This window comes from Streptomyces blastmyceticus (genome assembly GCF_039521185.1).
Lineage (GTDB): Bacteria > Actinomycetota > Actinomycetes > Streptomycetales > Streptomycetaceae > Streptomyces > Streptomyces blastmyceticus.
This window is the reverse complement of the sequence record NZ_BAAABW010000024.1, coordinates 112,382-170,052: the sequence shown is the minus strand read 5'-3', so window position 1 is coordinate 170,052 and position 57,671 is coordinate 112,382. Positions and strand designations below refer to the sequence as shown.

45 protein-coding genes and 1 pseudogene (2 of these 46 running past the window's edge) are annotated in these 57,671 nt (G+C 71.7%); 20 read left to right on the top strand and 26 right to left on the bottom strand.

Features of this window, described 5'->3' with window-relative positions; all coding sequences use genetic code 11:
- Both ABD269_RS21445 and ABD269_RS21440 read right to left on the bottom strand, forming a co-directional pair.
- Positions 1 to 696, bottom strand: partial view of an enoyl-CoA hydratase/isomerase family protein gene (locus tag ABD269_RS21445; protein WP_301892151.1) — the 5' portion only. Its footprint begins 72 nt before the window's first position; 696 of the gene's 768 nt are visible here — the first part of the coding sequence; its start codon is at positions 694 to 696; its stop codon lies beyond the left edge, outside the window.
- Between the two features lie 122 nt (positions 697 to 818).
- Positions 819 to 2,027, bottom strand: coding sequence for a L,D-transpeptidase (locus tag ABD269_RS21440; RefSeq protein ID WP_344120084.1), 1,209 nt, complete (start codon positions 2,025 to 2,027; stop codon positions 819 to 821).
- Between the two features lie 394 nt (positions 2,028 to 2,421).
- On the opposite strand from ABD269_RS21440, the gene glgX reads away from it, so the two are divergent.
- From glgX to ABD269_RS21420, 4 genes are all read left to right on the top strand, one after another.
- Positions 2,422 to 4,794, top strand: a complete 2,373-nt coding sequence (gene glgX / locus ABD269_RS21435) for a glycogen debranching protein GlgX (RefSeq protein WP_425572950.1) — start codon at positions 2,422 to 2,424, stop codon at positions 4,792 to 4,794.
- Between the two features lie 155 nt (positions 4,795 to 4,949).
- Positions 4,950 to 6,767 (top strand): ABC transporter ATP-binding protein, encoded by a 1,818-nt coding sequence (locus tag ABD269_RS21430; RefSeq protein ID WP_344120082.1) that lies wholly within the window; start codon positions 4,950 to 4,952, stop codon positions 6,765 to 6,767.
- The gene (locus ABD269_RS21425; protein ID WP_344120080.1) at positions 6,764 to 8,608 is read left to right on the top strand and encodes an ABC transporter ATP-binding protein; all 1,845 of its coding nucleotides are present in this window, start codon (positions 6,764 to 6,766) and stop codon (positions 8,606 to 8,608) included. The genes ABD269_RS21430 and ABD269_RS21425 overlap by 4 nt, the downstream gene beginning before the upstream one ends.
- A 402-nt stretch (positions 8,609 to 9,010) precedes the next feature.
- On the top strand, positions 9,011 to 11,293 hold the full coding sequence (locus tag ABD269_RS21420) for a M4 family metallopeptidase (RefSeq protein ID WP_344120078.1): 2,283 nt from the start codon (positions 9,011 to 9,013) through the stop codon (positions 11,291 to 11,293).
- 108 nt (positions 11,294 to 11,401) lie between these two features.
- Here ABD269_RS21420 and glgP read toward each other — a convergent pair whose 3' ends face one another.
- A complete protein-coding gene (gene glgP / locus ABD269_RS21415) occupies positions 11,402 to 14,029 on the bottom strand; it encodes an alpha-glucan family phosphorylase (RefSeq protein WP_344120076.1) in 2,628 nt (875 codons plus the stop codon).
- Positions 14,030 to 14,136: 107 nt separating this feature from the next.
- On the opposite strand from glgP, the gene ABD269_RS21410 reads away from it, so the two are divergent.
- The 5 genes from ABD269_RS21410 to glgB all read left to right on the top strand — a co-directional run bounded on the left by ABD269_RS21410 (position 14,137) and on the right by glgB (position 23,748).
- Positions 14,137 to 15,027, top strand: a complete 891-nt coding sequence (locus tag ABD269_RS21410; RefSeq protein ID WP_301892163.1) for a helix-turn-helix domain-containing protein — start codon at positions 14,137 to 14,139, stop codon at positions 15,025 to 15,027.
- A gap of 464 nt (positions 15,028 to 15,491) precedes the next feature.
- Positions 15,492 to 17,498 (top strand): alpha-1,4-glucan--maltose-1-phosphate maltosyltransferase, encoded by a 2,007-nt coding sequence (locus tag ABD269_RS21405; RefSeq protein ID WP_344120072.1) that lies wholly within the window; start codon positions 15,492 to 15,494, stop codon positions 17,496 to 17,498.
- Complete coding sequence (treS, locus tag ABD269_RS21400; RefSeq protein ID WP_344120070.1) at positions 17,495 to 19,228, top strand: maltose alpha-D-glucosyltransferase; 1,734 nt, start codon at positions 17,495 to 17,497, stop codon at positions 19,226 to 19,228. The genes ABD269_RS21405 and treS overlap by 4 nt, the downstream gene beginning before the upstream one ends.
- A gap of 316 nt (positions 19,229 to 19,544) precedes the next feature.
- Positions 19,545 to 21,146: a maltokinase N-terminal cap-like domain-containing protein gene (locus ABD269_RS21395; protein ID WP_344120068.1), complete on the top strand. Its 1,602-nt coding sequence runs from the start codon at positions 19,545 to 19,547 to the stop codon at positions 21,144 to 21,146.
- Between the two features lie 70 nt (positions 21,147 to 21,216).
- Positions 21,217 to 23,748, top strand: coding sequence for a 1,4-alpha-glucan branching enzyme (gene glgB / locus ABD269_RS21390; protein ID WP_344120066.1), 2,532 nt, complete (start codon positions 21,217 to 21,219; stop codon positions 23,746 to 23,748).
- 322 nt (positions 23,749 to 24,070) lie between these two features.
- On the opposite strand, the gene ABD269_RS21385 is transcribed toward glgB, so the two are convergent.
- Entirely contained in the window at positions 24,071 to 25,732 is a 1,662-nt protein-coding gene (locus ABD269_RS21385) for an MFS transporter (RefSeq protein WP_344120064.1), read from the bottom strand.
- Positions 25,733 to 25,864: 132 nt separating this feature from the next.
- On the opposite strand from ABD269_RS21385, the gene ABD269_RS21380 reads away from it, so the two are divergent.
- Positions 25,865 to 26,458: a TetR/AcrR family transcriptional regulator gene (locus tag ABD269_RS21380; RefSeq protein WP_344120062.1), complete on the top strand. Its 594-nt coding sequence runs from the start codon at positions 25,865 to 25,867 to the stop codon at positions 26,456 to 26,458.
- Between the two features lie 76 nt (positions 26,459 to 26,534).
- Complete coding sequence (locus ABD269_RS21375; RefSeq protein WP_344120060.1) at positions 26,535 to 26,951, top strand: MmpS family transport accessory protein; 417 nt, start codon at positions 26,535 to 26,537, stop codon at positions 26,949 to 26,951.
- A 12-nt stretch (positions 26,952 to 26,963) separates the two neighbouring features.
- On the opposite strand, the gene ABD269_RS21370 is transcribed toward ABD269_RS21375, so the two are convergent.
- The 6 genes from ABD269_RS21370 to ABD269_RS21345 all read right to left on the bottom strand — a co-directional run bounded on the left by ABD269_RS21370 (position 26,964) and on the right by ABD269_RS21345 (position 34,019).
- Positions 26,964 to 27,893, bottom strand: coding sequence for an alpha/beta hydrolase (locus ABD269_RS21370; RefSeq protein ID WP_344120058.1), 930 nt, complete (start codon positions 27,891 to 27,893; stop codon positions 26,964 to 26,966).
- A gap of 72 nt (positions 27,894 to 27,965) precedes the next feature.
- Positions 27,966 to 28,967 (bottom strand): alpha/beta hydrolase, encoded by a 1,002-nt coding sequence (locus ABD269_RS21365; protein ID WP_344120056.1) that lies wholly within the window; start codon positions 28,965 to 28,967, stop codon positions 27,966 to 27,968.
- A 284-nt stretch (positions 28,968 to 29,251) separates the two neighbouring features.
- A complete protein-coding gene (locus ABD269_RS21360) occupies positions 29,252 to 30,169 on the bottom strand; it encodes a carbohydrate ABC transporter permease (RefSeq protein WP_425572949.1) in 918 nt (305 codons plus the stop codon).
- Position 30,170: 1 nt separating this feature from the next.
- The gene (locus tag ABD269_RS21355; RefSeq protein ID WP_344120054.1) at positions 30,171 to 31,544 is read right to left on the bottom strand and encodes an extracellular solute-binding protein; all 1,374 of its coding nucleotides are present in this window, start codon (positions 31,542 to 31,544) and stop codon (positions 30,171 to 30,173) included.
- Positions 31,545 to 31,668: 124 nt separating this feature from the next.
- Positions 31,669 to 32,370: a response regulator gene (locus ABD269_RS21350; protein ID WP_344120051.1), complete on the bottom strand. Its 702-nt coding sequence runs from the start codon at positions 32,368 to 32,370 to the stop codon at positions 31,669 to 31,671.
- Positions 32,367 to 34,019, bottom strand: a complete 1,653-nt coding sequence (locus ABD269_RS21345; RefSeq protein WP_344120049.1) for a sensor histidine kinase — start codon at positions 34,017 to 34,019, stop codon at positions 32,367 to 32,369. Before ABD269_RS21345 ends, ABD269_RS21350 begins: the two co-directional genes overlap by 4 nt.
- A 157-nt stretch (positions 34,020 to 34,176) precedes the next feature.
- Between ABD269_RS21345 and ABD269_RS21340 the strand changes: the two genes are divergently transcribed.
- The gene (locus tag ABD269_RS21340; RefSeq protein WP_344120047.1) at positions 34,177 to 35,550 is read left to right on the top strand and encodes a cation:dicarboxylate symporter family transporter; all 1,374 of its coding nucleotides are present in this window, start codon (positions 34,177 to 34,179) and stop codon (positions 35,548 to 35,550) included.
- Between the two features lie 42 nt (positions 35,551 to 35,592).
- Here the strand turns inward: ABD269_RS21340 and ABD269_RS21335 are convergent, their stop codons facing one another.
- Complete coding sequence (locus ABD269_RS21335) at positions 35,593 to 35,748, bottom strand: hypothetical protein (protein ID WP_344120045.1); 156 nt, start codon at positions 35,746 to 35,748, stop codon at positions 35,593 to 35,595.
- On the opposite strand from ABD269_RS21335, the gene ABD269_RS21330 reads away from it, so the two are divergent.
- Positions 35,743 to 36,534 (top strand): SDR family NAD(P)-dependent oxidoreductase, encoded by a 792-nt coding sequence (locus tag ABD269_RS21330; RefSeq protein WP_344120043.1) that lies wholly within the window; start codon positions 35,743 to 35,745, stop codon positions 36,532 to 36,534. The genes ABD269_RS21335 and ABD269_RS21330 overlap by 6 nt on opposite strands.
- Positions 36,535 to 36,543: 9 nt before the next feature.
- On the opposite strand, the gene ABD269_RS21325 is transcribed toward ABD269_RS21330, so the two are convergent.
- Positions 36,544 to 37,011 (bottom strand): NUDIX domain-containing protein, encoded by a 468-nt coding sequence (locus tag ABD269_RS21325; RefSeq protein ID WP_344120041.1) that lies wholly within the window; start codon positions 37,009 to 37,011, stop codon positions 36,544 to 36,546.
- 56 nt (positions 37,012 to 37,067) lie between these two features.
- On the opposite strand from ABD269_RS21325, the gene ABD269_RS21320 reads away from it, so the two are divergent.
- A complete protein-coding gene (locus tag ABD269_RS21320) occupies positions 37,068 to 37,346 on the top strand; it encodes a hypothetical protein (protein ID WP_344120039.1) in 279 nt (92 codons plus the stop codon).
- Positions 37,347 to 37,368: 22 nt separating this feature from the next.
- On the opposite strand, the pseudogene ABD269_RS21315 reads toward ABD269_RS21320, so the two are convergent.
- From ABD269_RS21315 to ABD269_RS21305, 3 genes and pseudogenes are all read right to left on the bottom strand, one after another.
- Positions 37,369 to 37,840: pseudogene (locus ABD269_RS21315) on the bottom strand (GNAT family N-acetyltransferase).
- Positions 37,841 to 37,934: 94 nt separating this feature from the next.
- Positions 37,935 to 38,429: an SAM-dependent methyltransferase gene (locus ABD269_RS21310; RefSeq protein ID WP_344120037.1), complete on the bottom strand. Its 495-nt coding sequence runs from the start codon at positions 38,427 to 38,429 to the stop codon at positions 37,935 to 37,937.
- Positions 38,430 to 38,466: 37 nt separating this feature from the next.
- The gene (locus tag ABD269_RS21305; protein ID WP_344120035.1) at positions 38,467 to 39,879 is read right to left on the bottom strand and encodes an NsdA family TPR-like regulatory protein; all 1,413 of its coding nucleotides are present in this window, start codon (positions 39,877 to 39,879) and stop codon (positions 38,467 to 38,469) included.
- On the opposite strand from ABD269_RS21305, the gene ABD269_RS35405 reads away from it, so the two are divergent.
- Both ABD269_RS35405 and ABD269_RS21300 read left to right on the top strand, forming a co-directional pair.
- On the top strand, positions 39,878 to 40,480 hold the full coding sequence (locus ABD269_RS35405; RefSeq protein WP_425572948.1) for a DUF6255 family natural product biosynthesis protein: 603 nt from the start codon (positions 39,878 to 39,880) through the stop codon (positions 40,478 to 40,480). The two genes, ABD269_RS21305 and ABD269_RS35405, sit on opposite strands and share 2 nt — an antisense overlap.
- A 26-nt stretch (positions 40,481 to 40,506) precedes the next feature.
- Positions 40,507 to 41,031 (top strand): GNAT family N-acetyltransferase, encoded by a 525-nt coding sequence (locus ABD269_RS21300; protein WP_344120289.1) that lies wholly within the window; start codon positions 40,507 to 40,509, stop codon positions 41,029 to 41,031.
- A 197-nt stretch (positions 41,032 to 41,228) separates the two neighbouring features.
- Here the strand turns inward: ABD269_RS21300 and ABD269_RS21295 are convergent, their stop codons facing one another.
- Genes ABD269_RS21295 through ABD269_RS21285 form a run of 3 tightly spaced genes read right to left on the bottom strand, consistent with a single transcriptional unit; the run spans position 41,229 to position 43,935 of the window.
- The gene (locus ABD269_RS21295) at positions 41,229 to 41,687 is read right to left on the bottom strand and encodes an NUDIX hydrolase (RefSeq protein WP_344120033.1); all 459 of its coding nucleotides are present in this window, start codon (positions 41,685 to 41,687) and stop codon (positions 41,229 to 41,231) included.
- Entirely contained in the window at positions 41,684 to 42,937 is a 1,254-nt protein-coding gene (locus tag ABD269_RS21290; RefSeq protein ID WP_344120031.1) for a DegT/DnrJ/EryC1/StrS family aminotransferase, read from the bottom strand. Before ABD269_RS21290 ends, ABD269_RS21295 begins: the two co-directional genes overlap by 4 nt.
- Positions 42,934 to 43,935 (bottom strand): Gfo/Idh/MocA family protein, encoded by a 1,002-nt coding sequence (locus ABD269_RS21285; RefSeq protein ID WP_344120029.1) that lies wholly within the window; start codon positions 43,933 to 43,935, stop codon positions 42,934 to 42,936. The genes ABD269_RS21290 and ABD269_RS21285 overlap by 4 nt, the downstream gene beginning before the upstream one ends.
- Before the next feature lie 206 nt (positions 43,936 to 44,141).
- Here ABD269_RS21285 and ABD269_RS21280 point away from each other — a divergent pair, with 206 nt between their 5' ends.
- A complete protein-coding gene (locus ABD269_RS21280; protein WP_344120027.1) occupies positions 44,142 to 45,500 on the top strand; it encodes a helix-turn-helix domain-containing protein in 1,359 nt (452 codons plus the stop codon).
- A gap of 110 nt (positions 45,501 to 45,610) precedes the next feature.
- On the opposite strand, the gene ABD269_RS21275 is transcribed toward ABD269_RS21280, so the two are convergent.
- From ABD269_RS21275 to ABD269_RS21250, 6 genes are all read right to left on the bottom strand, one after another.
- Positions 45,611 to 48,142, bottom strand: a complete 2,532-nt coding sequence (locus ABD269_RS21275) for an ABC transporter permease (protein WP_344120025.1) — start codon at positions 48,140 to 48,142, stop codon at positions 45,611 to 45,613.
- Positions 48,143 to 48,198: 56 nt separating this feature from the next.
- The gene (locus tag ABD269_RS21270) at positions 48,199 to 48,960 is read right to left on the bottom strand and encodes an ABC transporter ATP-binding protein (protein ID WP_344120023.1); all 762 of its coding nucleotides are present in this window, start codon (positions 48,958 to 48,960) and stop codon (positions 48,199 to 48,201) included.
- A gap of 434 nt (positions 48,961 to 49,394) precedes the next feature.
- Entirely contained in the window at positions 49,395 to 50,393 is a 999-nt protein-coding gene (locus tag ABD269_RS21265) for an AraC family transcriptional regulator (protein WP_344120021.1), read from the bottom strand.
- A 265-nt stretch (positions 50,394 to 50,658) separates the two neighbouring features.
- Positions 50,659 to 51,495: a carbohydrate ABC transporter permease gene (locus ABD269_RS21260; RefSeq protein ID WP_344120019.1), complete on the bottom strand. Its 837-nt coding sequence runs from the start codon at positions 51,493 to 51,495 to the stop codon at positions 50,659 to 50,661.
- A gap of 82 nt (positions 51,496 to 51,577) precedes the next feature.
- Complete coding sequence (locus ABD269_RS21255; RefSeq protein ID WP_344120017.1) at positions 51,578 to 52,552, bottom strand: NAD-dependent epimerase/dehydratase family protein; 975 nt, start codon at positions 52,550 to 52,552, stop codon at positions 51,578 to 51,580.
- Positions 52,549 to 53,160: a ScbR family autoregulator-binding transcription factor gene (locus tag ABD269_RS21250; protein WP_344120015.1), complete on the bottom strand. Its 612-nt coding sequence runs from the start codon at positions 53,158 to 53,160 to the stop codon at positions 52,549 to 52,551. The genes ABD269_RS21255 and ABD269_RS21250 overlap by 4 nt, the downstream gene beginning before the upstream one ends.
- Before the next feature lie 117 nt (positions 53,161 to 53,277).
- Here ABD269_RS21250 and ABD269_RS21245 point away from each other — a divergent pair, with 117 nt between their 5' ends.
- The 3 genes from ABD269_RS21245 to galU all read left to right on the top strand — a co-directional run bounded on the left by ABD269_RS21245 (position 53,278) and on the right by galU (position 56,654).
- A complete protein-coding gene (locus ABD269_RS21245; protein ID WP_344120013.1) occupies positions 53,278 to 54,249 on the top strand; it encodes a ScbA/BarX family gamma-butyrolactone biosynthesis protein in 972 nt (323 codons plus the stop codon).
- A 182-nt stretch (positions 54,250 to 54,431) separates the two neighbouring features.
- On the top strand, positions 54,432 to 55,562 hold the full coding sequence (locus ABD269_RS21240; RefSeq protein ID WP_344120011.1) for a hypothetical protein: 1,131 nt from the start codon (positions 54,432 to 54,434) through the stop codon (positions 55,560 to 55,562).
- 117 nt (positions 55,563 to 55,679) lie between these two features.
- A complete protein-coding gene (gene galU, locus ABD269_RS21235; RefSeq protein WP_344120009.1) occupies positions 55,680 to 56,654 on the top strand; it encodes a UTP--glucose-1-phosphate uridylyltransferase GalU in 975 nt (324 codons plus the stop codon).
- Here the strand turns inward: galU and ABD269_RS21230 are convergent.
- On the bottom strand, positions 56,564 to 57,409 hold the full coding sequence (locus tag ABD269_RS21230) for an alpha/beta fold hydrolase (RefSeq protein WP_344120007.1): 846 nt from the start codon (positions 57,407 to 57,409) through the stop codon (positions 56,564 to 56,566). The genes galU and ABD269_RS21230 overlap by 91 nt on opposite strands.
- Positions 57,410 to 57,484: 75 nt before the next feature.
- Positions 57,485 to 57,671, bottom strand: partial view of an MFS transporter gene (locus ABD269_RS21225; protein WP_344120005.1) — the final stretch only. The gene runs 1,022 nt beyond the window's last position; only the last 187 of its 1,209 coding nucleotides appear in the window; its start codon lies off the right edge, out of view — the gene reads right to left on this strand; it ends in the stop codon at positions 57,485 to 57,487.

The window sequence follows — 57,671 nt, the reverse complement described above, 5'->3', positions numbered from 1 at the left end:
GAACAGCCCCGCGAACCAGTTGCGTTCGATGGCGAGCCCGGTGTCGATGTCGGTCTCCAGGCCGGTGTCCACCGCCTCCTTGGCGGCGCGCAGCGCGAGCGCCGGCCCGGCGGCCAGCTTCGCGGCCCACGCGTGCGCCTGCTCGTAGACCTCCGCGGCCGGCACGACCCGGTCGACGAGGCCGAGCTCCAGCGCCTCGGGGGCCTTCACCTGACGGCCGGTGAAGATGAGGTCCTTGGCCTTGGACGGGCCGACGAGCCGGGCGAGGCGCTGGGTGCCGCCCGCGCCCGGGATCAGGCCGAGCAGGATCTCCGGCTGGCCGAGCTTGGCGTTGTCCGCGGCGATGCGGAAGTCGGCGCAGAGCGCGAGCTCGCAGCCACCGCCGAGCGCGTAGCCGGTGACGGCGGCGACGACGGGCTTGGGGATGCGGGCGACGGCGGTGAAGGCGTCCTGGAGGCCGCGGGACCGGGCCACCATGGCCGCGTGGTCCATCTGCTGCATCTCCTTGATGTCCGCGCCGGCCGCGAACACCTTCTCCCCGCCCCACAGCACGACGGCCCGCACGTCCTCGCGGCGGGTCGCCTCCTCCGCGAGCTCGCGGAGCCGGTCCTGGGTGGCGATGTCGAGCGCGTTCATGGGCGGACGGTCCAGCCGGATGGTCCCGACGCCCTCGGCAGCCTCAAGATGCACAGTCATGACAGCAGGTTAGCTTCAGGGTTCCCGGGGGTCTGCCCCGGGAAGTGGCCGCACGACGAGCGGCCCGGTGCACTTGGTCACACAGTGCGCCGGGCCGCGGGGCCGTCGAGGGGGAGGGGGCGTCAGCTCCCGGCGGTCCACTCGGACCAGGACATGTTCCAGTCGCTGAATCCGTTGTCCGGCGCGATCGTCTTGTCGTTGGAGTTCTTGACCACGACGACGTCACCGACGAGGGAGTTGTTGTAGAACCACGAGGCCGGGGTGGACGGGTCGCCGCCGCCGCGCTGGTCGAACAGTCCGACGCAGCCGTGGCTGGCGTTCTCCGAGCCGAAGGTGCCCTCGCCCGACCAGTAGTTGCCGTGGATGAAGGTGCCGGACGTCGACAGGCGCATCGCGTGCGGCACGTCCGAGATGTCGTACTCGCCGCCGAAGCCGACCGTGCGGCCGTCCATGCGCGTCACTTCGTACTTCTCGCTGATGACCATCTGGCCGTTGTACGTCGAGTGGCCCGGGGCGCCTGCCGAGATCGGGATGGTCTTGAGCGGCTTGCCGTCCCGCTCGACCGTCATCTGGTGGCTGGAGGCGTCCACCGTGCTCACCTGGCTGCGGCCGACGGTGAACTTCACGGTCTTGTTCTGCGTGCCGTAGACGCCGTCACGGCCCTCGACGCCGTCGAGGTTCATCTCCAGCGTCACCTTGGTGCCCGCGGCCCAGTACTTCTCGGGGCGGAAGTCGAGGCGGTCGTTCCCGAACCAGTGGCCCTTGATGGGCACCGAGGGCTCGGCGGTCACCTTGACGGCCCGCTCGACGGCCTTGGTGTCGGTGATGCCGCGGCTGAAATTGAGCGACACGGGCATGCCGACGCCGACCGTGCTGCCGTCCTCCGGCGTGAAGTAGCCGACGAACGTGTTCTGCGGGGTGAGGGTCGTGAACGTCGCGTGCTTCGCGGACGTCCGGCCGTCCTTGTCCTTCGCCAGCGCGTCCACCGTGTACTTCGTGGAGGCGCCCAGGTGGGCGGTCGGCTCCCAGGCCGCGCCGCCGTCGGTTATCTTCCCGTCCACCGCGGCGCCCTTGGCGTCGGCGACCTTGACGGAGGTCAGGGTGCCCTCCTGCGCGGTGACCTTGAGCGCGCCGCTCGTCGCGACGTCGGTCGCACCGTCCTTGGGCGCGATCACCACCACGGCCTTCGACGGCTTGCCGTCGTCCTTCTTGGCACCGTCCTTCTTGGTGTCACCGTCACCCCCGCAGGCGGTGACCAGCAGCAACAGCGCTCCGAGCAGCAGCGCGAACAGACCCCTGCGGCCCCCGCGCCCTCTCGATATCAGCTGCATGTTCACAACGGTTGTCTCCCCTTCGCACGGCCCGCGGCCACGCGGCGCCCCCTGAGCGCGTCAGCACGCGCATGGCGATAGATAACCACATGCCTCCGACAGTGCATGGCTCGGGAATGTCACCGTTCCGCAGCAAATGAGAACGGTGGTGCGAGGCGTACGCATGAGGGGTGAGCTGTGGCCGAATCGAGGCATCTTAAACCGGCCACAGACCCGCCGTTGACCACCTGGCGGTGCGGCCCCCGTCCGAACTCCGCACACCTGTCGCATCCGATCACACGGGTGAGCGCGCGCGTGGATCTGGGCAGAACTGGGGGAAGGACAGGGCCGCCGACACCCGGCACGGGAAGCCGGGTGCCCGGCGCGCCGGCCGAGAGCCGCCGGAGGCGAAGACGTGTCGAGCGCACCCGAGCAAGGGGCGGAACGGGCGGAGCGGGGCGACCGGTTCGAGCGCGCCCCCGCCCGGCCCCGTACGGACGGCGGTGCGAGGCCGCCCGCCGTGTCCGGCGTCAACGGCCACCGGCGGCCGGAGGGCCGGGCACCCGACGGCCCGGCGGTGCGGCCGGGCAGCTCGGAGCCGCTGGGCGCGCGGTACCGCGTGGGCGCCGACGGGGTGGCGGGGACGAACTTCGCCCTGTGGGCCGGCGGGGCGGAGGCCGTCGAGCTGTGCCTGTTCGACGACGAGCCGGGCACCGGCCCCGACGGCGAGCCGCTCCGGGAGGCGGAAACCCGCCTGCCCTTGGGCGAGTTGACGCACGAGATATGGCACGGCTTCGTGCCGGGCGTGCTGCCCGGCCGGCGCTACGGCTATCGCGTGCACGGCCGCTGGGACCCCTGGACCGGCGCCCGCTGGAACCCCGCCAAGCTCCTCCTCGATCCCTACGCGCGGGCGATAGACGGGGATTTCACGCTTCCTCCCGAGGTGTACGGACACGTCCGCGACTGGCCGCAGCAGTACGTCGCCGACACCGTGCGCGACGACCGCGACTCCGCCCCGTACGTCCCCAAGGGCGTCGTCGTCGCGGACGGCGACGACTGGGCGGACGACCACAGGCCGAAGACGCCGTGGGCCGACTCGGTCATCTACGAACTGCACGTGCGCGGCTTCACCATGCGCCACCCCGGCATCCCGGAGCGGCTGCGCGGCACCTACGCGGGGCTCGCGCACCCCGCGGCCGTCGACCACCTGGTGCGCCTCGGGGTGACCGCGGTCGAGCTGCTGCCGGTGCACCACTTCGCGCACGAGGACCACCTGCTGCGGCGCGGGCTGCGCAACTACTGGGGCTACAACTCCATCGGCTACTTCGCCCCGCACGCCGCCTACGCGGCCACCGGGACGCGCGGCCGACAGGTGGGCGAGTTCAAGCGGATGGTGCGGGCCCTGCACGCGGCGGGCATCGAGGTCATCCTCGACGTCGTCTACAACCACACGGCGGAGGGCGGCGAGCTCGGGCCGACGCTCTCCCTGCGCGGCGTGGACAACCGCCGCTACTACCGCCTCCAGGACGACGCCCGCCGCTACGCCGACTACACCGGCTGCGGCAACACCCTCCACGTGGTGCAGCCGAACGTCCTCCGGCTGATCACCGACTCGCTGCGCTACTGGGTCACCGAGATGGGCGTCGACGGCTTCCGCTTCGACCTGGCGGCGGCGCTGGCCCGGGGCATGCGCTCCATCGACGAGCCCGACATGCTCTCGCCGTTCCTCGCGGTCATCGCCCAGGACCCGGTGCTGCGCCGGGTCAAGCTCATCGCCGAGCCGTGGGACGTGGGTTCGGGCGGCTACCAGGTGGGCGCCTTCCCGCCGCTGTGGACGGAGTGGAACGACCGCTACCGCGACGCCGTGCGCGACTTCTGGCGGGGCGCGCTGCCGGACGTACGGGATCTCGGCTACCGCCTGTCGGGCTCCAGCGACCTCTACGCCTGGGGCGGCCGCAGGCCCTACGCCTCCGTCAACTTCATCACCGCGCATGACGGCTTCACCCTGCGCGACCTCGTCAGTTACGAGCAGAAGCACAACGAGGCCAACGGCGAGGGCAACCGCGACGGCACCGGCGACAACCGCTCCTGGAACTGCGGCGCCGAGGGCGAGACCGACGACCCGGCGGTCCTCGCGCTGCGGCGGCGGCAGTTACGGAACCTGCTGACCACCCTGCTGCTGTCCACCGGCGTGCCCATGCTGGTGGCGGGGGACGAGATGGGCCGCACGCAGGGCGGCAACAACAACGCCTACTGCCAGGACAACGGGACCAGCTGGGTCGACTGGTCCCTCCTGGACGACCCCGGCTGGCGGGAACTCGCCGAGCTCTCCGGCCGGCTCCTCGCGCTGCGCCGCGCCCACCCCGTGCTGCGCAGCCGCTCCTTCTTCTCCGGCCGACCCCAAGGAGCGGACGGGCTGCGGGACCTCGCCTGGTTCACGGCGGACGGCACGGAGATGAGCGAGGCCGACTGGTACGCGCCGACGGCGACGCTCGGCATGTTCCTCTCCGGCCGGGACATCCCCCGGCGCGGCCCTGGGGGTGAACCTGTGGTCGACGACAGCTTCCTGACGGTGCTGCATGCGGGGGCCGGGCCGGTGCGGTTCATGCTGCCGGGTCCGCCGTGGGCTTCGGCGTATGAACTGCTCGTGAACACGGCGCTGGAGCGGCAGGCCGTGGCCCCGGGAATCCGCCGCCCCGCCGGTGCGCCTGTGGCCGTACGGCCCCGCTCGGTGCTCCTGCTGCGGGCCGTCCCGGCGGTTTCTCCCCTACCCCGCCCCTTCCCGTAACTGGGGCTCCGCCCCAGACCCCTGTCCTCAAACGCCGGACGGGCTGAATCTGCGCACCCGGGGGGGTCTGGGGGGCTTGCCCCCAGTTTCGGGAAGGGGCGGGGCTGGGGAAAAAACCGCGTGAGCGGTGTCAGTGGGCAACCGTACGCTCGCTCATGATGGTTGATACCCGAGGAACCCCGCGCTCCCCCGTCCGCTCACTGCTGCGCCTGTGGCCCTACGTCCGCCCCGTCCGCGTCCCGCTGGTCGCCGCCGCGGCCACCGCGGTCGTCGCGTCCTGCATCGGCCTCGTCATCCCCCTCGTGCTGAAGTGGATGGTCGACGGCCCGGTCGCCGGCCGCGACCCGTCGGGCGTATGGCTGGGCGGCGCCCTGCTGCTGGTCCTCGGCGCGGCGGAGGCGACGCTGTTCCTGATGCGCCGCCGGCTGATCGCCCGCCCGTTGGCGCGCGTCGAGGCGGACATGCGGGCGGACCTCTACGGCCGTCTCCAGCGGCTGCCCGTGGCCTTCCACGACCGCTGGCCCTCGGGGCAGTTGCTGTCGCGCGGCACGAGCGACCTGATGCTGCTGCGGATCTTCCTTGCGTTCCCGCTGACCTTCCTGCTGGTCAACGGGGTGACCATCGTGGTCGGCTTCGTCATCCTGCTGATGCAGCAGTGGGTGCTGGGGCTGGTGCTGCTGGCGCCGGTGGTGCCGCTGGTCGTGCTCTGCTCGCTGTTCGAGGAGCGCTATTCCCGGGCCGCGCGCACCGCGCAGGACCAGGTGGGCGATCTGACGACGGCCGTCGAGGAGAGCGTCCTCGGCATCCGCATCATCAAGGGCTTCGGCCGGCACCACCGGCAGGAGCGCTCGTTCATGGGCCTGTCCGGCCGGCTGCGGTCGACGGAGCTGCGCAAGGCGGGCCTGCTGGGGACGCTCTGGGCGCTGATCATGATTCTGCCGGAGCTGGCGATCGGGGCGGCGCTGCTGCTCGGGGTGGTGCAGGTCGCCGACGGCCAGCTCTCCGCGGGCACCCTGGTGGCGTTCCTGTCGACGGCGCTCGCGCTGCGCTGGCCGGTGGAGTCGCTGGGCTTCCTGCTCGCGGTGACCAACGAGTCGGCGACGGCCGCGGACCGCTTCTTCGAGGTGCTGGACAGCCCCGTGCCCGCGGACGGGCCCGTTCCGGACCAGCACGGGGACAGACCCGCGGCCGCCGACAAGTCCCTGCCCGACCGCGACGGACTCCGGCTGGAGGGCGTGGAGTTCCGCTATCCCGACGCCCCCGCCGACTCCCCGCCCGTGCTGCGCGGCATCGACCTGCACATCCGGCCCGGCGAGACCATGGCCCTCGTCGGCACCACCGGCAGCGGCAAGACCACCCTCACCGCGCTGATCCCCCGCCTCCACGAGGCGACCGCCGGGCGGATCACCCTCGACGGCCGGGACATCGCGACGCTCCCCCGCGAGCGGCTGCGCGAGCTCGTCTCCGTCGCCTTCGAGGACCCCACGCTCTTCTCGGCCACCGTCGCCGACAACGTGCTGATGGGTGCCGCCGGCGCCCGGGAGGCCGATCTCGTACGGGCCCTGTCCGTCGCCCAGGCGGACTTCGTGCACGCCCTGCCCGAGGGCCCCGGCACCCAGGTCGGCGAGCAGGGGCTGAGCCTCTCCGGCGGTCAGCGGCAGCGCCTCGCGCTGGCCCGCGCCGTCGTCGGGTCCCCCCGCTTCCTCATCCTCGACGACCCGCTCTCCGCGCTCGACGTCCACACCGAGGCCCTGGTGGAGGCGGCGCTGCGTGACGTGCTCGCCACCACCACCGCCCTGGTCGTCGCCCACCGCCCGTCCACCGTCCTGCTCGCCGACCGGGTAGCGCTGCTCTCCGGCGGGCGCATCACGGCGGTCGGCACCCACCACGAACTGCTGCGCGGCAGCGAGGAGTACGCGTCACTCATGTCGGGCCAGGACGACCACGCACATCAGGGAGGGCCGCGGCGATGACCACCACCGCCCCCGAGCAGCAGTCCGAGGAGACCGCGCGGACGGCCGCCGACGACCCCGTCGGCCAGGACGTCCTGCCCGCGCCCAAGGGCGCCTCCCGCACGCTGCTGCGCTCGCTCCTCGCCCCCGCCCGGGGCGCGGTCCGGCTCACCGTCCTCGTCCTGCTGCTCCAGCAGGCCGCCGTCCAGGCGGGGCCGCTGCTGGTGGCGTACGCCATCGACCGCGGTGTGCCCGCCGTGCGCCACGGCGACCACGGCCCGCTCGTCGCGGTCGGCGTCGGGTACGCGCTCTGCGCGCTGGCCTCCGGCCTCCTCCAGCTGGCCTTCGTGCGGCTGTCCGCCCGCATCGGCCAGGACATGCTCCTGGACCTGCGCGGCCGGATCTTCCGGCACGCGCAGTCGCTCAGCGTCGACTTCCACGAGCGCTACACCTCCGGCCGGCTGATCTCCCGCGCCACCACCGACGTCGAGTCGATCCGCGAGCTGCTCAACGACGGCCTCCAGGAGCTCATCGGCGTCGCCCTGTCGGTGGTGTACGTCTCGGCGACGCTGCTCTACCTCGACTGGGGCATCGGCGGCGCGGCCGTGCTGTCGATCGCCCCGCTCTATCTGTTCGTGCGCTCCTACCGGCGCCGCGCCATGGCCGTCTACGGCGAGCGGTCCACGGCGATGGCCTCCGTCATCGTGAAGTTCACCGAGACGATGAACGGGATCCGGCCGGTGCAGGCCTTCCGCCGGGAGCGCGCCAACGAGGCGCAGTTCGCCGGGCTCAACTCCCGGCACCGGCGGTCCAACACGGCCGCGATGCTGGAGATGGCCCGCTATATCTTCTGGTCCCGGCTGGTGGCCAACACCGCGCTCGCGGCGATCGTCCTGTGGGGCGCCTACCGGGTGGCCTCGGACGAGCTGGCGCTCGGCGCGCTCGCCGCCTCCGTGCTGTATCTGCGTCGGCTGTACGACCCGATCGACCGGCTCGGGATGTTCCTCAACACCTATCAGTCGGCGGCCGCGTCCCTGGAGAAGATCGCCGGTCTGCTCGCCCAGCGCCCTTCCGTCCCCGAGCCCGCCCGCCCCGGTTCGCTGCCCGAGCGGCCCGCGGACAGTCCCGGCCGCGAGGTCGTCTTCGACGGGGTCCGCTTCGCCTACCGTACGGGCGGCGAGGTGCTGCCCCGCTTCGACCTGACCCTGGCCGCCGGGCGGACGGTGGCCGTCGTCGGCTCCACCGGCGCCGGCAAGTCCACGCTCGCCAAGCTGCTCGCCCGCTTCTACGACCCGACCGAGGGCGAGGTCCGGCTCGACGGCGTGCCGCTGCGCGACCTGGCCGTGCCGGAGCTGCGCCGCGGGGTCGTCATGGTCACCCAGGAGTCCTTCCTGTTCTCCGGCACGGTCGCGGACAACATCGCCATCGGCCGCCCCGGAGCGACGCGCGAGGAGATGGAGCGGGCGGCCAAGGCCATCGGCGCGCACGACTTCATCACCGCTCTCCCGGAGGGCTACGACACGGACGTCCGCAAGCGCGGCGGCCGCATCTCCGCGGGCCAGCGCCAGCTGGTCGCGTTCGCCCGCGCGCTCCTCGCGGACCCCGCGGTCCTCATCCTCGACGAGGCGACGTCCTCGCTGGACGTCCCCGGCGAGCGGGCGGTGCAGGCGGCGATGCGGACGGTGCTGCGCGGGCGCACGGCCGTCGTCATCGCGCACCGCCTGTCGACGGTCGAGATCGCGGACCGCGTCCTGGTCATGGCCGACGGCCGCGTCGTGGAGGACGGCACTCCGTCCGAACTCATCGCCGGGACAGGCCGCTTCGCGGACCTGCACCGGGCTTGGCGGGACAGCTTGGTGTAGCGCACGGGCCGATTGCGCACCCGGGGGCGGGGGCCGCCGTCATTGGACTGCACCATTTCCGGTCGCGTGCGTGCCCCAACACCTCACCCCCGCAACGGAGTCAAAGGCTCCCCCACCCCGCATCCTTCCCGATCCGCTATGCGGACCCCGCTCGTTCGTCAACGGACGCTATCCGGCCAACTTGCCGCCGCACTCCTGACACGTACATGCCCGCAGTGGGACTCTTCCCTCCACCGACGCTCGGCTCCCCCCATGGCACCGCGTCAGGCGTCGTGTTCACCCCCTGCTCCCATCGGCTTCCCCCCTCTGACGAATCGTGTTCTGCCTCGCTCTGCCGGCGGCCGGCTCGGCCGCCCGGATGCCCGTCGGTCACCCACCGTGGCCACCGCAGAAGGAGTCAGTGTGAGACCCACCCCCCATCGGCGCGCAGTCGCCACCGGAGCGCTGGTCGCTGTCACCGCCGTGCTCGCCGTCGGCGCGCAGACCGGTGCCGCCACCGCCAAGTCCGAGCAGGCGACCGCGGGCCGCAAGGTCGTCGCCAAGGCCGACCCCGGTGCCCTGCCCGCCAAGCTCACCCCCTCGCAGCGTGCGGAGCTCATGCGCGAGGCCAACGCGACCAAGGCGCAGACCGCCAGGACGCTCGGTCTCGGCGCCAAGGAACAGCTGGTCGTCAAGGACGTCGTCAAGGACGCCAACGGCACGAGCCACACCCGCTACGAGCGCACCTACGAGGGCCTGCCGGTCCTCGGCGGGGACCTCGTGGTCGACGCGACCAAGGGCGGCGCGGTCAAGACCGTCGCCAAGGCCACCAAGGCCCGGATGGCGGTGGCCACCACCACACCCGGCCTCGCGGCCTCCGCCGCGGAGAAGGCCGCGGTGAAGGCCGCGAACGCGCAGGGCTCGAAGGCCACCAAGGCCGACCTGGCGCCGCGCAAGGTGATCTGGGCGGCGAGCGGGACGCCGGTCCTCGCGTACGAGACGGTCGTCGGCGGCCTCCAGGAGGACGGCACGCCCAACCAGCTGCACGTCATCACGGACGCGAAGACGGGCAAGAAGCTCTTCGAGTACCAGGGCATCAAGACGGGCACCGGCAACACCCAGTACAGCGGCAAGGTCACCATCGGCACCACGCAGTCCGGCAGTTCGTACACGCTCGACGACGGCACGCGCGGCGGCCACAAGACGTACAACCTGAACCACGGTTCGTCGGGCACGGGCTCGCTCTACACCAACTCCACCGACGTATGGGGCAACGGCTCCAACAGCGACCCGGCCACCGCCGGCGCCGACGCGCACTACGGTGCCCAGCTCACCTGGGACTACTACAAGAACGTCCACGGGCGCAGCGGCATCCGCGGCGACGGCCAGGGCGCGTACAGCCGGGTCCACTACGGCAACAGCTACGTCAACGCCTTCTGGGACGACAGCTGCTTCTGCATGACGTACGGCGACGGGTCAGGCAACGCCAAGCCGCTGACCGCGATCGACGTGGCCGCGCACGAGATGACGCACGGTGTCACGTCCGCCACCGCCAACCTCACCTACAGCGGGGAGTCCGGCGGGCTGAACGAGGCCACGTCCGACATCATGGCGACCGCCGTCAAGTGGTGGGCGGGCAACCCCAGCGACTCCGGCGACTACATGATCGGCAAGAAGATCGACATCAACGGCAACGGGACGCCGTTGCGCTACCTGGACAAGCCGAGCAAGGACGGCCGGTCCAAGGACGCGTGGTACTCCGGCCTCGGCGGAATCGACGTGCACTACTCGTCGGGCCCGGCCAACCACTGGTTCTACCTGGCGTCCGAGGGCAGCGGCCCGAAGGACATCAACGGCGTGCACTACGACAGCCCGACCGCCGACGGACTGCCGGTCACCGGCATCGGCCGGGACAACGCCGCGAAGATCTGGTACAAGGCGCTGAGCGAGCGCATGCAGTCCAACACCGACTACGCGGGCGCGCGGGACGCGACGCTGTGGGCCGCCGGTGAGCTGTTCGGCGTCGGCAGCGAGACGTACAACAACGCGGCCAACGCGTGGGCCGCCATCAGCGTCGGCAGCCGGGTCTCGTCCGGGGTCACCGTCACCTCTCCCGGCGACCAGACCAGCATCGTGAACACCGCGGTCCAGCTCCAGGTCAAGGCGACGAGCTCCACCGCGGGTTCGCTGGCCTACTCGGCGTCCGGGCTGCCCGCCGGCCTGTCGATCAGCTCCTCGACCGGCCTGATCTCCGGCACCCCGACCGCCACCGGCACCAGCTCGGTGACCGTCACCGCGAAGGACTCGGGCGGCAAGACGGGCACCGCGTCCTTCAAGTGGACCGTGAACACCACGGGCGGCGGCAGCGTCTTCGAGAACACCACCCCGGTGGCGATCCCCGACGCGGGTCCCGCCGTCACCTCGCCGATCGTCGTGACGCGCAGCGGCAACGGCTCGTCCGCGCTGAAGGTGGACGTGAACATCACGCACACCTACCGCGGTGACCTCCGGATCGACCTGCTGGCCCCCGACGGCAAGTCGTGGCGGCTGAAGGACTCCGACTCGTGGGACTCCGCGGCGGACGTGAAGGAGACATACACGGTGGACACGTCCGGGTCGTCGGCGACCGGCACGTGGAAACTCCAGGTGCAGGACGTGTACGCGGGTGACAGCGGCACGCTGAACAGCTGGAAACTCAGCTTCTAGCCCGGCCCATTGAACAGACGTCGCCCGGGGTGAGGATTCGCTCCCCCGGGCGACGTCTCATGTGCCGGGTCCGGGACGGAGCCCCGGTCCCGGCCCGCGGAGGCCGCGCTACCTCAGCAGCACCCCCGCCCCCTCGCCCGCCGACTCCGGCGGCAGCGTCACCAGCCCCAGCTCCGCCCCGCTGGCCAGCAGCCGGTGCGCCGGCAGGATGCGGACCGTGTAGCCGAAGGGCCCCGTGCGGTCGAGGGTCAGCGGGCCCTCGTAGAGGCGGCGGCCGTCGAGCCCCGGCGCCCCCGTCGGCTTCAGCGTGAACGTCGACGTACGGCTCAGATGGTCCGCGGGGTCGACGCGTCCGGCGACCGCCTGGACCTCGACGTCGGCGGGTTCCAGCGCGCCGAGCGTGACGCTGACCCGCAGGGACACCGTGGCGCCCAGTTCGGCCGTGCCGTTGAGCGCGGTGTCCGCGACCGCCTCCACGTGGTCGACGGCGACGCCCGGCCAGCCGTCCCGCACCCGCCGCTTCCAGGCGGCCAGTTCCCGGGCGGTGTCCGGGTCGAGCGCGCGCTGGGCATCGGCGGCGGGGCCGTACAGCCGCTCCACGTACTCCCGGACCATGCGCCCGGCGAGGACCTTCGGGCCGAGGGTGGTGAGCGTGCGGCGGACCATCTCGATCCAGCGGCCGGGCAGCCCGCCCGCGCCCTGGTCGTAGAAGCGCGGCGCGACCCGCTCCTCCAGGAGGCGGTAGAGGGCGGTGGCCTCCAGGTCGTCGCGGCGGTCCTCGTCGGTGGCGGTGCCGTCGGCGGTGGGGATGGCCCAGCCGAAGTCGGGTTCGTACCACTCGTCCCACCAGCCGTCCAGGACGGACAGGTTGAGACAGCCGTTGAGCGCGGCCTTCATGCCGGAGGTGCCGCAGGCCTCCAGGGGCCGCAGCGGGTTGTTGAGCCAGACGTCGCAGCCGGGGTAGAGCTTCTGGGCCATCGCCATGCCGTAGTCCGGGAGGAAGACGATGCGGTGGCGCACGCGCGGGTCGTCGGCGAACCGCACCAGCTCCTGGACGAGGCGCTTGCCGCTGTCGTCGGCCGGGTGGGCCTTGCCCGCGACGACGATCTGAATCGGCCGCTCGGGGTGGAGGAGCAGCTCCATCAGCCGGTCGCGGTCGCGGAGCATGAGGGTGAGGCGCTTGTACGAGGGGACGCGGCGGGCGAAGCCGATGGTGAGGACGTCGGGGTCGAGGACGCCGTCGATCCAGCCGAGCTCGGCGGTGCCCGCGCCGCGCTCGCGCCAGGCGGCGCGCAGCCGCTCGCGCACCTCGTCGACGAGCTGTTCGCGCAGGGTGCGGCGCAGTTCCCAGATGTCGGCGTCGGCGATGTCGGCGACGGCGTCCCAGCGCTGCGAGCCGCCGACGGTGAGGGCGTCCTCGGCGCGGCCGGCGCCGATCTGCCGGGCGCCGAGCCGCAGCACCTCGGGGGCGACCCAGGTGGGGGCGTGGACGCCGTTGGTGACGGAGGTGATGGGCACCTCCTCGGCGTCGAAGCCGGGCCACAGGCCGGCGAACATCTGGCGGCTGACCTGGCCGTGGAGGGTGGAGACGCCGTTGGCGCGCTGGGCGAGGCGCAGGCCCATGACCGCCATGTTGAAGAGGTTGGGCTCGCCGCCGGGGTAGCTCTCCAGGCCGAGTTCGAGGACGCGTTCGACGTCGATGCCGGGGAGTTCCCCGGCGGGTCCGAAGTGGCGGGCGACGAGCTCGCGGTCGAAGCGGTCGATGCCGGCGGGTACGGGCGTGTGGGTGGTGAAGACGGCCCCGGCGCGCACGCTCTCCAGAGCGGAGTCGAAGTCGGCGCCCTTCTCGGTGAGTTCGCGGATGCGCTCAAGGCCCAGGAATCCGGCGTGGCCCTCGTTGGTGTGGAAGACCTCGGGTTCGGCGTGGCCGGTGAGCCGGCAGTACGCACGCACCGCGCGCACCCCGCCGATGCCCAGGAGCATCTCCTGGAGCAGCCGGTGCTCGCCCCCGCCGCCGTAGAGCCGGTCGGTGACGTCGCGCTCGCGGGGGGCGTTCTCCTCGACGTCGGAGTCGAGGAGGAGCAGCGGGACGCGGCCGACGCGGGCCTGCCAGACGTAGGCGAGCAGGGAGCGGCCGCCGGGGAGGGCGAGGGAGACGCGGCTGGGGGTGCCGTCGGGTTCGCGGAGCATCCGCAGCGGGAGCTCGTTGGGGTCGAGCAGGGGGTAGTGCTCCTGCTGCCAGCCCTCGCGGGAGAGGGACTGGCGGAAGTACCCGTGGCGGTAGAGCAGTCCGACGCCGATGAGGGGGACGCCGAGGTCGCTGGCGGACTTGAGGTGGTCGCCGGCGAGGATGCCGAGGCCGCCGCTGTACTGCGGGAGGGCGGCGGTGATGCCGAACTCCGGGGAGAAGTAGGCGACGGCGGCGGGCAGGCCCTCGGGCTGCTCCTGGTACCAGCGGCGGCCGGTGAGATAGTCGTGCAGATCGTCGGAGGCGGCGGCGAGCCTGCGGCGGAAGCGGCGGTCCTCGGCGAGGGCGGCCAGCCGGGCGGCGGAGACGGTGCCCAGCAGCCGCAGGGGGTCCCCGGCGGCGGCCCGCCAGCCGTCGGGGTCGACGGACTGGAAGAGCTCGCGGGTCTCGGGGTGCCAGGACCAGCGCAGATTGCGCGCCAGCTCGCTGAGCGGTCGTAGGGGCTCCGGAAGGACGGGGCGCACACTGAATCGACGAATGGCCTTCACTGTCACGACGTTAGCGCCGTGCCGGTCCCGATTCCGGGTTGTTGGGGGCACTGCCTGTCCCTGTCAGGGGCAGGCAGTACGTGCGCCCCGTGTTGTTGACTGGGCACATGGATATACCTGCGGAATTGGGGGACTTCCTCCGTACGCGCCGTGCCCGGCTGCAGCCGGAGGATGTGGGTCTGGTGGCGTACGGGGCGCGGCGCCGGGTGCCGGGGCTGCGCCGCGAGGAGCTGGCGCAGCTGGCCGGGGTGAGCGTCGCGTACTACACGCGGCTGGAGCAGGGGCAGTCGGGCAACGCGTCGGACGGGGTGCTCGACGCGCTCGCGCGGGCGCTGCGGCTGACTCCGGACGAGCACGCCCACCTGCGCAATCTCGCCCGGCCTGGGCGCGCGGTCCGGCGGCCCGCGGGCCGGGCGCCGAGCGTGGGTGCCGGGGTGCGGCAGCTGGTGGCGGCGATGGCGGTGCCCGCGCTGGTGCTCGACGCGCGCTACGACGTGCTGGCGTGGAACGCGCAGGCGCACGCGCTGATGGCGGGGCACCTGGACGCGGACGGCCCGGACCGGCCGGACGAGCGGCCCAACACCCAGCGGCTGCTGTTCCTCGATCCGCACGCCCGGGAGCTGTATCCGTGCTGGGAGGAGGAGGCGCGGCGCGCGGTGTCGTCGCTGCGGCTGGCGGCGGGCGAGTACCCGCGGGACCGCAGGCTGGCGGAGCTGATCGGTGAACTGTCGATGGGCAGCGCGGAGTTCTCGGCGCTGTGGGCGCGGCACCCGGTGCGGTCGTGCACGTCGGGGGTGAAGGAGTTCCACCATCCGCTGGTGGGGCGGATGAGTCTGTCGTTCGAGATGATGCGCCTGCCGGACACGGGCGGCCAGGGGCTGCTGGCCCTGACCGCGGAACCGGGCTCAGCGTCGGAGGCGGCCCTGAAGCTGCTGACGGCCGAGGGCGCGCTCGGGCCGTACGCACCCGCGCCCAGCACCCCGCAGCTCACCGACTGATGCAAGCGCACGAGCGTCGGCTACGCCACGCGTACAGCGGGCGCTCCGGAGGCCGAATGACACTACGGCTTCCGTTGTCGTCGCGGGCGCCCCGCTACCCCTTTCGGCGGCCGCCTATCCACTTTCGGCGCATTGCACACGATCGGCCCAACGGGGAGACTTCATACGGGTGACGGAGTGCCGGACGTCCTCCCCACGCGGCGCCACGGGAACTACGCACCGGTAGCTCCCGCGGGACGGGCATGCTCGCCAGGTGCCGATGGGAAAGCTCAAACGGTACGCAGCGAAATCACCCTCTCCGCCGTTCCGTCCATGGCTCCGCCTCTTCCGCATTTCTTCCGCATCCACCCGGGTGAACGCGGGCAGGAGCAGTCATGCCCGCGTCCGGCCGACGGTCGGCGGAGCGGATAGAAAGAACAGAACCGCCAGACCGCCCGAATTCCGTCGAACCTCCAGGTGATCCCATGATCGGTCGCATCCCCGTCCTGGACCTCGGCCCGCTCGTGGACTGCGGCCGCAGACCGGTCAAGGCCGTGGCGGGCGAGTCCTTCCAGGTGACCGCCACCGTCTTCCGCGAGGGCCATGACGCGGTCGGCGCCAATGTGGTGCTGCGGGGGCCCGCGGGCCGGTCCGGTCCCTGGACGCCGATGCGGGAGCTCGCGCCGGGCACCGACCGCTGGGGCGCCGAGGTCACCCCGGACGCCGAGGGCCGCTGGACGTACGCGGTGGAGGCGTGGGGCGATCCGGTGGAGACCTGGCGGCACCAGGCCCGGATCAAGATCCCGGCGGGGATCGACTCCGAACTGGTCCTGGAGGAAGGCGCGCTGCTGTACGAGCGGGCCGCCGCGGGGGTGCCCAAGAGCGACGGCCGGGAGGCGGTGCTCGCCGCCGTCGACGGCCTGCGGGACTCGGGCCGCCCGGCCGCCGGACGGCTGGCCGCCGCGCTGGCCCCCGACGTCTCGGCCGCCCTGGCCGCCCACCCGCTGCGCGAGCTGGTGAGCAGCAGCAGGCCGGTGCCCGTGCTGGTCGAGCGCGAACGGGCCCTGTTCGGCTCGTGGTACGAGCTGTTCCCCCGCTCCGAGGGCGCACTGCTGCCGAGGGGCGGGCCGCCGGTCACCGGCACCTTCCGGACGGCGGCGGAGCGGCTCCCGGCCGTCGCGGCCATGGGCTTCGACGTGGTCTACCTCCCGCCGGTGCACCCCATCGGCACCGCCTACCGCAAGGGCCCCAACAACGGCCTCACGGCGGGTCCGTACGACGTGGGCAGCCCCTGGGCGATCGGCTCCGCCGAGGGCGGGCACGACGCCCTCCACCCCGACCTCGGCACCTTCGAGGACTTCGGCCACTTCGTGGCGCGGGCGCGCGAGCTGCGCATGGAGGTGGCGCTCGACTTCGCGCTCCAGTGCTCCCCGGAGCACCCCTGGGTGGAAAAGCACCCGGAGTGGTTCCACCACCGCGCCGACGGCTCCATCGCGTACGCCGAGAACCCGCCGAAGAAATACCAGGACATCTATCCGCTGGCCTTCGACGCGGACTTCGACGGGATCGTGCGGGAGACGCTGCGGGTGCTGCGCTTCTGGATGGCGCGCGGGATCCGCATCTTCCGCGTCGACAATCCGCACACCAAGCCGGTGTCGTTCTGGGAGAAGGTCATCGGCGAGGTGGGCCGCACCGACCCGGATGTGGTGTTCCTGGCCGAGGCGTTCACCCGGCCCGCCATGATGCGCACGCTCGGGGCGGTCGGCTTCCAGCAGTCGTACACCTACTTCACCTGGCGCACCACCAAGCGGGAGCTCACCGACTATGTCACCGAGCTGTCGGGGGATTCGGTCTCGGCCTGCATGCGGCCGAACTTCTTCGTCAACACCCCCGACATCCTGCACGCCTACCTCCAGGAAGGCGGCCGCGCGGCGTTCGAGATCCGGGCCGTGCTCGCCGCGACGCTGGCCCCCTCCTGGGGTGTCTACGCCGGTTACGAGCTGTGCGAGAACACCCCGGTGCGGGCGGGCAGCGAGGAGTATCTGGACTCCGAGAAGTATCAGCTGCGGCCCCGGGACTGGGCCGCGGCGGAGCGCGAGGGGCGCAGCCTCGCGCCGTTGATCACCGCCCTCAACCGGCTGCGGCGACGTCAGCCCGCGCTCCGCCGGCTGCGCAACGTGCGCTTCCACGACGCCGACAACGACGCCGTCATCGCCTATTCCAAGCGGGTCGGCGGCCCTGGCGGCTCCTGTGTGCTGACGGTCGTCAACCTCGACCCCCACCACACCCAGGAGGCCACGGTCTCGTTGAACATGCCGGAACTCGGCCTCGATTGGCACGAGTCCGTCCCGGTGCGCGACGAGCTCACCGGAGAGACCTATCACTGGGGCAGGGACAACTATGTGCGCCTGGAGCCGGGCCGTTCCATCGCGCCCGCGCACGTGTTCTCGCTGCGACCGTCCTCACCGATCGGAGGGTCACCCACACCATGATCGTCAACGAGCCCGTCCCCGACACATTCGAGGACACTCCCGCGAAGGATCTGGATCCGGACTGGTTCAAGCGCGCCGTCTTCTACGAGGTGCTGGTCCGGTCGTTCCAGGACAGCGACGGCGACGGCATCGGCGACCTCAAGGGTCTGACGGCCAAGCTGGACTATCTGCAGTGGCTGGGCGTGGACTGCCTCTGGCTGCCACCGTTCTTCCAGTCACCGCTTCGCGACGGCGGCTACGACGTCTCGGACTACACCTCGGTGCTGCCCGAGTTCGGTGACCTCGCCGACTTCGTGGAGTTCGTGGACGCGGCACACCAGCGCGGCATGCGCGTCATCATCGACTTTGTCATGAACCATACGAGCGATCAGCACGACTGGTTCCAGCAGTCCCGCTCGGATCCCGACGGCCCCTACGGCGACTACTACGTCTGGGCCGACGACGACAAGCAGTACCAGGACGCGCGGATCATCTTCGTGGACACCGAGTCCTCGAACTGGACCTTCGACCCGGTCCGCAAGCAGTACTACTGGCACCGCTTCTTCTCCCACCAGCCGGACCTCAACTACGAGAACCCGGCCGTCCAGGAGGAGATCCTGGCCTCGCTGCGGTTCTGGCTGGACCTCGGCATCGACGGCTTCCGGCTCGACGCCGTGCCGTATCTCTTCGCCGAGGAGGGCACCAGCTGCGAGAACCTCCCGCGCAGCCACGAGTTCCTCAAGCGGGTGCGGGCCGAGATCGACGCCCACTACCCCGACACGGTGCTGCTCGCCGAGGCCAACCAGTGGCCGGAGGACGTCGTCGACTACTTCGGCGACTACGCCGAGGGCGGCGACGAGTGCCATATGGCGTTCCACTTCCCCGTGATGCCGCGCATCTTCATGGCCGTACGGCGGGAATCCCGCTACCCGGTCTCGGAAATCCTGGCCAAGACCCCGGCCATTCCCTCGCGCTGCCAGTGGGGCATCTTCCTGCGCAACCACGACGAGCTCACGCTCGAGATGGTCACGGACGAAGAACGCGACTATATGTACGCGGAGTACGCCAAGGACCCGCGGATGCGCGCCAACATCGGCATCCGCCGCCGACTGGCCCCGCTGCTCGACAACGACCGCAATCAGATCGAGCTGTTCACCGCGCTCCTGCTGTCGCTGCCCGGCTCGCCGATCCTCTACTACGGCGACGAGATCGGCATGGGCGACAACATCTGGCTCGGCGACCGCGACGGCGTGCGGACGCCGATGCAGTGGACGCCGGACCGCAACGCCGGCTTCTCCTCCTGCGACCCCGGGCGGCTCTACCTCCCGACGATCATGGACCCGGTCTACGGGTACCAGGTCACCAACGTCGAGGCGGCGATGAGCAGCCCGTCGTCGCTGCTGCACTGGACCCGGCGGATGATCGAGATCCGCAAGCAGAACCCCGCCTTCGGGCTCGGCTCGTACACCGAGCTGTCCTCCAGCAATCCGGCGGTGCTGGCCTTCCTGCGCGAAGTGCGGGTGCCCGGGCAGCGGGACGACGACCTGGTCCTGTGCGTGAACAATTTCTCCCGTTTCGCACAGCCGACCGAGCTGGATCTCCGGGCCTTCAACGGCAGGCATCCGGTCGAGCTCATCGGCGGGGTGCGCTTCCCGGCCATCGGGGAGCTGCCCTACCTGCTGACCCTCGCGGGTCACGGCTTCTACTGGTTCCGGCTGCGGCAGAGCGCGCCACCGCCACCGGGACACTGAGCCGGTGCCCGTGCGCGTCCGGGCCCGATCGGGCGCGCACGGGCGGTTTTCCCCCGCGAAGCCTGGGAACCCTCACTACTACGCACGGGCCGGACCGAACAGATCGATTCCGCCGCCGGGACCCCTCGTCCCTCACGGGTCCGACAGCACGCACCGCACGCATCGCACCGCACCGCATGCAGGGGCCACAGAGGCCGCCGGGGCTGACCGTACGGACGATCCTCGCCCGACACGTCCCGCACCGCGCACCGGTCAAAGCCGCAATCCGGGACACTTTGCCCAATCTGTCGTGTGCCCGGGGAAAGGACGCGACGCCATGTCGGACGCTGCACCGTCCCGCCGCGGGACCACCCGCCGGGGGACGACCCCCGGACCTCTGTTGTCCTCGGTCCGTGCCGCCCCGGCCGGTGCCGCGCAGCGGGCGGACGCCGCCGAGGCGGGACTGCTGGCATCCCTGGTGCCCCTGCTCGCGGAGTGGCTGCCCCGGCAGCGGTGGTTCGCGGGGAAGGGCCGTCCGATCACCGGCTTCACCCTCGTCACGGCGACCGAACTGCTCCCCCACACCACGGGTACCACGACCCCCGGTCTGCTGCACCTGCTCGTACGGGCCCACCAGACCGGCTCCCCCACGGCCCGGCCCGGCCCCCTCGACGCGCCCGTGCACGCGGGCACCGACGACTGCTATCAACTCCTGCTCGGCATCCAGGACGTGCTGCCGCCCCACCTGGCCCCCGCGCTCATCGGCCGCCCCTCCGGCGGGCCCCTGCACGGCCGCACGGTCTACGAGGGCCTCGCCGACCCCCGGCTCGCGTCCCTCCTCCTGGAGCGGCTGCGGGTGCCCGGCCGGCTCGGGCCGCTGCGCTTCACCCGCGAGGAAGGCGCCGTCATCGCCGCCGGGCTGGCCCCCAAGCTGCTCACCGCCGAGCAGTCCAACTCCTCGGTCGTCTACGGCGAAACGTATATCCTCAAGCTCTTCCGTCGCGTCTGCCCCGGCACCAACCCCGACCTCGAACTGCCCCGCGCGCTCGCCGCGGGCGGCTGCGCCCGGGTCCCGGCGCCCGCCGCGTGGTTCGAGGCCGAACTACCCGGCCCGGACACCGAAGCGCTGACCCTCGGCGTCCTCCAGCCCTATCTGCCCGGTTCCGCCGACGGCTGGCAGCTGGCGCTGAGCGCCCTCGCCGTGCGGGCCGACTTCACCGCCTCCGCGCGCGCCCTCGGCCATGCCACCGCCGAGGTCCACGGCGCGCTCGCCGAAGCGCTGCCCACCGTCGTCCTGCGCCGCCCCCAACTGGAACACCTGGCCGCCGCGATGACCCGGCGCCTGGACGCCGCCGCCGACGCCGTGCCCGCCCTGCGCCCCTACCGGGCCGCGCTGCGCGGCGCCTACGACGAACTCGCCGCGCTCGGCCGGGCCGGGCGCACCTGGCGCGCCCAGCGCATCCACGGCGACCTGCACCTGGGACAGGCGCTGCGCACCGCGGAGGACGGCCGCTGGGCCCTCATCGACTTCGAGGGCGAACCGGCCCGGCCGCTGGCCGAGCGCTGCCGCCCGCAGCCCGCGGCCCGCGACGTCGCGGGCATGCTGCGCTCCTTCGACTACGCGGCCGCGGTCGGCCGCGCCGGCGGCAGCACCTGGTCCGCGCGCGCCCGCGCGGCCTTCTGCGAGGGCTACGCGGCCGTGCACGGCGACCCCCGCGAGGATCCCGAACTGCTGCGCGCCCACGAGACGGACAAGGCCGTCTACGAGGTCCTCTACGAGGCCCGCCACCGCCCCGACTGGCTGCCCGTGCCGATGTCGGCGATCCGCCGGCTGGCGGATTCCCCTGCGGCGGGCGAGGCTGTTGCGGGAGCGGCGCGCCCGGGCGGCGGCACGCCAGGGCGCACGGACGAAGTGCCGGAGAGCGACCCGTCCGCATGACGAACCGGAGCCCAGCACCACCGATCCGCCCTCCGGCCTCCGCCGGGGGAAGCCCGAGGAGGACCGCCCAGTGACCGCTCGTCCCCCGTCCAGCCGCCCGTCGCCCGAGCCGGGCCCGGGCCGCCCCGAAGGCCCGTCCGGGATCCCGGCCACGTTCCTGCCGGCCCGGGCCCGCACCGGGCCGTCCGGCATGGAAGCCGTGCGGGACGAGACCCCCCGAGCGGCTTCAGGCGACGAACGGGGCAGGGCCGGTACGGGCAACGGGCCCTCGGGCAGAAGCGACGGGCCGGGCGAGGGCGCACGCGCGGCTTCTGGGGTCGAGTCCGGCGGGGCTCGTACGGGCAACGGCCCTGCCGCGCACCCCCGCGCGCAGCCGGCCCGCCCCGCGGCAGCGGCGGCGCACCGCGGCGTGCGGCCCGCCGAGCCGCTCGTCGAGGAGGAGCGCGGACGGCTGCTGCGCGGCGCCCACCACGACCCGCACGCGCTGCTGGGCGCGCACCACGTGGCGGGCGGCGTCGCGTTCCGGGCGCTGCGCCCGTTCGCCCGTTCGGTGGAAGTCCGCGCCAAAGGTCTGCGGGCGCTGCTGCACGACGAGGGGGACGGCCTCTTCGCGGGCGTCCTCCCCCTCCGGGAGATCCCGGACTACCGCTTCCTGGTGGTCTACGACGACGCGGAGCTGGAGGTCCACGACCCGTACCGCTTCCTGCCCGCGCTCGGCGAGCTGGATCTGCACCTGATCCGCGAGGGCCGGCACGAGGAGCTGTGGCGGGCGCTCGGCGCGGAGCCGATGACGCACGAGGGGGTCGACGGCACCCGCTTCAGCGTGTGGGCGCCGAACGCCCAGGGCGTGCGCGTCGTCGGCGACTTCAACTACTGGGACGGCACGGGGCATCCGATGCGGTCCCTGGGCGGTGCGGGGGTGTGGGAGCTCTTCCTGCCGGGCATCGGCGAGGGCGCGCTCTACAAGTTCCAGATCACCCGCCCCGACGGCTCGCACACGATGCGCGCCGACCCCATGGCCCGGCGCACCGAGGTGCCCCCGGCCAACGCCTCGATCGTGCACGCGTCGCACCACGCGTGGACGGACGGCGAGTGGCTGGAGCGCCGCGGCGAGCGGCCGGTGCACGAGGCCCCGTTCTCCGTCTACGAGGTGCACCTGGCGTCCTGGCGGCCCGGCCTGTCCTACCGCAAGCTGGCCGAGCAGCTGCCCGCGTACGTCAAGGACCTCGGCTTCACGCACGTGGAGCTGATGCCGGTGGCGGAGCATCCGTTCGGCGGCTCGTGGGGCTACCAGGTCACGGGCTTCTACGCGCCGACGGCGCGGCTGGGCACGCCCGACGACTTCAAGCACCTGGTCGACGCCCTGCACCGGGCGGGCATCGGGGTGCTGATGGACTGGGTGCCCGCGCACTTCCCGCGCGACGACTGGGCGCTGGCCGAGTTCGACGGGCGCCCGCTGTACGAGCACGGGGACCCGGCGCGGGCCGCCCACCCGGACTGGGGCACGCTGGAGTTCGACTACGGCCGCACGGAGGTCCGCAATTTCCTGGTGGCGAACGCCGTCTACTGGTGCCAGGAGTTCCACATCGACGGGCTGCGCGTGGACGCCGTGGCCTCGATGCTCTACCTCGACTACTCCCGCGAGGAGGGCCAGTGGACGCCCAACGTCCACGGCGGCCGGGAGAATCTCGACGCGGTGGCCTTCCTCCAGGAGATGAACGCGACCGTCTACCGCCGCTGCCCCGGCGTCGTCACCATCGCCGAGGAGTCCACCGCCTGGGACGGCGTCACCCGCGCCACCCACCATGTGGGCGCGGGCGGTTTCGGCGGCCTGGGCTTCGGCCTGAAGTGGAACATGGGCTGGATGCACGACTCGCTGGTCTACGTCTCCAAGGAGCCGGTCCACCGGAAGTACCACCACGGTGAGATGACCTTCTCCATGATCTACGCGTACAGCGAGAACTACGTGCTGCCCATCTCGCACGACGAGGTGGTGCACGGCAAGCGCGCGCTGGTCTCGAAGATGCCGGGCGACTGGTGGCAGCAGCGGGCCACCCACCGCGCGTACCTCGGCTTCATGTGGGCCCACCCCGGCAAGCAACTGCTCTTCATGGGGCAGGAGTTCGCCCAGGGCGCCGAGTGGTCCGAGGGACACGGCCCCGACTGGTGGCTGCTCGACCCCTCGTACTCCGCGGAGGCCGACCACCGGGGCGTACGCGACCTGGTGCGCGACCTCAACCACGCCTACCGCCGGACGCCCGCGCTGTGGCAGCGCGACACCGTGCCCGAGGGGTTCGAGTGGGTCGACGGCGACGCGAGCGAGGACAACGTCTTCGCCTTCCTCCGCTACGACGCGGAGGGCTCACCGCTGCTGGCGGTCTCCAACTTCTCACCGGTGGTCCGCCACCACTACCCCCTCGGGGTGCCGGCCCGGCCGACGTCGTGGCTGGAGATCCTCAACACGGACGCGGAGCGATACGGAGGCTCCGGGGTCGTGACCCCTGAACCGGTCAAGCCGGAGGCTACGCGCCACCACGGCCGCCCGGCGAGCATCACGGTGACTCTGCCGCCGCTGGCGACGGTGTGGTGGCGGGGGGCGTAGCGCCGCGCATGCGCCTGCGGCGGGCTTTGTCCCCAGCCCCGCCCCTTCCCGAAACTGGGGCGCGTGCCCCAGACCCCCGGCTGCGGGTCCGTTGCGCCTGTGGCGAAGCGCCCTGCGGGCGCGTCCTCAAACGCCGGACGGGCTGATTTCGCTGGTTACGGTCCGCGGAATCAGCCCGTCCGGCGTTTGAGGACAAGCGGCGCAGCCGCTTCAGGGGGTCCGGGGTCTCCCCGGTTTCGGGAAGGGGCGGGGCTGGGGAAAAACAGCGGTGCCCCGCACCTCCGGGCGGAGATACGAGGCACCGCGCGCAGCGCGAAGAACGTCAGACCTTCTCGTCCACCTTGCGCTCCGGCTCGGCCGAAGCAGCGGCAGCCGCAGACGCCCGCCGAGGCAGAAGCACGGCCACAACCACCGTACCCACGCCAAGAATCACCGCACCCACCACACTCGTATGCGCAACCGAGTCCGCGAAAGCCTTGTGCACGGCCTCGACCACCGACTGAGCCTGCTGCGCGCCGAGCGCAGCCGCCTTCTCCGCCCCCACCTTGGGCGCGGCGCCGGCGGCCACCTGCTTGCCGACCTCCTTGGCGACGACCAGGCCCGCGCCGACCGAGTCCTGCGCGGCGGACAGGGCCTTCTCCGGGAGCTTCGGGCCACCGGCGGCGGCCGTCTTCGCCGCGGCGTCGGCGAGGTTGGAGGAGTAGGTCTTGGCCAGCACCGTGCCGAGGATGGCGATGCCGAGCGAGCCGCCCAGCTCGATGGAGGTGCTGTTGACCGCGCCGCCGACGCCGAGCTTGTCCTCGGGGAAGGAGCCCATGATGGCGTTGGTGCAGGGCGACAGGGACAGGCCGATGGCCAGGCCCAGGATGATCAGCGGCCAGATGAAGTCGTCGTACGTCGAGTTGGCATCGACCCGGGTGAGGAGCGCGATCGCGACCGTACCGACGGTCATGCCGAGCGCGACGGTGACCTTCATGCCGACCTTCGGGGTCAGCAGGGCGGTCGCCGCGCCGCCGACGAACACCGCACCGGCCAGCGGCAGCATCCGGATGCCCGTGTCGAGCGCCGAGTAGCCGAGGACGAACTGGAGGTGCTGGGTCAGGTAGTAGAACGTGCCGAAGACCGCGAGGAAGAACAGGGCGACGGCGAGCGTGGAGCCCGCGAACGCGCGCTCGGCGAAGCGGCGGACGTCGAGGACCGGGCGCGGGTGGCGCAGCTCCCAGACGATGAAGCCGACCAGGCCGACACCGGCGACGACGGCCGCGACGATCGCGTTGGTGCCCCAGCCGAAGTGCGGGCCCTCGATGATCATGTAGATGAGGGAGCCGACCCAGATGACGGACAGCAGACCGCCGATGTAGTCGATCTTGTCGACGCCGGACGCCTTGGACGGCGGCACGAGCAGCAGCGCGCCGACGATGCCGACGACGGCGATCGGCACGTTGATGAGGAACGTCGACGCCCAGCCGTGGTCCTCCAGCAGCGCGCCCGCGACCAGCGGGCCGACGGCGATGGCGAGTCCGGCGGTGGCCGTCCAGATGGTGATGGCCTTCGCGCGCTCCTCGCGCGGGAAGGTCGCGGCGAGCAGCGACAGGGTCGCCGGCATGATCATGGCCGCGCCGATGCCCATGACGGCACGGGCGGCGATGACGCCGGAGGCGCTGTCGACCAGCGAACCGGCGACGGACGCCGACCCGAAGACGAGGAGGCCGAGGACGAGCGCCCCGCGGCGGCTGTACTTGTCACCCACGGCGCCGAGGATCAGCATCAGCGCGGCGTACGGCACGGTGTAGCCGTCGATGACCCACTGCAGGTCGGAGCTGCCCAGACCGAGGTCCTTGACCATGTCCGGAGCCGCGACCGTCAGGGACGTGTTGGCCATGACGATGATCAGCAGGCTCAGGCAGAGAACGCCGAGAGCCGCCCAACGCCGCTTGTACGGACCGTCCATCTTGTCGACCGGAGTCGACATCGCGAGGCCCATCGGCCCCCCTTTCGGAATTACACACTGCTGTGCAACTTACACAGCAGTGTGCAATTTACGCCCGTGGGCGGCGGTGTGCAAAATGAGGGCCGGGGCTGCGTCGGACATCCCCCTCGACCGAGAAGAGACCCAATGGCCGGGAGAGCGGACGCCAATCGACGCCGCATCATGGACGTCGCACTCGCCGAGCTGCTGCGCGACCCGGACGCGAGCATGGATCAGATCGCCCGCGCGGCCGGGGTCGTACGGCGCACGGTCTACGGCCACTTCCCCAGCCGCGAGGCGCTGATCGGCGCCCTCGTCGACGACGCGGCGGAGGCGGTGGGGGCGGCCCACGCCGCGGCCGTGCGCGGGGTCGCCGACCCGGCGGAGGCACTCGCCCGCTCGATCCTCGGCGTCTGGGAGATCGCCGACCGCTACCGCCTGCTCATCTCCCTGGCCCAGCGCAGCGTGACGATGGAGGGCATCCTCAAGCGCCTGGAGCCGGTGCGGCGCGCGGGCGCGGCGCTGCTGCGGCGCGGCCTGAAGGAGGGCCGCTTCACCTCTCCCCTGCCGGCCGACGCCCTGATGTACGTACGCGAGCAGGTGATCTTCGGCCTGATGCAGGCCGTCAACGACGGCGTGCTGGCCCCCGAGGAGGCGGGCCGCTCGGCGGCGGTCACGACCCTGACGGCGTCGGGCCTGCCGGCGGACGAGGCGGCGGAGCTGGTGGCCCGCCTGCCGTAGGAGTACCCCCCTTTGCCTTTACTTTTCCTTTGCGATTGGATGGCTTCGACTTTTCCATTCGTCGAAGGAACCCCTCGTGAAGCACCCCCTCCGCAACACCCTGGCCGCTCTGGCCGTCACCGGCTCCGCCCTGGCCCTCGCGGGCTGCGGCGCGGCCGGGGACAAGATGACCGAGGGCGTCGACAAGGCGGTCAAGGAGACGTACGAGGTGACGTACGAGATCACCGGCTCCGGCACCGCCTCCGTCGACTTCAACGCGGGCAACGGCACGGCGAACGAGCCGCGGCTCGAGACCGCCGAGGACGCCGGACTCCCCTGGAAGAAGACGGTCACCCTCAAGGGCATCGCCGCCCCGACGGTCCAGGCCACGGCCGGCTCGGACGACGCGGAGGTGACCTGCAGGATCACCTACAAGGGCGAGGTCATCAAGTCCCACACGGCGAAGGGCACTTCGGAAGCGGCGTCGTGCGTCGCGGTCTCCCCGCTCGCCTGAGACGAACCACCGTCAGGCGCGCATCAGTTCGCCGAATTCCGTGAACATCTCGGTCACCGCCGCGTCCGCCGCCGAGGACTTGTCGGTGAAGCTCATGAAGCCGTGGACGAGGCCGGGGTACAGGCGCTTCTCGACCGGCACCCCGGCGTCGGCGAGCGCGTCGGCGTAGGCCAGGCCCTCGTCCCGCAGGGGGTCGAGGTCGCCGCAGGCAATGACCGCCGGAGCGAGACCCGTGTGGTCGCTCGCCAGGAGCGGGGAGGCCGGGGGCCGGTCGGCCGTCTCGGGAGCGGCCTCGGCGAGGTAGAGCCCGGTGACCATCTCCACCTCGGCCGTGGTCAGCAGATACCCCGTGGCGTTCTCGGTGCGCGAGCGGTGGCCGCCCTTGCCGCTGAGATCCGTGGCGGGGTACGCGAGGAGCTGGGCCGCCAGCGGCCGGCCCTCGTCCCGGAAGGCCAGGGCCACCCCGGCGGCCAGGTTTCCCCCGGCGCTGTCCCCCGCCACGGCCAGCACGCCGCCGCCGAAGTCGGCGATGTGGTCACCGACGTGGCTCGTCACCGCCACGCAGTCGTCGAAGCCGGCGGGGAAGGGGAACTCCGGGGCGAGCCGGTAGCCCACGGCGACCACGACCGCGCCCACGTCCCGGCACAGCCTGCGGCAGATCCCGTCGTGGGTGTCGAGGTCACCGACGACGAAGCCGCCGCCGTGGAAGAACACGACAGTGGGCACCGGACCCTCGCCCTCGGGCCGGTAGACCCGCGCCGGCACCCCGGCCACCCGGTCGTCCTCGACCGCGCCGACCTCGATCGGCGGGTCGGGGGCGACGGCGAGCGAGAGCATCCTGTTGCCCGCGCGCATCTCGGCGACGGTGGGCGGGGTGGCGGGCGGCGGCCCGCCGATACCGAACTGCTTGAGCAGGGCCGCGATCTCCGGATCCATGGACATGATCAGACCTTCCGGGCGCATGGGGCATAACGCTGTCGGACAGGCCCAGCATAGGCAGCCATGGGCGCCCGGTCAGGGTGTGGCGGACGGCATCGGCCCCTCCATCTGTTCGCTGATCCACTGGATCGGGCCGAGGCCGAGGTTGGGGGCGTATGTCGCGCCGTCGTGCTTGCCACCCTCTATGACGTGCAGATCGGTGTGGACCGGGCCCTTGCCGTAGGCGGCGATGAATTTCTTGACGTCGGCCATGGTCTTCGCGTTCTCCCGGGTACCGACCTGGAAGGCGAGATAGACGTCCGGCCCCTTGTTCGCGATCAGCTGCTCGGCGAGCACCTCGGGGTTGTTCTCCCGCATCTCCTTCTCGTGGCCGCGCCAGAGCGGGGAGTCGGGCACGATGTCCGGGCCGTTGGCTATGACGGCCTTGAACTTGTCGGGGTGCTTCAGCACGGCCTTGAGGCCCGCGAATCCGCCCGTCGAGGAACCCATGAACGACCAGCCGTCACGCGACTTCAGGGTGCGGAAATTCGCCTTCATCAGATCCGGCACGTCCTCGGTGAGCCAGGTGCCCATCTTCGGCTGGCCGGGTATGTCACTGCCGTCCCAGTAGATGCCCTTGTTGTCAGGACCCGGGTTCAGCACCGGCATGGCCAGCAGGAACGGCTTGCTCTTGCCCTCGCTGTACCACTTGGAGATGTTCTCCTGGAGCTTGAAGCCGCCCATCCAGTAATTGGTGCCGTATCCGGGACCGCCGGGCAGGGCGATCATCACCGGGAAACCGCTCTTGGCGAACTTCGGCTCGTCCGTGTATTCCTTGGGCGCCCAGACCCACACCTTGCCCTTGAAGCCGGACTTCTTGCCGTCGAGGGTGACGACGCTGATGTGCGTGCCGTCGTCCAGCGTCCGTACGTTCTTGAAGTCGGCCTCCGGACCGGTGGGCATCAGCGTCCGCGAATCCGTGGGCTGCTCGCCCCTCTCCTCGGCCGCGCCGTAACTGACCGGGTCACCCTTGTCCGTGAAGGGCGGTATCTCGTAGTAGCTCATGACGGGCCACGCGATCAGTCCGAGCGCGGCCATCGACGCCACCACGACGAGCCGGCGTCGGGCGCGCGATGCGCGGCGGCGGCCCCGGGACCCGTAAGTCCCGGAAGGTGAATGCGTCAATGTCTCGCTCCGGATCGTTCCGCGGCCCCGGAGGCCGCACCAGCCTGGTGTGTCCTGGTGGATGGCCGGACCGGAGCAAGACGTTCCTTATGTGCGGAATGACGTACACCACATCCCCATGAACGCACGGATCCCGGAGATACGCGAGCGTACCGGGCATTCGACGTACAGAGGGCGGCGCACTGCCAGGCTTCGGCTCATACCTCCTCCCGCATCAGCCTCAGGTAGACCACCGAGAAGAGCGCGCCCACCAGCAGCAGGAGTAGGGCGATCGCCGTGCCGTAGCCGATCAGGGACTTCAGGAACGCCTGGTCGTACATGAACACCGGGAGGGTCTGGCTCCGGTTGCCCGGGCCGCCGCGGGTCATCGCCCAGATGAGGCCGAAGACGGAGAGCGTCTGGAGGGTGTTGAGCATCAGGTTGGTGGCGATCGAGCGGCGGATCATGGGCAGGGTGATGTGCCAGAACCGGCGCGGCCCGCTCGCGCCGTCGACCTCCGCCGCCTCCGTGACGTCCTTCGGGATCTCCGACAGGGCGGCGGAGTAGACGAGCATCGAGAAGGCCGTACCACGCCAAACGTTCGCGAAGGAGACCGCGAGGATCGGCAGTGTGAACAGCCAGTTCTGGGTGGGCAGATGGAGCCAGTCGAGGACCGCGTTCAGCGTGCCCCGGCGGTTGAAGAACGTGTAGAGGAGGAAGCCGGCCACGATCTCCGGGAGCACCCACGCACCGATCACGATCGAACCGGTCAGCGCCCGTACGGGCCTCGAAGCCCGCCGCATCAGCGCCGCGAGCGCGAAGCCCAGCGTGTTCTGGCCGACGATCGAGGACAGCACGGTGAAGACGAAGGTCAGGAACACCGCGTTGCGGAAGCTGTCGTCGGCGAACGCCCGCCGGAAGTTGGCGAACCCCACGAAGGAGGCGGATGCCTGGCCGGTCAACTGGGTGTCGGTGAAGGCGAGATAGACGCAGTACGCGATGGGCCCGGCGAGGAAGAGCAGGAGCAGGGTCGTCGCGGGGGCGATCGGCAGCCACCGGAGCGCGCCCCTGCGGCGCCGGCCGGGGCGTACGGCGGGCGGTCCGCCGCGTGCGGGAGACGGCCCGGTGCCCGCCACCTCAGCGCTCCTCGACGCTCACGCCGGAGATCGACTTCAGCGCCTCGTCATAGCGGCCCGCGGCCTTCGCCGCCGTGGCGTCGCCCGTCGTGACCGACTCCATGGCCTCCCTGATCGCGCTGGACACCTGCGGATAGGCGGGCAGCGCGGGCCGGTAGTGCGTGTTCTTCACCAGGCCCGTGAAGAAGCCGATCCCCGGCATGGACGTCAGATAGGTGGAGTCGGCCGCCACGTCGTCGCGCACGGCGATCTGCGCGTCCCGTACGTCCCACTTCACCGCGTTGTCCTTCGTCTGGAGCGTCTCGATCGCCTGCCAGGCGAGGTCCGCGTTCCCGGACTTCGCGGTGACCGACCACGTCCAGCCGCCGGACATGCTGACGGCGCCCGGCGCGGCGCCGTTCTGTGTGGGGAAGGGCGCCTGGCCCATCGCCTTCGACCACTGCGGCCACGGCTTGCCGCCGGACGGCAGCCAGTTCTTGCCCAGCCAGTTGCCGTCGAGGTCGATGGCGAGCCTGCCCGACGGGATCCACTCGGTGGCGACGTGGCTGTCGACGTTGGGGTCCAGCGCGTCCGAGGGGTCGGGCCCGAGCTTCTCGGCGTAGACGGTCCGGACGAACTCCAGCGCGTCCTTGAAGCCACGGCTCCCGGCGATCCACTTCTTCGCCGCGGGGTCGTAGAGGGGGTCCTTCCCGGGCCCGCCGCCGGGCGCGTCCCCGGTTCCGTACAGCAGCATCTCGAAGCCCTGCATGGTGGCGGCCTCGCCCGGGCCCTTGCCGGTGTAGACGTTGAGGGGTGTGACGCCGGGCAGCGCGCGCTTGACCGTACGGGCCGCGTCGAGCACGTCGGCCCAGGTCCGCGGCCGCCAGTCGGCGGGGAGCCCGGCCTTCGCGAAGAGCTCCTTGTTGAACCAGAGCCCCCTGGTGTCCGTCCCGTCGGGCACCCCGTACGTCCTGCCGTCCTCCGCCTTCACCGCGGCCTTCGCGGTCGCCGCGAAGCGGGGCCAGTCCTTCCAGTCCGCGAGCTTGTCGTCGAGCGGTCTCAAGTACCCGGCCTTGATGTCGGAGTTGATGACGAACGTGTCCTCGCGCACCACGTCCGGCGCGGTCTTCGCCGACCGCATCATCTGCTGCACCTTGGAGTAGTAGTCGGCCTGCGCCGCCTGCACGGGCACCAGCCGCATCTTCTTCCCCGGGTGCTCCCGCTCGAACTGTTTCTTCACCTCCCCCAGGTAGTCGTCCATGATCCGGTTCTTGTTGTCGGTGGTGCGCTGATAGGCGACCTTCACGGTGTCGGGGTCGCTGTGGCTCCCGCCGCAGGCGGTGAGGGGGGCGATGACGACGACGGCGGCGAGGAGCATGGGGGTGGTGGGGCGCACGGGTCGACCTCCTGGGGGTGCGAACCTCGGCGAACTGTCCGGCGGTCTTCTCCCCAGCCCCACCCCTTCCCGAAACTGGGGGCTCCGCCCCCAGACCCCCGATGGGCTGGTGACCCCGCACCGCCTACGGCCGCGTCAGCCACCGATAGCGCAGCTCCGGGCGCCCCACCTGTCCATACTGTGGCGCGCGCACCGCCCGGCCCATGTGGACGAGGTGTTCCAGATAGCGGCGCGCCGTGATCCGTGAGATGCCCAGCGACGTCGCCGCCGCGCCCGAGGACACGCCCTCCGGCCCGGCGTCGCGTATCGCCGCCGTGACCGACTGGAGCGTGTCCAGGCTCAACCCCTTGGGCAGGGCGGCCGGTTGGGGCGCGCGCAGGGCGGCGAGGGCGCGGTCGACCTCTTCCTGGCCGCTGGCCTCGCCGACGACCGCCCGGAACTCCGCGTAGCGGACGAGCCGGTCGCGGAGGGTCGCGAACGTGAACGGCTTCAGGACGTACTGCACGACCCCCAGCGAGACCCCCTCGCGGACGACGGCCAGGTCACGCGCCGAGGTCACCGCGATGACGTCCACGGCGTGCCCGGCGGAGCGCAGGGAGCGGACGAGCTGGAAGCCGTGCCCGTCGGGCAGATAGAGGTCGAGGAGCACGAGGTCGACGGCGGTGCGCTTGAGGAACTGCGAGGCGTCGCCCCGCGTGTGCGCGATCCCGGCCACCGTGAAGCCGGCCACCCGCCGTACGTACAGCGCGTGCGCGGCGGCGGCCACCGGGTCGTCCTCCACGACGAGTACGCGTATCGGCCGGCCGGCCGCCTGCGGAGTGCTCACGGCTGTGCCCCCGCCCGTACGCACAGGGGCAGCCGTACGGTGAACTCCGCGCCCCCGCACGGCGCGTCGGCGACCGTGACCGTGCCGCCGTTGCGCCCGGCGGCCTGCCGGACGAGCGCGAGCCCGAGGCCGCGGCCGTGCACGGCGGTCTCCTGCGGCCCGGCGGCCTTCGTCGTCCAGCCCCGCCGGAAGACGTCGTCCATGATGTCGGGCGCGACCCCGGCGCCGTTGTCCGCGACGCGCAGCAGCAGTTCGTCGCCGTCGGCCCGCACGGTGACGGTGACGTACGCGCGGCGCGCGTCCGCGGAGCCGCGGTTCGCCTCCTCGGCCGCCGCGTCGACAGCGTTGTCGATCAGATTGCCCAGGACCGTGACCAGGTCCCTGGCGGGGAGGCCGGGCGGCAGCAGGCCGTCGTCGATGTGGGTGTCGGGGGCGAGGAGGAGCTCGACGCCGTGCTCGTTGGCCTGGGCGGCCTTGCCGAGGAGGAGCGCGGCGAGCACGGGTTCGGCGACGGCGGCGACGACCTGGTCGGTGAGGGCCTGGGCGAGTTCGAGCTCGGCCGTCACGAAGTCGACGGCCTCGTCGGCGCGGCCGAGTTCGATCAGGGACACCACGGCGTGCAGCCGGTTCGCGGCCTCGTGCGCCTGCGAGCGCAGCGCCTCCGCGAAGCCGCGCACGGAGTCCAGTTCGCCCGACAGGGCCTGGAGTTCCGTGTGGTCGCGCAGGGTCACGACCGTGCCGCTGCGCTCCCCGCCGGAGACCGGCGAGGTGTTGACGACCACGATCCGGTCGGCGGTCAGGTGCAGTTCGTCCAGGCGCGGCTCGGTGGACAACAGGGCGTCGGTGAGCGCGGGCGGCAGGCCGAGGGCGGTGACGCGGCGGCCGATCACCTCGCCGTCCAGGCCGAGGAGTTCCCGTCCCCCGTCGTTGATCAGTGCGATGCGCCGCTCTCCGTCCAGCATCAGCAGCCCCTCGCGCACGGCGTGCAGCGCGGCCTCGTGGTAGTCGTGCATCCGGCTGAGCTCGGTGGCGTTCATGCCGTGGGTGTGGCGGCGCAGCCGGGCGTTGAGTACGTACGTCCCGGCGCCGCCGAGCGCGAGCGCGCCCACGGCGACGCCGAGCAGGCCGATGAGCTGCCGCCGGATCTCGGCGCTGATCGCGTCGACGGTGATGCCGGCGCTGGCGAGGGCGATCACGCGGTGCCCGTCGGTGACGGGCACGACGGCCCGTACGGACGGGCCCAGCGTCCCGGTGTACGTCTCGGAGAAGATCCGGCCGTCCAGCGCGGGCCCGGTGTGACCGAGGAACCGCTCGCCGATGCGGTCCGGGTCGGGGTGGGTCCAGCGGGTGCCGTCCCGGTCCATGATGGTCACGAAGTCGACGTCCGTGTCGCGGCGGACCCGCTCGGCGTACGGCTGGAGCGCCGCCGCCGGGTCCGCCGACCGCACCGCGTCCCGCACGGCCGGGGACGCCGCCACGGCCACCGCCGCCGCCGTCACCTGGCGGCGCGCGGAGTCCTCGGCCTGGCCGCGGTCGGCGACGTACGCGAAGGCCGCGCAGCCGGCCACCACGGCGGCGACCAGCACGGTCTGCATCGCGAAGAGCCGGCCGGCCAGGCTGTGGGGGCGGCGTATGCGGGGTTTGCGCATGGCGGACAGTCTGACCTGGGCAGGGTCATGAACGTAATGCACGCAAGGGTGACCACGGTCACACAGGCGTGCATAGTCGCCGGAGCCCCACTCGTCGGGAGAGGGGGCGTCCCGGAGCCACCACAACTCCTGGAGCCGCAAGAACGGGGAGAGACCCATGGCCACGCAGTCCGCACCACAGCCACCGCCGGCCCGTCCGGCGAAGTCGGGCCGGGACCGTACGCACTACCTCTACCTCGCGGTGATCGCGGCGGTGCTCGTCGGCATCGCGGTCGGCTTCGCCGCGCCGGGCGTCGCCGTCGAGCTGAAGCCGCTCGGCACCGGCTTCGTCAACCTGATCAAGATGATGATCTCGCCGATCATCTTCTGCACGATCGTGCTGGGCGTCGGTTCCGTGCGCAAGGCGGCCAAGGTCGGCGCGGTCGGCGGGCTCGCGCTCGGCTACTTCCTCGTGATGTCGACCGTGGCCCTCGCCATCGGCCTCGTGGTCGGCAACATCCTGGAGCCGGGCAGCGGGCTGCACCTGACCGAGTCGCTGCGGCACGCGGGCGAGGCACAGGCCAAGGGTGCGAGCGAGTCGACCTCCGACTTCCTGCTCGGGATCATCCCGACCACCATGGTCTCCGCATTCACCGGCGGCCAGGTCCTCCAGACCCTGCTGGTGGCGCTGCTCGCGGGCTTCGCGCTCCAGGCGCTGGGCACGGCCGGTGAGCCGGTGCTGCGCGGCATAGCCCACATTCAGAAGCTCGTCTTCCGCATCCTGTCCATGATCATGTGGGCTGCGCCGGTGGGCGCGTTCGGCGCGATGGCCGCCGTGGTCGGCGCGACCGGCGTGGACGCGCTCAAGTCCCTCGCCGTCATCATGATCGGCTTCTACATCACGTGTCTGCTCTTCGTGATCGTGGTGCTCGGCACGCTGCTGCGGCTGGTGGCCGGGGTGAACATCTTCGCCCTGCTGAAGTACCTGGGCCGGGAGTTCCTGCTGATCCTGTCCACCTCCTCCTCCGAGTCCGCGCTGCCGCGCCTGATCGCGAAGATGGAGCACCTGGGCGTCAGCCGCCCCGTCGTCGGCATCACCGTGCCCACGGGCTACTCCTTCAACCTCGACGGCACGGCCATCTATCTGACGATGTCCTCGCTCTTCGTCGCCGAGGCGATGGGCCAGCCGCTCTCCGTGAGCCAGCAGATCTCCCTCCTCCTCTTCATGATCGTGGCATCCAAGGGCGCGGCGGGCGTGACCGGCGCGGGCCTCGCGACCCTCGCGGGCGGCCTCCAGTCCCACCGCCCCGAACTGGTCGACGGCGTCGGCCTCATCGTCGGCATCGACCGCTTCATGAGCGAGGCCCGCGCGCTGACCAACTTCGCGGGCAACGCCGTGGCGACGATCCTCATCGGCACCTGGACGAAGGAGATCGACGGCGCCCGCTGCCGCGAGGTGCTCGGCGGCCGCATGCCGTTCGACGAGTCCTCGCTGGCGGGCGACGACGGGCACGGGGCGGTGCCGGAGCGGAAGGAACCGGCGGGGGTGTGAGACGCGGGGGCCTCCGCCGGTGGCGGGGGCCCCTGTCGTGTATCAGGCGGCAGTGAACGTCCAGGGGTTGGCCGAGGCGTCGGCACCGTAGCCGATCTTCAGCTGCTGACCGGAGGTCCGGGCCGCCGCGGTGATCTGAATCCGCCCGGGAATGTGCTGGCTTGCTGGCAGGGACAGCGGGATCATCGCGAGATGCATCTGCGCGGAGCGAAAGTATTGGTCACGGGTGCCACCGGCGGGATCGGGCAGGCGCTGGCCGTGGCCCTGGCCGCCCGAGGCGGAGAGGTGGTACTCACCGGGCGCCGTACGGACAAGCTCGAACCGCTGGCCGAGAAGCTGGGCGGCCGGGCCATCCCCGCCGACCTGGCCGACCGGGGCGCGGTCGAGCAACTGCTGGAGGCTGCGGGCGAGATCGACGTGCTCGTGGCCAACGCCGCGCTGCCCGCGACGGGCCTGCTGGCCGACTTCTCCATCGGCGAGATCGACCGCGCGCTCGACGTCAACCTCCGTGCGCCCATCGTGATGGCGAAGCTGGCCGGGGAACGCATGGCCGCCCGCCGCCGCGGCCACCTGGTCTTCATCTCCTCGCTCTCCGGCAAGACCGCGTCCGGGCAGGCGTCCCTCTACAACGCCACCAAGTTCGGGATGCGCGGCTTCGCCCTCGCGCTCCGCGAGGACATGCGGCCCCACGGCGTCGGCGTCTCGACCGTCTTCCCCGGCTTCATCAGGGACGCGGGCATGTTCGCCGACTCCGGCGCGTCCCTGCCCCGCGGGGTCGGCACCCGCTCCCCCGAGGACGTGGCGCGCGCGACCGTACGAGCCATCGAGAAGAACCTCGCCGAGGTGGACGTCGCCCCGCTGAACCTGCGCCTGGCCGCCCTCATCGGCAGCACCGCCCCGGCCCTGTCCGCCGCGGTCCAACGCCGCCTCGGCGCCGACAAGACCTCCGAACAACTCGCGAAGGGCCAGCGCCACAAGCGGTGACGCTGCATGTCACCCCAAGTACGGCTGCGCGCGCCGCTCCCGGTAGTGCCGGAGCCTCAGCCGCTGGGTGTCGTGCATGGGGAGTGCGTCCAGCTCGTGCGGGGCGACGAAGCGCAGCTCCGTCGACTCCTCGGAGACGGCGAGCGCGCCGCCGACGATCCGCGCGGTGAAGACGACGGCGAACTGCCGGCGCACTTCGCCGTCGCTGTAGGCGATGACATGCCGGGGGTCGGTGTACGTACCGACGAGCCCCGTGACCTCGACATCGAACCCGGTCTCCTCCTTGACCTCCCGCACGGCCGCGCCGGGCAGCGAATCGGTCATCTCCATGCCACCACCGGGCAACGCCCACAACCCGCTGTCGGCCCGCCGCTGCATGAGCACGCGCCCGTGCTCGTCGACGACGACGGCAGCCGCCGCGACGACGAGGGAGTTGGGGACGGGGGCGCGGGGGTCGTCGTAGTGGTCGGTGCGCATGGGGTCAGCTTCTCGTCTGCGACGCACCTCCGCCACAGGGTCCCTAAGGTGCTGCCATGGCATCCACGACGATTCGGGTCCGGCGGGACACCCGTGACCACCTCGCCGAGCTGGCCGACGAGCGGGGCATGAGCATCGGTGAACTGGTCGACGTCCTGGCCACGGCTTACCCGACTGCCGTACAGCGCGCAGGACTTCTGGCCGCCGACCGGGAGGTGGTGCGGCGCCTGATCGGTGTCGACATCAGCGACGAGGAGTTCGACCGGGCGCCGGACGTACTCGGCAACATCCGCAAGCTCGCCGCCCAGAAGATTCTGGCCACCCGGAAGCCCTAAGGTCTGTCCGTTGGATTGAGGTTCAGGCGAGTTCCAGATCGCCGACGCGTTGGTCCCCGCTCATCTCCCCCCGTCAGCCGGAATCCAAGTCCGAGGTAGAAGCCTTCGGGGCCGTCGTTGCCGGGGTGCCAGCTGGCCGTGAGGCGGGTACCGCCGCGGCGGCGGATCTCGGAAGCCACTGCGTGGACCGCGAAGCGGCCGTAGCCGCGGCCTTGCTCCCCGGCCGAGATGTTCAGGCGCCACAGGCCCGAGCGGATGTCGGTTCCGCTGCCGTCGCCGGCGAAGTCGATGTCGAAGAAGGCCATCAAGAAACCGACGACCCGGTCGCCTTCGAGGATGAGCCGTGGCCAGGCGACGTCTGGATGCACGTACGCCTCAGCGAGGGACTTGACGACCGGGGCGACCAGGTGGTCTTGGCCGGGGCTCACCTTCAATGCGATCGCCGCGTCGAAGTTGCTGGGGGTGATCTTCTCCAAACGGGGCGAGGTAACCATGCGTGAAGCCTAGAAGCGCAGGCCAGAAGAGCAATCGCTTTTCGACACGGGCCGAACCCGAAGCGGTCACACGATCCGCCGGACAGGCCCTGGCTCAGACCCCGCCCCGATCGTGAGGCGCGAAGTACGCCCCGAGCATCTCACCCGTCCAGGCCGGCTGACGCACCTCGCCCCTCGGCCCCATTTCCTCGAACCACGGCTTGATGTCGATCACCGGCGTGCCGTCCACGGCGTCGAGATCCTCGACGTGCAGATCGAGCCCGTCGACCTTGAGCAGGCGGCACCGCGACACTCCGAGCCAGTTGAAGCGGCGCATGTTCCGGTGTCCGAAGGTGCCGACTTCCGGCCAGTCCGGGTTGTCACGCGGGCGGCGCGCGGCGAGATTCAGGTCGGACGGGTCCGTGAGGTGGAAGTGGAAGACGATCTCAAGGTGGGAGAACTCGTCGAGCCCTTGCGTGGCTTGCGGAGGGAAACGGTCGCCGTCGATACGGATGATCGCTTGCGTGCCACCCCAGTAGTCGTCGGTGGGTTCCACGCGCCCGCCGACGACGTGTGCGACGGGGACGATTTGAATGCCCTGGCCTGTCATGACTTCCTCTCTGCCGCACATTCCCGGCGGCGGACCATTACTGCGGCGGGTGTGAGCCCGCTGGCGGTGACCCCAGATATGCCATGGCTCGGGCGTCCAGTTCGAGGGCTTCCGGCATTCCCCGCTTACGGAACGGGGAGAGCCCGGCCCGGATATCGGACGCGGTACGGCGAGTACGCCCCGAACGCACACCGTCCATGGTGTCGAGAGCACGCGACCAGGTGTCACGCGCCTCCTCGAAATTCCCTTGCCGTAGCTGGACCGCTCCGAGATATCCGAGGGTCACGGCATGCGTTCGTGTGAACATCGCCGCCTTCCGCGTCCGCACGCTGCGCCGGAACTCCCGCTCCGCGCCCCGGAGGTCGCCGGTATCACGCAAGGAGCAGGCCGTCTCGTGCGCGAGACTCGCCTCTTGGAAGAAGAATGCACGTCCGGGCTCCTCGTCACCGGGACGCGCGGCCGCGAGGTCGTCCTCCGCGCGGAGCAGCGCGGCCGCGGCGGCCTGCCTCGCCCTCCCGGCGGCGAGGCTGCGAGCATGGACGACGCCGAGCAGCGCACGCTCACGTGGCGTGGCTTCGGCGTACCGCTTGCCCTCGACAGAGGCGGTCGCGAGGTCCAGCGCGCTGCGCGGGTGGCCGAGGTCAAGGGCTTGGTGCGCCATGGCGCGCAGGACGTGCCCGGCCATCGGCGCGTCATCGGCTTCTGCGGCGAGCTTCACGGCAAGTGTGAAATACCGCTGAGCGATCGAGTGCTCGGCATCGTCGAAAGCCATCCAGCCTGCCAAGTAGGCGAGTTCACTCGCCGCCGAGAACATGCCGCGCCGGACCTGCTCATCACCGAATGTCCCGGACAGCTGCCCGGCGACGTCCGACATGAGGTACTGCACCACTGCCGTCCGTCCATGGCCGCCGCCACGCCGCTGATCCATGCGGGAGAACACGGCCACCATGTCGCGTACGGTCTCCAGGTCGCCGCGGCCCACGCGACGCGCACCGGCCGTATCGCGGCGGGCGCCACGTTCTGCCATGCCCTGCCACCAGGCGTCACCGGGAAGTGCAAGCCCGACCACCGAGTAAGCGGTGGCCCCCAGCAGCCTCCTGCGTTCCATGTCCAAGTCGACGCTCCCGAGATCGGTCAGCGCCGCCAGCGTATCCGTACACCAGTCCACGGCACGTGGCGATTCCGTCTCGGCCGCCAGCCCGGCCTCCTCCGGTGTGACGATGCGGCCCAAGCGACGCGACAGCGTCTCGCACAACAACAGCGGCGCCCTGCCTGACGGTCGCGTCCCACCGACCCAGTGCGAGATGTGGGAGCGGGCCACCCCGGCGAGCTCCCGAGCATTGTTCTCCAGCGCCACCCGCACGAAGGCGGACGCCAACTGCGCGTGTGAGTAATTCGCTTCGGCGATCAGGGCAGCGAGCCGGACGTTGCGCTGCCTTCCCTGCGACATGGTCGCCACCCCTCGCCGGATGATCTTTCACCGCTTTCACCGCCGTGCCACTCCCGGAGGCGTAGCCACGTGCGGTGATCCCCTGTTCGCTAAGCGTATCCACATCGACCCGCCCTCGGAGCGCGATCCAACCGCTCACGAGGCCAGTTGGAGGCGTGCCAGTGATCGATCAGAAGCAGGAAGAAGAAGGGCGCTCCGCAGTCGCACGCCTGAGTCAATGGTGCTTGCGGTGCGCCGAACTCCGTACCAAGTACTACGGATCCGCGGCCCTCGGACACCACGCGGAAGCGAAGGCGCTGGACCTCGAATTCGCCCGCCACAAGCGGTTGGTCCACTCGTGAAGACCCTCGCCCCGGCGCGATCAGCGCGCGACACGGCAGCCGCGACCCGCATCGCCGCAGGCCGACTCGTGATTCGTCGATGTGCCCATACGAGGGGCTGGACGAGCTCGCACGGCATCGATCGGTGCACGGGATGCGGGGCGCAACGCCACACGGCTTACGTCTCACTCAGAATGCCCCTGCCCGACAGCGCACCCGAGACACCGTGGGGGCGGCCGCGCATCGGCGCGCCGGGAGAGCGGTTGCGACAGCCGGAGTGACTACGACAGGAGCCGACGTGTTCGCCATGCGTCTCGCAACAGCCGCCGATGCCCCCGCCGTCGAGAACCTGATTCTCGCTCGCTGCGCGTGGATGGACGGCCAAGGCATCCCGAGCTGGCGGGAGAGCGTCGCCGACCTCGTCCGCCAGACGGAGAACGCCGATGACGACATGTGGGTCCTCGAAGAGGACAGCGGCCGGATCATCGGGTGCACGACCGTGCAAGAGCAGACTCCCCCGTGGGAGTGGACCGAGCGGGAGCTGAGCGAACCCGCCGACTACCTGTACACGACGGTGACCGACCCGGCCTACCGTCGGCGGAAGCCCGGCACGGTGATCGCCCTATGGGCCGTGGATCGCGCCGCCCGCGAGGGCAAGGAGTGGGTGCGGCGGGGCTGCCACTTCCGCGGACTCGTGAACTACTACGGGACGCAAGGGTTCACGCTGGTGCACGTGGTGCGGCGCACCAACTCCCGCGTGTACCTGATGGCTCGCCGCGCCGAGCCGATCGTCGATCTGGACCAGAAGTTCAAGGCTCTGGGTCAACTCTGAAGCAGACAGGATGAAAACGCCGGACAGGCCCGAGCCCCGCGCCCACGGTCTCGTACCGGGGAAGGGCAAGCGGAGCAGATGGCCGCCGGACCAGGCCAGGAAGCGTACGCCTCGGCCCCGGCGTCGGCCGCGTACAGCGACGGGCCCCGGCGCCTCCGGGGTGGAGGTCCGGGGCCCGCTTCAGGCTCGGGGGCCGGTCAGATCGCCTGGTCGCGCCAGGTGTCGAGGACGGCCTGGACGGCGGTGGAGACCTGGTTCTGCTGGGTGCGGTCGGCCCACAGGTGTGCGTCGTGCTCGGTGAGCGTGACCGTCTCGCCGGTGGCGGTGGCTGTGAAGTTGAACTGTCGGGTGGCGCGTCCGCTGCCGGAGCGGTAGTCGAAGTGGCCGAGGTAGCCGCCGACGGCCGTGACCGTCAGCCCGGTCTCCTCCGCAACCTCCCGGTGCAGGGCCTCGATCAGGTCCTCGCCGTCGTCGACACCGCCGGAGGGCAGTTCCCACAGCCCGCCGAGGTAGTCGTCGTCCGACCGGTGCAGCAGCAGGATCTTGCCGTCGTTGTCCGCGATGACGGCGCCGACGACGGTCTTGGTGATGCCGTCGCGTTCGGCGGCGCGGGCGAGGTCGTCGAGCAGAGCGGTGTCGAGGGGAGACGTACTCACAGGAGGTCCTTCGCGTGGGAGGCGACTTTGGCGATGGCCGCGGTGTAGGCGTCCGCGAGGCGGACGTCCTCCTGGCCGTGCCAGACCGGCAGTTTGAGGGTGGTGGCGTGTACGTGCTCGGCCGCCGGGAAGTCGCCGACGGCGGGGCCCTGGTGGTCAGCGTAGCCAGGCAGCAGAGCTCCGGGGGCCTGGAACAGCGGATGAGTACCCAATGGGCAGGTCGAACCCGGCTGGTCCACCGCGTCGGCGCCTTCGGCGTGGACGGCTTCGAGGAACCGCTCCAGCGGCAGCCCGCCGAGCCCGGCCGGCTCGTATCGCAGCGGCAGCGCGTACCAGGACGGCCGGGCGAGGACCGGCACGTGCGGCACCCGGATACCCGGCACCCCGTCCAAGGCAGCGCACATGCGGGCCGCGGTGCTCTGACGTCCGTCCAAGTAGCCGTCCAGGCGGGGCAGCTGAGCCAGGGCGAGGGCAGCGGCGAGCGGGTGGATCCGTAGTTTCAGCCCCATGCCGGTGACCGCGAAGCGCGCGAGGGGATGGGTGGCGGGGATCTCGCGACGGCACCGCTTGTTGTACTGGCCGTGCAACAGCACCCGGTAGTACAGCTCGCTGTCGTCGGTGGCCACGAAGCCGCCTTCGCCCGCCGATAGAGGCTTCGGCCCATTGAGGCTGAACGCCGCGGCAGCGCCGAACGTACCGGTGCGCCGGCCGTTCCAAGTGGCGCCGTGCGCGTGGGAGCCGTCCTCCAGCAGCATCACAGCATGCTCTTCGGCGAAGGACACCAGCGCGTCCATGTCCTCGGGCAGGCCCCACAGGTGCACGGCGACCACGGCCTTCGTACGAGCGGTGAGGCGGCGGGCGGCGTCGTCGAGATCGAGTTGTCCGCGGTCGTCGACGTCCGCGAGGACCGGGTGGGCGCCGAGGTGGAAGAGCGGGGTGGCGGTGGCGTGGAAGGTCAGCGCCGGGACGATCACCTCGTCCCCCGGGCCGATCCCGGCTGCGGCATACATCGAGTGCAGTGCGGCCGTCCCCGTGCAGGTGGTCACCACGTGCCGGACGCCGAGGTACGAGGCGAGCGCGTCCTCGAAGTCGGCGACGACGCCGGACCGGTCCGGGATCGAGACGCCCGACTCCAGTTGGGCGGCCACAGCCTCGCGGTCGGGCTCGGCGATGACCGGCCAGGTGAAGTGCGGGCCCGGGGCGGTAATGGTGGGTTCGCCGCCGAGCAGGGCGAGCGGGGAGTCGTTCATGCGAGGAACTCCTTCGGGTCGGCGGGGCAGGCGGTGGCCTTCGAGGCGTAGGCGGCGGCGAGGAACGCGGCGTGCGGCAGGTGCTCGGCCGGGCCGGAGGGGTTGAGACGGGTGCCGTCCAGGACGTGGCAGAAGTGGTCGATCTGCGTGGCGGCCGCGCACGGCCAGGCCGGCTCGCGCACCAGCAACTCGGCCACCTGCCCGCCCGGATCGAGGCGGCGTACGGTCCCGCGCTCGACAACCACGGCCCCGTGGGGGCCGGTGATGGCCAGGCGCTCGGTCTTCGGCCCGGCCGAGCGGGAGACCAGCAGCGAGCCGTACAGGCCGGAGTCGTAGGCGAGGTGGACCAGAGCGGTGTCCTCCGCGTCGTAGTCCGCACCGGGCACGGCGGCGGCCGAGGTGTCGGCCAGGACGCGGTCGGGCAGGCCGAGGTACCAGATCAGCAGATCGACGAGGTGGTAGCCCATGTCCGCCAGACAGCCGCCCCCGGCGAGCTTCGCGCGGCCGCGCCATCCGGCGGCCGGGTCCGGGCAGTGGGAGGTGTAGCGGCCCTCCACCAGGTACGGGGTGCCGATCTGCTCCAACAGCTGGAGGGTGGCGGCGTAGACGGGGTGGAAGCGACGCTGGACGGTGACCATCAACTCGATGCCGGTCCTCTCGCAGAGCGCGGCCAGGTCGGCGGCCTCATGCGGGTCGGTGGCGAACGGCTTCTCCTTCATCACGTGCACCCCCGCCCCGGCACACGTCTCGACGACCTCACGGCCGGCGTGGTGCGGCACCGCGGCGATGACGAAGTCCGGCCGCACCGCGTCCAGCATCGCGGGCAGGTCCGTGTAACCGGGCACCTGCCAGGTTTCGGCCGTGGCGGCGGCCTGGTCGGCATCGACGTCGCAGACCGCGACGAGGGCGGCGAGCCGGCACTCGGCCAGCCCCGGAAGGTGGTCCTTGCGGGCCTGACCGCCGAGTCCCACCATGGCGGCCCTCTTGATCGTGCTCATCACTTCGCACCTCTTCGAAGGCGAGGCGGTGGCCCGCCGTCTGCGAGCCACCTGCCTTTCGAGGACACCGCGGCCGCCGGACCGGCGGGAGGGGCACTCCCGCGGCCCGCAAAGCGGTTTGCATGCGATGCAAAGCCTCTGTCCAGGCCCGGCGGGCACGGCTACGGTGAGGGGCGGCGCGCCTCTCGGCTACAGGCGGGGACGGTATGGACGCGGGCAGCAGAGCGCAGATGGGTCTCGGCGGGCTGGTCCGGCGCACGCGCAAGGAACAGGGCCTGACGCTGGCCCGGCTCGGGGCGCTGACCGGCTACTCCGCAGCCCAGGTCTCCCGGTACGAGCGCGGCATCTCACCGCTGACGGACGTGACCGTGCTGCGGGTCTTCGCAAACGCGCTCGGGATCGCGCCTCAGGCGCTCGGCCTGACCCCTCGGCCGGACATCCGCCACGGGCACACGATCGGGCCGACCACCACATACCCCCGCCTTCCCGCCTCTAGGGTGGCGGGTAACGACCGTTGGGAGGACGGTGAGGATCCGGTGCGGCGACGGCAGTTGCTGGCGAACCTGGCGGTCACGGCCGCAGCCGCCGCAGGCGCCCCCATCCTGACCGGTGGCAGGCCGCCGGTGAACGACGCCGCGCTTGGCGAGGTGCTCGTCGGCCGGATCCGGGACGCGATGCTCGGCCTGCACCAGGACCTCACCATCCCGTCCGGGGCCGCCCTGCACACCGATCTCGCCCGCGCGCTCACCGACTTCCACACCTGCCGCTACGGCAGCCTCGCCGTCCGCCTGCCGAGGCTCATCCACGCCGGTCACGCGCGCAGCGACGATTGCGCGTTGCTGGCACAGAGCTACCTGCTGGCGACCCGCATGCTCATCAAGCTCGACGAGCAGCAGCTCGGCTGGATGGCCGCCGACCGCGCCCGCCAGAGTGCCGAAACCACGGGCGACGCCCTGCTCGTCGCGGAATCCGCCCGCCAGCTCGCGGTCCTGGCCCGCAAGGCCGAATGGCACGAGCAGGCGATGTCCATCGCCCTGACCGCCGCCGACCACCCCGGCCTGCGCGCAGGCGGGCCGGACCACGCCGCCGAGCGGGGGCTGCTGATCCAGTCCGCCGCCTACACCGCCGCCAAGGCCGGCGACGCGGCCGGAATGCGGGAGCTGACCGACGAAGCCGCCGCCATCGCCAAGGAGCTCGGCGGCACCATCTTGCTGCGCGACCACGGCGGGGGTTTCAGCCCGGCCACCGTCCAGCTCCACCGCATCTCCGCGGAGAACTCCGCCGGCGACCCTTCCACCGCACTCGCGGCCGCCCGGGCCGTCGCACCGCAGAGCCTGCCCAGCACCGAGCGCCGGGCCCGCTACTACACCGACATCGCCGCCGCGTACGGACGGTGGGGCCACCGCGACGACTGCGTCCGCGCCCTCCTCGCCGCCGAACACCACGCACCCGAAGAGACCCACGCCCGCCCTGCAGTCAAGTCCCTCGTCTCGGGCCTACTGGTCTCCGGCCGCACCACCACCGAACTCCGCGGACTCGCCGCCCGCGTCGGCGTCCTGATCTGAGACCGGATTACCAACTCTGAAGCGGACGAACCGAAAACGCCCGACGGGCTCGAGACCCGTACCGAAAGGTACGAACTCGAGCCCGTCCGGCGGCAACCAGAAGCCGCGAACTACTGCGTCCCGATAGACGTCAGCACATCCAGGCGCGAAGCCCGACGCGCCGGCCACACCGCTGCCAGGACGCCCACCGCCAGTGCCAGCAGCAGGAAGATCGCTATCCGGCCCCAGGGGACGACCATCTCGTACTCGGGGAAGGAGGAGCGGAGCAGGTGGCCGCCGGACCAGGCGAGGAAGATGCCGACGCCGACGCCGAGGACCGCGCCGAACATCGCGATCATCACGGATTCCAGGCGGACCATCTGCTTGACGCCCGTGCGGGCGAGTCCGATCGCGCGGAGCATGCCGATCTCGCGGGTGCGCTCGAAGACGGACATGGCCAGGGTGTTGACGACGCCGATGACGGCGATGACGACGGCCATGCCGAGGAGCCCGTACATCAGGTAGAGGACGGAGTCGATGCTGCCCGCGGACTCGCGGCGCAGGTCGTCCTGGCTCTCGACCTTGATGATGGGGTTGTTGCCCATGGTCTTCTTGATCTCGGCGGGCAGCTTGCCGGCCTGGCCGGGGGCGGCCTTGAGGTAGACCTCGTCGTCGCGGACGCGGTCGAGGTGGGGGTCGACGAGGGCGGGGGTGCCGAGGACCTCGACGAGGACGTCGTTCTTGGCGTAGATCGCGGCGACGCGGGGCTTCGCCTTCTGCCCGTCGTAGAAGTCCATCGGCACGGTGGAGCCGATCTTCAGGCCGTGCTTGAGCGCGTACGGCTCGGCGACGGCGATGGAGTCGGTGCCCCGGACGTCGGTGAGGGAGCCGCTGGTGACGCGCAGGTCGGTGACCTTGCCGAGGGCGGCGAGGTCGGTGGCCTGGATGCCGGTGGGCTCGCCGTTGGTCTGGAAGCCGGTCATGCGGACGGGGACGGCCGCGGCGACGCCGGGCTGTCCGGCGAGCTTCTTGCCGACGTCGGGCGAGAGGCCGAGGAAGCCGGTGGAGCTGACCTTGTAGTCGGCGGTGAGGTCCTGCTGCCCCATCCGGTCCACTCCCTGGTTCGCGGAGACCGCGGCCACGGTGAGACCGGTGATCAGGGTGAGGCCGATCATCAGCGCGGAGGCGGTCGCGGCGGTGCGGCGCGGGTTGCGCAGCGCGTTCTCCTTGGCGAGCCTGCCGCTGACGCCGGTCATCCGGGCCGTGGCCTTGCCGAAGAGGGCGACGAAGGGGCGGGAGAGCAGCGGGGCGAGGACGATGACGCCCGCGAGGGTGAGCGCGGAGCCCGCCATGGCGGCGGTCAGCCCGCCGCTGTCGCGCAGCGTCGTCACGTACAGCATGATCGCGACGCCGAGGCCGGTGAGGACGGCGCCGATGGAGTTGCGGACGACGAGGCCGCGGGGCGCGGGCGCCTGGTCGACGGAGGCGAGGGCCTCGACGGGCGCGATCCGGGCGGCCTTGCGAGAGGGCAGCCAGGCGGCGACGACGGTCACCAGCACGCCGACGGCGAGGGCGGACGCGGCGGCGGTGTGCTCGACGACGAGGGGCCCGTCGGGGAGTTCGGCGCCGCCGGCGTTGAGCACCGAGCGCAGGCCGACGGCTATGCCGAGGCCGAGCACGAAGCCGATGGCCGAGGCGACCAGGCCGAGCAGGCCCGCTTCGACGAGCACGGACCGTACGACCTGCCGGCGGGAGGCGCCCACGGCGCGCAGCAGCGCGATCTCCCGGGTGCGCTGGGCGATGAGCATGGTGAAGGTGTTGGCGATGATGAAGACGCCGACGAAGAGCGAGATCCCGGCGAAGACGAGGAGGGTGTTCCGGATCGAGCCGGTCTCCTTGTCGATGGCCTTGGACTGCTCGGCGGCCAGCTGCTTGCCGCTCTGGGCCTCGAAGCCGGTGGGCAGGGCGGCCTCGACCTGGCGGGTCAGCGCGTTCTGGTCGGTGCCGGGCGCGGCGGAGACGACGAGTTCGCCGAACTCGCCGGGCTTGCCGAAGAGCTTCTGCGCGGTGGCGGTGTCGAAGAGCGCGAGGCTGCCGCCCGCGCCGACCCGCGGGTCGTCCGTCCCGACGGTGCCGACCAGGGTCTTGGTCATGACCGGCCCGTCGATCGCGAGCCGCACGGTGTCGCCGAGCTTCGCGCCGGTCTTCTCCGCGGTGCGGGTGTCGAGGGCGATCTCGTCGGCGGAGGCGGGGCCGCGGCCGGACTTCAGCGGGTAGCGGCTGTCCTTGCCGTCCTTGCCGGGCACGTAGTTGGCGCCGGAGCTGCCCCACTGGCTGCCCGCGGGGTCGTTGTTCCTGTCGGCGACGGTGGTGGTGCCGCCCACCGAGGGGCGTACGGAGGTGACGCCGGGCAGCGCGCGGACCTTGTCGACCACCCGCGCGTCGAGGACGCCGTCCTTGGAGTCGGTGCTGGGGCGGCCGGGGGTCACGGAGACGGCGACGTCGTCGAGGCTCTTGGCCGTCTTGTTGCGGAACGCGCTGCCGACGGTGTCGCTGAAGACGAGCGTGCCGGAGACGAAGGCGGTGCCGAGGAGGACCGCGAGCGCGGTCATCATCAGCCGGGTTTTGTGCGCGAGGAGGTTGCGCAGGGCGGTACGGAACATGGTCGGTCCTGGTCCGGAGCGGAAGTGGTGGCGTACGGAGCGGTGGGAGCCGGGTCTCAGCTCGTACGGCCCTTGGCCTCGAAGCGCTTCATCCGGTCCAGCACCGCGTCCGCCGTGGGCTCGCGCATCTCGTCGACGATGCGGCCGTCGGCGAGGAAGATCACGCGGTCGGCGTAGGACGCGGCGACGGGGTCGTGGGTGACCATGACGATCGTCTGCTGGAGCGCGCGTACGGACTCGTGCAGGAAGCCCAGGAGTTCGGCGCCGGAGCGGGAGTCGAGGTTGCCGGTCGGCTCGTCCGCGAAGATGATCTCGGGCTGGGCGGCGAGCGCGCGGGCCACGGCCACGCGCTGCTGCTGGCCCCCGGACAGCTGGCTGGGGCGGTGCGTGAGCCGCCCGGAGAGGCCGACGGTGTCGACGACCGTGTTCAGCCACTGGGCGTCGGGCCTGCGGCCCGCGATGTCCATGGGCAGGGTGATGTTCTCCAGCGCGGTCAGCGTGGGGAGGAGGTTGAACGCCTGGAAGACGAAGCCGACCTTGTCCCGGCGGAGCCTCGTCAGGCGGCGGTCGTCGAGCGACGCGAGCTCGACCTCGCCGATCTGCGCCGAGCCGGAGGAGACGGAGTCGAGCCCCGCCATGCAGTGCATCAGCGTCGACTTGCCGGAGCCGGACGGGCCCATGATCGCGGTGAACTCGCCGCGGCGGAACTCCACGGAGACCGTGTCCAGGGCGCGCACCTGCGTCTCCCCGTGGCCGTAGACCTTGCTCAGGCCGGTGGCGCGGGCGGCCACGCGGGTGGGGGTGGCGGTTCGGTGCACGGGTCTCCTCCGGAGGGGTGGGGTCCTGGGGTGGCCGCAATGGCCGGAATCTTCTCCTCCAATTCTGGGTGGCGGGGGTGGCGGGGGCCTCAGCCGTACGGTCGGAATCGGGTACCGGTCAAAAGGGCGAGGCGGTCTGTCGGCCGTAGTACCGGAGATGTACGGCGTCATCCTCAGGACGCACGGTGGCCCCTACGGGGCGGTTCTCTCATACGCGGCTGCGCGACTTGGGCTCCGCCCCGGACCCGTGCCCGGGTGCGGCCCGGCGGGCTTTGTTCCCCAGCCCCGCCCCTTCCCGAAACCGGGGAGACCCCGGACCCCCTGAAGCGGCTGCGCCGCTTGTCCTCAAACGCCGGACGGGCTGGAAAGTCCAGCCCGTCCGGCGTTTGAGGACGCTCCCGCAGGGAGCTCCCGCCGCAGGCGGCGACGAGCGCTCACCCGCGCAACGTACGCGACGGCGGCACGCCGTACCGTTCGCGGTACAGGGCCGCGAAGCGGCCAAGGTTGGCGAAGCCCCAGTGGCAGGCGATCTGGGCGACGGTGACGGCCGGGTTGCCGCGGCCCGTCTGGAGATCCGCGTGGGCCCGCCCCAGCCGCACCTCGCGGAGGTAGCCGAGCGGGGTCGTGCCCAGGTGCCGGCGGAACGCCTCCTGCAGGGCCCGGGGGCTGACGCGGGCCGCCAGTGCGAGGTCGGCGAGGGTGAGCGGCTGGTCGGGGCGTTCCTCGGCGAGGGCCATGGCCCGGCGCACCGCGCCGTGCGCGACGACGCCCGGGCGCTGGGCGTCCACTCCGTCGGTGACCAGCCGGTACGTCTCCATCAGCAGGGCGGCGGTGGTCTGGGTCAGATGGGCGGCGATCAGCGGGCTGGTGCGCGCGATGCCCTCGCCGAGCACTTCGCGGTGGACGGCGGCGGAGATCCCGGCCCAGCTGCGGGCGGCCCCGGCGGAGATCGGGCCGCCGAGCCCGAAGCGGGCGCGTAACGGGCCCTCCACGCCGAGCGCGTCGGCCGCGGCCGCCTCCACGGTCTCCCGCGCGAGCCGGACGGTGGTCATCCGCGCCCCGGGCGCCCAGTGCACCTGGAACTGGCGGTAGGGGTCGAGCACATAGGTCTCGCCGGCCCCCACGACCCGTTCCTCCCGCCCGGGGGAGATCACCCGCACCCGGCCCCGGACGAGCTTGCAGACGAGGAGGTAGGAGTCGAGCGGCTGGGGCGCGACCAGGGTCTCGGCCCCGTACTGGAGGCCGGACACGGTGACGCCCGGGAAGCCGCCCTCGGCGTACCACGCGGAGAAGTCCTTGGGGTCGCCGAGCACGCTGAGCTGGTAGGGGCTGTAGGCGGAGCTGATGATCTCGCGGGTCTCGTCGAGATCGTTGCTGAGTACGAGCGTGCGCATGTTGCCGGGGGCTTCCGGCCCCACTCCGGGTTCGGTCATCAGGCGTTCCTCGGGAGTCCCGCGTTCTCCGGCCAGGAGCCGCGTTTGACGAGTAGCCGACAGGTGGCCCCGTTAGTACCGTTCAGCTTGTCCGCAGTCAAGGCGAGGGTCGTCCCCACAGCTCTTTCGGGACAGGGCCCGGCGCCGCGCGCGGGCGCGGCCCTGGATCCACGGGGGACATCCAGGGCCGGTTCCCCACCGGAGGGGGTGCCCCGCCGTCAGCGGACAGACGGCGGGGTTCTTCTGCGTTCTGCCATCTCAAGGCTCAGCCCTTGACGGCGCCGCCCAGCGCGAAGCCGCCGCCGAGGCGCCGGGAGATCAGCGTGTAGAGCAGGATCACCGGCGTCGAGTAGAGGATCGAGAACGCGGCGAGCTGCCCGTACGCCACCTGGTCGTAGTTCCCGAAGAACGTGAAGATGCTGACGGACGCCGGGAGTTGGTCGGGCGAGAGCAGCAGCATGAAGGGCACGAAGAAGTTGCCCCAGAGCATGATGAAGCTGTAGATCGCCACGACCGCCACCCCGGGCCCCATCAGCGGCAGGATGACCCTGACCAGCGCCTGGAGCCTGCTCGCGCCGTCCGTCCAGGCGGCCTCCTCCAGGACGGTCGGCACGCCGTCCATGAAGTTCTTCATCAGCCAGATGGCGAAGGGCAGTTGGGCGGTGGCCATGAACAGGGCGGTGCCGTAGACGGTGTCGATGAGGTCGATCCGTACGAAAAGCCCGTAGACCGGCACCATAACCGCGGTGATCGGCAGGCAGGTGGTGAACAGCACGGTCAGCAGGTACGGCCGGCTGAAGCGCGACCGGAAGCGCGACAGCGGATAGGCGGCGAGCGCCGCGCAGACCATGGTCAGCGCGGTGGCCGCGCCGCACAGGAGCAGGCTGTTGAGCATCGGCCGGAAGGTGATCTCCTCGTTCATCACCGCCGAGAAGTTGCCCGGCGTCGGCTTCTCGGGCACCTGCACCCGCAGCCCGGCCCCGTCGTCGACGGACGCCAGGATCAGCCAGACGAGTGGTACGGCGAACGCGAGGGCGACGGCGAGCAACGCGGCGTCGGCGGCGATTCGTTGACGGGTGCGGCGGGTGAGCAGCGGCGGCATGGCACCTCCGTACGCGGACGGCTGTCGGAGGATAGCGCGGGGGCGGCTCCACCGGGACGGGGCGGGGCGGCCCGGATGCCGCCTATCCCCGGGGGCCGCCGGGCGTGGGCGCCAGGTGGGACCGGTACCAGTCGGCCGAGCCTGCCAGCCAGGCCAGCGGGCCCGGCCCGGGCCGGTGTCCCGTCCGGAGCCAGATGTCCTCGCTGCGATACCAGTGGTCCTGCGCCAGGAGCGTGAACTGCCGTTCGCCCAGCGGCCCGTCCGTGGTCCGGAGGCGGTCCAGGCACTGCTGCCAGGTCCAGTCCCGCAGGGGTACGGGCGGCAGGATCCGGTGTGCGGCCAGTTCGTCCATCAGGTCCCGGTTGCGCACGGGCGCGGGGTGGGAGGCGTGGAAGGCCCCGGCGGGCAGCGGGTCCGGCGTGAGCGCCGCCGCCACGATCAGACCGGCCAGGTCCTGGACGTCCACCACGGACGACAGCGCGGCGCCGCCGTCCCAGCGGGCGGGGACGCGGACCAGCAGTTCGCCCAGGGCCGGCACCACCCAGCGGTCCCCCGCGCCCAGGACGAGGCCCGGCCGCAGGACGGTGCCGCCCGCCGCCAGGACGAGGCGCTCGGCGAGCAGGCGCGTCGCGCTGGCCGGCGAGGCGGGGCTGGGGTCGACCTCGTCGACGCCGATGCCCCGGTGCGGCCCCCTTCCGTACACCGCCGCCGTCGACAGATAGACGATGCGCCCGACCCCCGCTCGTGCGGCCTCCGCCATGAGGGCGGCGGTGCCGTCCACGTTCACCGCCGTGCACAGCTCCGGGGATCCGCCGACGCGGGAGGCCAGGTGGATGAGGACGTCCGCGCCGTCGCAGACCCCGGTCAGGGTCGCCGGGGCGGTCAGGTCCGCGGCGGCCCAGGTGGTGCCCGCGTCCGTCGACCGGTGCGGGGCGTTGCGGCCGACGATGCGCAGGGCCGTGTCGGCGGTGGCCGTCCGCCGTCGCAGGAGCGCGTCCACGACCTTCGAGCCGATGAACCCGGTGGCCCCGGTGAGCACCACGCGCCGGACGCTCACGGCCGTGCCTCGGCACCGTCGGCGAGGGTGATCCCGGCCAGGGCCTCGGGGGTGGCGATCCCGGGCAGCAGGTACCGCCAGATCGAGGTGATCCGGCGGGGCAGGTCCTTCCTGCCGGAGGTGATCTGCGACATGAGCTGGATGCCGGTGTAGGCGCCGACCAGCATCTCGGCGAGCTCGGCCCCGTTCACGTGCGGCAGCAATTCGCCCTTGCGGTGGGCCTCGACGAGCTCGTCGTTGAACCGGTCGGTCCACCAGCGGTAGATGCTGGAGTCCCGGACGGCCGGTCCTTCGAGGTCGACGGCGAGCCGGACGCCGGCCCGGAAGAGCACGTTGCGCTGCATCTCGACCGCCAGCGTGAGGGTGATCTCCACCAGCTGCTTCAGCCCCGCCGGCCGCTCCGGCAGCCGCAGGTCGGCGGCCTGTTCCAGCATGACCGTCCGGGCGAGGTCCTCCTTCGACTTGAAGTGGAAGTACATCGCCCCCTGGGTGAGGCCGGCCCGCCCCAGGATGCCGGTGATCTGAGCGCCGTGGTAGCCGGACTCGTCGAAGGACTCGGCCGCCGCGCGGAGGATCAACTTGCGGGTCTGTACTGCTCTTTCCTGCATCGGTCGCACCATCCGTGGCCCTGAACTTCCTGGACAACAAAACAAAACGCCCTCTATGTTATCGGCATGCGACCTGCTGTTCCGCCACTTCGGCGCAGCGCAGAACAAGGGGGAGTCGTGTTCGCGTCCGTGCAGTCCCCTGCCGCCGGCCCCGCGGCGGGGTCCGTGCCCCAGACCTACGTCCACAAGTCGGATCCGGCCGAGGTCCGCCTCACGTCCTGGTGCCGCACGGGTCCCCACGCCTTCCGGATAGGCACCCGGCAGCCTGTGGGGGACGAACTCCGGCACGGCCGCGGCGGATCCACCGATCCGCTGCTGTTCGTCGAGACCGTCCGGCAGACCTTCCCGCTCCTGTGTCACGTCGCCTACGGTGTGCCGCTGGGGCATCAGCTCATCTGGCAGCGGTTCTCTTACCGTATCCAGAATCATGCATATGACACTCAGTTACCCGACGGCGAAGTGGCCCTGTATGTGGAGTGCTTCGACATCGTCCTGCGGCGCGAACGCCTCACGGCCCTGTCGATGCGGTTCCGCATGATGCGGGGCGACGTGCTGCTGGCCACGGCCGAGACGCGCTTCGCCGTCCAGACACCGGGCGTCTACCGACGGCTGCGCGGCGCGCACGCCGATGCCACGGACGCCATGCTGCGGGCCCTGCCCGCACCAGCCCCCCTTTCCCACGAGCTCGTCGGGCGGAGGGACGCCGAAGACGTCGCCCTCTCCCCCGCCGGCCCTCCTCCCGCCGGTGCGCACCGGTGGCAACTCCGAGTGGTCACGACGCACCCGGTCTTCTTCGACCACCCGGTGGACCACGCGCCCGGCATCCTGCTCATCGAAGCCGCCCACCAGGCCGCGTGCGTGACGGGCGGCGGCCTGCCGGCCGACATCACCGCTCTCGACTGCGAATTCACCCGGTACGTGGAACTCGACGCCCCCTGCCTGCTGACTGCCACGGCCCTCGAAGCGGCCGCGGACGGAACCCTGCGCACCCGCGTCGTGGCGGAACAGGGCGGCGAGGTGCAATTCGCGGCGACGGTCGCCCATCACAGCGCACCGGTCCTGGCGGCCGCCTGCGTCTCGGCGCGCTAGTCCGGAATTCATCGGCAGTCGGAATTTCTTGACTCAGCCGCTCTCACAGAGCAGGGAGTTGCTCGGCGATCCGCACGGAGCGACGACCCTTTTCCTGGAATCAGTGACGTCCACGACCCGGCATCGGCGCCGGGCCGCGAGATCTTGACGCCGTGCCACGGCACGAGAAACTAGGGGGAATTGTGGGACGTTCGGTCGCCGACCTTCGGGCATCTGGAGATGATGCGGGGCGGGCGGTAGAGGACGTACTGGAGGACCACTCCTTAACCCTGGCCGTCACGAAGACGGTCGCCATCAGCCTGCTGCTCCCGGCCGATTCGCCCCGGAGCGGCGGGGAGAGCGCCGAGCATGTGCGGATGCTCGCGGAGAGCGACGCGGAGCTGCCTCCCATCGTCGTGCACCGCCCCACCATGCGCGTGATCGACGGCATGCACCGCCTGCGTGCCGCCGCTCTGCGCGGTGACACCGGGATCGAGGCGCGGCTCTACGACGGCACGCCCGAGGACGCCTTCGTCTTCGCCGTCCGGCTGAACACCAGCCATGGCCTGCCGCTTTCGGCACAGGAGCGCTCGCGGGCCGCCGCCCGCATCATGACCACCCACCCGCAGTGGTCGGACCGGCGCATCGCCCTGGTCGCCGGGCTCTCCGCCAAGACGGTCGGCGCCATCCGGCGCCGCAGGGCCGGGGAGCTCCCCCAGCCGCTCACCCGGATCGGCCACGACGGCCGCGTACGCCCGGTGAACGGCGCCGCGGGGCGCCGCCGGGCGGCCGAGGTGCTCGCCGAGAAACCGGGCGCGTCCCTGCGCGAGGTCGCCGAGCTCGCGGGCGTGTCGCCGGGAACGGTCCGGGACGTACGGGACAGACTGCGCCGCGGCGACGATCCCGTACCCACGGGGCGCCGGACGGGCGGAGGCGGGCGGACCGCCGGGGCCCCGCCCGGCTGGGGCGGCGACGCGCCGGGGAACGCCGTGCGGCGGGACGTGCCGAGGCGGACCCTCCAGCGGGACTACGAGTCGATCCTGCGGACCCTGCGCAAGGACCCCTCCCTCCGCTTCACCGAAGCGGGCCGGAACGTGCTCCGCCTGCTGGACACGCGCGCCCTCTTCGTCGAGGAGCAGGAGGGGCTCATCAGCGGCCTCCCCGGGCACTGCATGCCCATGCTCTCGGACGCCGCCCGTGAATGCGCCAACGCCTGGATCGAGTTCGCGAAGCGGCTGGACCGGCTGGAGCGCGCCCAGTACCCGCAGGCCCGCACCCGGGCGGCCCTGCGGGAGCCGGGGGCCGCCTTCGAGGAAAGGCCGGTCGCCGGCTGAGGTCCGGCCATTGTGCAACCGCGGAAATCCGTCGGTTGCACAATGGCCGGCCCCGGAATGCCGCACTCTTTTCCGGTGAATGTTTTCGCCGCAACGAAATCTCATTATGGTGGCGGCATGAGTCGATCGCGCATTCGGATCAGGAAAGCCGTCATACCCGCTGCCGGGCTCGGCACCCGCTTTCTGCCCGCCACCAAGGCGACGCCGAAGGAAATGCTCCCCGTCGTCGACAAGCCCGCCATCCAGTACGTCGTGGAAGAGGCCTGCGCCGCCGGTCTCGGGGACATCCTGATGGTGACCGGGCGCAACAAGCGCCCCCTGGAAGACCATTTCGACCGCAATTTCGAGCTGGAGGCCGTGCTTTCCCGTAAGCGCGACGACAAAAGGCTTGCGCAGGTGCGTGAATCCAGCGGACTCGCGGATATCCATTACGTGCGGCAGGGCGATCCGCGGGGGCTGGGCCACGCGGTGCTGTGCGCCGCCCCGCACGTCGGCGACGAGCCCTTCGCGGTGCTGCTCGGCGACGACCTCATCGACCCGCGCGACCCGCTGCTGGCCCGGATGACGCAGGTGCAGGAGCGGTTCGGCGGCAGCGTGGTGGCGCTCATGGAGGTGCCCGCCGCGCAGATCGGCCAGTACGGCTGTGCCGCGGTCCGGGCGACCGGCGAGGGCGACGTGGTGCGGGTGACCGACCTCGTCGAGAAGCCCGCGCCCGGCACCGCCCCGAGCAACCTCGCGGTGATCGGCCGCTATGTGCTCGAACCCGCGGTGTTCGACGTGCTGAGGAGGACGGAGCCGGGGCTCGGCGGCGAGGTCCAGCTCACCGACGCCCTGCGCGAGCTGGCGCGGGGCGCCGGTGGGCCGGTGCACGGCGTGCTGTTCTCCGGCCGCCGCTACGACACCGGCGACCGCGCCGACTACCTGCGCGCCATCGTCAGGCTCGCCTGCGAGCGCGAGGACCTCGGCCCGGACTTCCGGGCCTGGCTGCTCGGCTACGCGGATCACGAACTGCGGACCATGGGGCCGGACTCCGTCAGCTCCTCGGACTGGCCGCTGCTGAGGAACGACAGTGCCGTGTCGACGAACAGCTGAGGGTGCTCGAAGGGGAGGCCGTGCCCGCAGTCGAGTTCCAGGAGGGTCGCGCGGGGCATCAGCCCGGCGAGCCGGCGCTGGTGGTGCGGGGGGACGATCCGGTCGTGCGTACCCGCGATCACGAGCGCGGGAGCGGTGATGCGCGGGAGGAGCGCGGAGATGTCGATCTCCATGTTGAGCGCGGCCTGCCGGGCCATGTCCCCTGCCTCGAAGAGCTCGGTGAAACCCGCGGCCGTCTCCTCGAACTCGTCCCTGCCGAGGGCCGCCAGTGTGGCCGGGCCCATCGCGGTCAGCTGCACCACGCGGGCGAGCAGGTCCGGATCGACGCGCAGCAGCCGCTGCCAGAGGTCGAACTGGAAGGCCAGCCACGGATCGGTGGTCACCCAGCCCGCGTGGAGCAGCAGCGAGCGGACCCGGTCGGGGCGGGCTCCGGCCGCGGCCGCGGCCACGGTCGCCCCGAGGGAGTGGCCGGCCAGGTGGTAGGAGCCGAGCCCGGCGTCGTCGGCCGCCGCCAGCACCTGGGCCACCAGGTCGTCCACCGTCAGCGGCCCGCCCGGGTCGGTGGTGCGCGCCGAGCCGGACAGGAAGGGCGCCACGACGGTGAAGGTGTCCTGGAGCGCCTCGATGAGCGGGCCGAAATTGGCCTCGGGGTTCGCGCCGGTGCCGTGCACCAGCACCACACCGGGCCCGGAACCCGTCACAAGGTACTCGACCTCGCTGACGCCGCCGGTGACGGGAACGGTGACTGTGGGCATGAAGGGGCCTTTCGCGTACGGTCCGTTGGCCGTCCGGGGGCCCGCCGCCTGCTCGGCGGCGAGCCCCCGGACGGTTCAGTGCTGGGGTGCGGAGGCGGGGGCGACCGGCTGCTCGGTCACGGACGGCAGTGCGCCCGCCCGCTTGCGGCGCTCCATCCCGACCGAGACGACAGCCAGCGCGATGCCGCACGTCGTGATGATGGCGCCGACCCAGTTCGGGGAGGTGTACCCGAGTCCGGCGTCGATGGTGACGCCGCCGAGC

Bases quoted from the DNA above. Each gene is read 5' to 3' on its own strand.
- ABD269_RS21440 (WP_344120084.1), bottom strand. From the start codon at position 2,027: ATGCAGCTGATATCGAGAGGGCGCGGGGGCCGCAGGGGTCTGTTCGCG.
- ABD269_RS21430 (WP_344120082.1), top strand. From the start codon at position 4,950: ATGATGGTTGATACCCGAGGAACCCCGCGCTCCCCCGTCCGCTCACTG.
- ABD269_RS21425 (WP_344120080.1), top strand. From the start codon at position 6,764: ATGACCACCACCGCCCCCGAGCAGCAGTCCGAGGAGACCGCGCGGACG.
- ABD269_RS21410 (WP_301892163.1), top strand. From the start codon at position 14,137: ATGGATATACCTGCGGAATTGGGGGACTTCCTCCGTACGCGCCGTGCC.
- ABD269_RS21405 (WP_344120072.1), top strand. From the start codon at position 15,492: ATGATCGGTCGCATCCCCGTCCTGGACCTCGGCCCGCTCGTGGACTGC.
- treS (WP_344120070.1), top strand. From the start codon at position 17,495: ATGATCGTCAACGAGCCCGTCCCCGACACATTCGAGGACACTCCCGCG.
- ABD269_RS21395 (WP_344120068.1), top strand. From the start codon at position 19,545: ATGTCGGACGCTGCACCGTCCCGCCGCGGGACCACCCGCCGGGGGACG.
- ABD269_RS21385 (WP_344120064.1), bottom strand. From the start codon at position 25,732: ATGGGCCTCGCGATGTCGACTCCGGTCGACAAGATGGACGGTCCGTAC.
- ABD269_RS21380 (WP_344120062.1), top strand. From the start codon at position 25,865: ATGGCCGGGAGAGCGGACGCCAATCGACGCCGCATCATGGACGTCGCA.
- ABD269_RS21370 (WP_344120058.1), bottom strand. From the start codon at position 27,893: ATGTCCATGGATCCGGAGATCGCGGCCCTGCTCAAGCAGTTCGGTATC.
- ABD269_RS21365 (WP_344120056.1), bottom strand. From the start codon at position 28,967: ATGGCCGCGCTCGGACTGATCGCGTGGCCCGTCATGAGCTACTACGAG.
- ABD269_RS21345 (WP_344120049.1), bottom strand. From the start codon at position 34,019: ATGCGCAAACCCCGCATACGCCGCCCCCACAGCCTGGCCGGCCGGCTC.
- ABD269_RS21340 (WP_344120047.1), top strand. From the start codon at position 34,177: ATGGCCACGCAGTCCGCACCACAGCCACCGCCGGCCCGTCCGGCGAAG.
- ABD269_RS21330 (WP_344120043.1), top strand. From the start codon at position 35,743: ATGCATCTGCGCGGAGCGAAAGTATTGGTCACGGGTGCCACCGGCGGG.
- ABD269_RS21335 (WP_344120045.1), bottom strand. From the start codon at position 35,748: ATGCATCTCGCGATGATCCCGCTGTCCCTGCCAGCAAGCCAGCACATT.
- ABD269_RS21325 (WP_344120041.1), bottom strand. From the start codon at position 37,011: ATGCGCACCGACCACTACGACGACCCCCGCGCCCCCGTCCCCAACTCC.
- ABD269_RS21320 (WP_344120039.1), top strand. From the start codon at position 37,068: ATGGCATCCACGACGATTCGGGTCCGGCGGGACACCCGTGACCACCTC.
- ABD269_RS21310 (WP_344120037.1), bottom strand. From the start codon at position 38,429: ATGACAGGCCAGGGCATTCAAATCGTCCCCGTCGCACACGTCGTCGGC.
- ABD269_RS35405 (WP_425572948.1), top strand. From the start codon at position 39,878: ATGGTCGCCACCCCTCGCCGGATGATCTTTCACCGCTTTCACCGCCGT.
- ABD269_RS21305 (WP_344120035.1), bottom strand. From the start codon at position 39,879: ATGTCGCAGGGAAGGCAGCGCAACGTCCGGCTCGCTGCCCTGATCGCC.
- ABD269_RS21300 (WP_344120289.1), top strand. From the start codon at position 40,507: ATGCGTCTCGCAACAGCCGCCGATGCCCCCGCCGTCGAGAACCTGATT.
- ABD269_RS21290 (WP_344120031.1), bottom strand. From the start codon at position 42,937: ATGAACGACTCCCCGCTCGCCCTGCTCGGCGGCGAACCCACCATTACC.
- ABD269_RS21285 (WP_344120029.1), bottom strand. From the start codon at position 43,935: ATGAGCACGATCAAGAGGGCCGCCATGGTGGGACTCGGCGGTCAGGCC.
- ABD269_RS21280 (WP_344120027.1), top strand. From the start codon at position 44,142: ATGGACGCGGGCAGCAGAGCGCAGATGGGTCTCGGCGGGCTGGTCCGG.
- ABD269_RS21275 (WP_344120025.1), bottom strand. From the start codon at position 48,142: ATGTTCCGTACCGCCCTGCGCAACCTCCTCGCGCACAAAACCCGGCTG.
- ABD269_RS21265 (WP_344120021.1), bottom strand. From the start codon at position 50,393: ATGACCGAACCCGGAGTGGGGCCGGAAGCCCCCGGCAACATGCGCACG.
- ABD269_RS21260 (WP_344120019.1), bottom strand. From the start codon at position 51,495: ATGCCGCCGCTGCTCACCCGCCGCACCCGTCAACGAATCGCCGCCGAC.
- ABD269_RS21250 (WP_344120015.1), bottom strand. From the start codon at position 53,160: ATGCAGGAAAGAGCAGTACAGACCCGCAAGTTGATCCTCCGCGCGGCG.
- galU (WP_344120009.1), top strand. From the start codon at position 55,680: ATGAGTCGATCGCGCATTCGGATCAGGAAAGCCGTCATACCCGCTGCC.
- ABD269_RS21230 (WP_344120007.1), bottom strand. From the start codon at position 57,409: ATGCCCACAGTCACCGTTCCCGTCACCGGCGGCGTCAGCGAGGTCGAG.